Annotated in this window: 56 protein-coding genes and 1 tRNA gene; 30 read left to right on the top strand and 27 right to left on the bottom strand. The window is 62.4% G+C overall.

The features are described 5' to 3' along the window. Positions 1–50 precede the first annotated feature (50 nt). From VB618_RS18835 to VB618_RS18810, 6 genes are all read right to left on the bottom strand, one after another. Positions 51–356, bottom strand: a complete 306-nt coding sequence (locus tag VB618_RS18835) for a hypothetical protein (RefSeq protein ID WP_329798289.1) — start codon at positions 354–356, stop codon at positions 51–53. Positions 357–407: 51 nt separating this feature from the next. After that, positions 408–602, bottom strand: a complete 195-nt coding sequence (locus VB618_RS18830; protein ID WP_329798288.1) for a hypothetical protein — start codon at positions 600–602, stop codon at positions 408–410. A gap of 95 nt (positions 603–697) precedes the next feature. Beyond that, a complete protein-coding gene (locus VB618_RS18825; protein WP_329798287.1) occupies positions 698–907 on the bottom strand; it encodes a hypothetical protein in 210 nt (69 codons plus the stop codon). Positions 908–1,058: 151 nt separating this feature from the next. After that, positions 1,059–1,268 carry a cold-shock protein gene (locus VB618_RS18820; protein WP_329798286.1) on the bottom strand — a complete coding sequence of 70 codons (210 nt, stop codon included), beginning with the start codon at positions 1,266–1,268 and terminating at the stop codon, positions 1,059–1,061. A gap of 531 nt (positions 1,269–1,799) precedes the next feature. Then, positions 1,800–3,416 (bottom strand): acyl-CoA synthetase, encoded by a 1,617-nt coding sequence (locus VB618_RS18815; RefSeq protein ID WP_442931863.1) that lies wholly within the window; start codon positions 3,414–3,416, stop codon positions 1,800–1,802. A gap of 40 nt (positions 3,417–3,456) precedes the next feature. Next, positions 3,457–4,266: an IclR family transcriptional regulator gene (locus VB618_RS18810; protein ID WP_329798284.1), complete on the bottom strand. Its 810-nt coding sequence runs from the start codon at positions 4,264–4,266 to the stop codon at positions 3,457–3,459. 364 nt (positions 4,267–4,630) lie between these two features. Here VB618_RS18810 and VB618_RS18805 point away from each other — a divergent pair, with 364 nt between their 5' ends. From VB618_RS18805 to VB618_RS18790, 4 genes are all read left to right on the top strand, one after another. Further along, entirely contained in the window at positions 4,631–6,499 is a 1,869-nt protein-coding gene (locus tag VB618_RS18805) for a TRAP transporter large permease (protein ID WP_329798283.1), read from the top strand. A 52-nt stretch (positions 6,500–6,551) separates the two neighbouring features. Beyond that, complete coding sequence (locus VB618_RS18800) at positions 6,552–7,562, top strand: TRAP transporter substrate-binding protein (protein ID WP_329798281.1); 1,011 nt, start codon at positions 6,552–6,554, stop codon at positions 7,560–7,562. Between the two features lie 82 nt (positions 7,563–7,644). Further along, the gene (locus VB618_RS18795) at positions 7,645–8,448 is read left to right on the top strand and encodes an SDR family NAD(P)-dependent oxidoreductase (protein ID WP_329798280.1); all 804 of its coding nucleotides are present in this window, start codon (positions 7,645–7,647) and stop codon (positions 8,446–8,448) included. Between the two features lie 49 nt (positions 8,449–8,497). After that, positions 8,498–9,355, top strand: coding sequence for a PCC domain-containing protein (locus tag VB618_RS18790; protein ID WP_329798279.1), 858 nt, complete (start codon positions 8,498–8,500; stop codon positions 9,353–9,355). Between the two features lie 30 nt (positions 9,356–9,385). Here VB618_RS18790 and VB618_RS18785 read toward each other — a convergent pair whose 3' ends face one another. Together VB618_RS18785 and VB618_RS18780 are read right to left on the bottom strand one after the other, a co-directional pair. Beyond that, positions 9,386–9,886 (bottom strand): GAF domain-containing protein, encoded by a 501-nt coding sequence (locus VB618_RS18785; protein WP_329798278.1) that lies wholly within the window; start codon positions 9,884–9,886, stop codon positions 9,386–9,388. Positions 9,887–10,037: 151 nt separating this feature from the next. Next, on the bottom strand, positions 10,038–11,060 hold the full coding sequence (locus VB618_RS18780; RefSeq protein ID WP_329798277.1) for an endo-1,4-beta-xylanase: 1,023 nt from the start codon (positions 11,058–11,060) through the stop codon (positions 10,038–10,040). 97 nt (positions 11,061–11,157) lie between these two features. Here VB618_RS18780 and VB618_RS18775 point away from each other — a divergent pair, with 97 nt between their 5' ends. From VB618_RS18775 to VB618_RS18765, 3 genes are read left to right on the top strand one after another with little or no spacing between them, the layout of a single operon-like run. Then, positions 11,158–13,152 (top strand): PP2C family protein-serine/threonine phosphatase, encoded by a 1,995-nt coding sequence (locus VB618_RS18775; protein WP_329798276.1) that lies wholly within the window; start codon positions 11,158–11,160, stop codon positions 13,150–13,152. Then, a complete protein-coding gene (locus VB618_RS18770; protein ID WP_329798275.1) occupies positions 13,139–13,474 on the top strand; it encodes an STAS domain-containing protein in 336 nt (111 codons plus the stop codon). Before VB618_RS18775 ends, VB618_RS18770 begins: the two co-directional genes overlap by 14 nt. Positions 13,475–13,506: 32 nt before the next feature. Next, positions 13,507–13,956 (top strand): ATP-binding protein, encoded by a 450-nt coding sequence (locus tag VB618_RS18765; RefSeq protein WP_329798274.1) that lies wholly within the window; start codon positions 13,507–13,509, stop codon positions 13,954–13,956. Here VB618_RS18765 and VB618_RS18760 read toward each other — a convergent pair. Continuing rightward, complete coding sequence (locus VB618_RS18760) at positions 13,945–14,409, bottom strand: hypothetical protein (protein ID WP_329798273.1); 465 nt, start codon at positions 14,407–14,409, stop codon at positions 13,945–13,947. The two genes, VB618_RS18765 and VB618_RS18760, sit on opposite strands and share 12 nt — an antisense overlap. A gap of 297 nt (positions 14,410–14,706) precedes the next feature. Here VB618_RS18760 and VB618_RS18755 point away from each other — a divergent pair, with 297 nt between their 5' ends. Further along, the gene (locus VB618_RS18755; RefSeq protein ID WP_329798272.1) at positions 14,707–15,504 is read left to right on the top strand and encodes a PIG-L deacetylase family protein; all 798 of its coding nucleotides are present in this window, start codon (positions 14,707–14,709) and stop codon (positions 15,502–15,504) included. 8 nt (positions 15,505–15,512) lie between these two features. Then, positions 15,513–15,830, top strand: a complete 318-nt coding sequence (locus tag VB618_RS18750; protein WP_329798271.1) for an STAS domain-containing protein — start codon at positions 15,513–15,515, stop codon at positions 15,828–15,830. A 15-nt stretch (positions 15,831–15,845) separates the two neighbouring features. On the opposite strand, the gene VB618_RS18745 is transcribed toward VB618_RS18750, so the two are convergent. Continuing rightward, complete coding sequence (locus VB618_RS18745) at positions 15,846–17,696, bottom strand: glycosyltransferase family 2 protein (RefSeq protein WP_329798270.1); 1,851 nt, start codon at positions 17,694–17,696, stop codon at positions 15,846–15,848. Positions 17,697–17,983: 287 nt separating this feature from the next. On the opposite strand from VB618_RS18745, the gene VB618_RS18740 reads away from it, so the two are divergent. After that, positions 17,984–21,043, top strand: coding sequence for a tetratricopeptide repeat protein (locus tag VB618_RS18740; protein WP_329798269.1), 3,060 nt, complete (start codon positions 17,984–17,986; stop codon positions 21,041–21,043). An 88-nt stretch (positions 21,044–21,131) separates the two neighbouring features. Further along, entirely contained in the window at positions 21,132–21,914 is a 783-nt protein-coding gene (locus VB618_RS18735; protein ID WP_329798268.1) for an ATP12 family chaperone protein, read from the top strand. Positions 21,915–21,959: 45 nt separating this feature from the next. Here VB618_RS18735 and VB618_RS18730 read toward each other — a convergent pair whose 3' ends face one another. Beyond that, positions 21,960–22,337, bottom strand: coding sequence for a hypothetical protein (locus VB618_RS18730; RefSeq protein WP_329798266.1), 378 nt, complete (start codon positions 22,335–22,337; stop codon positions 21,960–21,962). A gap of 153 nt (positions 22,338–22,490) precedes the next feature. On the opposite strand from VB618_RS18730, the gene VB618_RS18725 reads away from it, so the two are divergent. The 3 genes from VB618_RS18725 to VB618_RS18715 are packed head-to-tail and all read left to right on the top strand — an operon-like array spanning position 22,491 to position 26,043. Further along, positions 22,491–24,023, top strand: coding sequence for an acyl-CoA carboxylase subunit beta (locus VB618_RS18725; RefSeq protein WP_329798265.1), 1,533 nt, complete (start codon positions 22,491–22,493; stop codon positions 24,021–24,023). 3 nt (positions 24,024–24,026) lie between these two features. Beyond that, a complete protein-coding gene (locus tag VB618_RS18720; RefSeq protein ID WP_329798264.1) occupies positions 24,027–25,103 on the top strand; it encodes a hypothetical protein in 1,077 nt (358 codons plus the stop codon). Continuing rightward, positions 25,003–26,043, top strand: a complete 1,041-nt coding sequence (locus VB618_RS18715) for a PLP-dependent cysteine synthase family protein (protein WP_329798324.1) — start codon at positions 25,003–25,005, stop codon at positions 26,041–26,043. Before VB618_RS18720 ends, VB618_RS18715 begins: the two co-directional genes overlap by 101 nt. Before the next feature lie 213 nt (positions 26,044–26,256). On the opposite strand, the gene VB618_RS18710 is transcribed toward VB618_RS18715, so the two are convergent. Both VB618_RS18710 and VB618_RS18705 read right to left on the bottom strand, forming a co-directional pair. Beyond that, positions 26,257–26,865, bottom strand: a complete 609-nt coding sequence (locus tag VB618_RS18710; protein WP_329798263.1) for an alpha/beta hydrolase — start codon at positions 26,863–26,865, stop codon at positions 26,257–26,259. Positions 26,866–27,077: 212 nt separating this feature from the next. Further along, positions 27,078–28,007, bottom strand: coding sequence for a ring-cleaving dioxygenase (locus VB618_RS18705; protein WP_329798262.1), 930 nt, complete (start codon positions 28,005–28,007; stop codon positions 27,078–27,080). A gap of 317 nt (positions 28,008–28,324) precedes the next feature. Between VB618_RS18705 and VB618_RS18700 the strand changes: the two genes are divergently transcribed. From VB618_RS18700 to VB618_RS18690, 3 genes are all read left to right on the top strand, one after another. Then, a complete protein-coding gene (locus tag VB618_RS18700) occupies positions 28,325–28,738 on the top strand; it encodes a hypothetical protein (RefSeq protein ID WP_329798261.1) in 414 nt (137 codons plus the stop codon). A 164-nt stretch (positions 28,739–28,902) separates the two neighbouring features. Next, positions 28,903–30,903 carry an acetyl/propionyl/methylcrotonyl-CoA carboxylase subunit alpha gene (locus tag VB618_RS18695; RefSeq protein WP_329798260.1) on the top strand — a complete coding sequence of 667 codons (2,001 nt, stop codon included), beginning with the start codon at positions 28,903–28,905 and terminating at the stop codon, positions 30,901–30,903. An 18-nt stretch (positions 30,904–30,921) separates the two neighbouring features. After that, positions 30,922–31,434 carry a gamma-glutamylcyclotransferase family protein gene (locus VB618_RS18690; protein WP_329798259.1) on the top strand — a complete coding sequence of 171 codons (513 nt, stop codon included), beginning with the start codon at positions 30,922–30,924 and terminating at the stop codon, positions 31,432–31,434. On the opposite strand, the gene VB618_RS18685 is transcribed toward VB618_RS18690, so the two are convergent. Next, a complete protein-coding gene (locus VB618_RS18685; protein WP_329798257.1) occupies positions 31,408–32,382 on the bottom strand; it encodes a cation diffusion facilitator family transporter in 975 nt (324 codons plus the stop codon). The genes VB618_RS18690 and VB618_RS18685 overlap by 27 nt on opposite strands. Next, positions 32,379–33,083, bottom strand: a complete 705-nt coding sequence (locus VB618_RS18680; RefSeq protein ID WP_329798255.1) for a substrate-binding periplasmic protein — start codon at positions 33,081–33,083, stop codon at positions 32,379–32,381. Before VB618_RS18680 ends, VB618_RS18685 begins: the two co-directional genes overlap by 4 nt. Before the next feature lie 130 nt (positions 33,084–33,213). Between VB618_RS18680 and VB618_RS18675 the strand changes: the two genes are divergently transcribed. After that, complete coding sequence (locus tag VB618_RS18675) at positions 33,214–33,624, top strand: DUF6766 family protein (protein WP_329798254.1); 411 nt, start codon at positions 33,214–33,216, stop codon at positions 33,622–33,624. 6 nt (positions 33,625–33,630) lie between these two features. Further along, positions 33,631–33,924 carry an acylphosphatase gene (locus VB618_RS18670; RefSeq protein WP_329798253.1) on the top strand — a complete coding sequence of 98 codons (294 nt, stop codon included), beginning with the start codon at positions 33,631–33,633 and terminating at the stop codon, positions 33,922–33,924. Here VB618_RS18670 and VB618_RS18665 read toward each other — a convergent pair. Next, entirely contained in the window at positions 33,921–34,331 is a 411-nt protein-coding gene (locus tag VB618_RS18665; protein WP_329798252.1) for a rhodanese-like domain-containing protein, read from the bottom strand. The genes VB618_RS18670 and VB618_RS18665 overlap by 4 nt on opposite strands. Before the next feature lie 74 nt (positions 34,332–34,405). Here VB618_RS18665 and VB618_RS18660 point away from each other — a divergent pair, with 74 nt between their 5' ends. Together VB618_RS18660 and VB618_RS18655 are read left to right on the top strand one after the other, a co-directional pair. Continuing rightward, positions 34,406–35,098 (top strand): DUF599 domain-containing protein, encoded by a 693-nt coding sequence (locus tag VB618_RS18660; RefSeq protein WP_329798251.1) that lies wholly within the window; start codon positions 34,406–34,408, stop codon positions 35,096–35,098. Beyond that, positions 35,091–35,366, top strand: a complete 276-nt coding sequence (locus VB618_RS18655; protein ID WP_329798250.1) for a DUF3253 domain-containing protein — start codon at positions 35,091–35,093, stop codon at positions 35,364–35,366. Before VB618_RS18660 ends, VB618_RS18655 begins: the two co-directional genes overlap by 8 nt. Here the strand turns inward: VB618_RS18655 and VB618_RS18650 are convergent. The 7 genes from VB618_RS18650 to VB618_RS18620 form a co-directional block, all read right to left on the bottom strand. Beyond that, on the bottom strand, positions 35,333–36,160 hold the full coding sequence (locus VB618_RS18650; RefSeq protein ID WP_329798249.1) for a YdcF family protein: 828 nt from the start codon (positions 36,158–36,160) through the stop codon (positions 35,333–35,335). The genes VB618_RS18655 and VB618_RS18650 overlap by 34 nt on opposite strands. 24 nt (positions 36,161–36,184) lie before the next feature. Further along, positions 36,185–36,889, bottom strand: coding sequence for a ribonuclease activity regulator RraA (locus tag VB618_RS18645; RefSeq protein ID WP_329798248.1), 705 nt, complete (start codon positions 36,887–36,889; stop codon positions 36,185–36,187). Between the two features lie 94 nt (positions 36,890–36,983). Next, on the bottom strand, positions 36,984–37,637 hold the full coding sequence (locus VB618_RS18640; protein ID WP_329798246.1) for a glutathione S-transferase family protein: 654 nt from the start codon (positions 37,635–37,637) through the stop codon (positions 36,984–36,986). A gap of 145 nt (positions 37,638–37,782) precedes the next feature. Further along, positions 37,783–38,955, bottom strand: a complete 1,173-nt coding sequence (locus tag VB618_RS18635) for an isovaleryl-CoA dehydrogenase (protein ID WP_329798245.1) — start codon at positions 38,953–38,955, stop codon at positions 37,783–37,785. Positions 38,956–39,167: 212 nt separating this feature from the next. Then, positions 39,168–40,070, bottom strand: coding sequence for a glycoside hydrolase family 25 protein (locus VB618_RS18630; RefSeq protein ID WP_442931861.1), 903 nt, complete (start codon positions 40,068–40,070; stop codon positions 39,168–39,170). Between the two features lie 90 nt (positions 40,071–40,160). Beyond that, entirely contained in the window at positions 40,161–41,585 is a 1,425-nt protein-coding gene (mgtE, locus tag VB618_RS18625) for a magnesium transporter (protein ID WP_329798243.1), read from the bottom strand. A gap of 226 nt (positions 41,586–41,811) precedes the next feature. Then, positions 41,812–41,896, bottom strand: a tRNA-Leu gene (locus VB618_RS18620). 261 nt (positions 41,897–42,157) lie between these two features. Here VB618_RS18620 and lipB point away from each other — a divergent pair. From lipB to VB618_RS18590, 6 genes are all read left to right on the top strand, one after another. Further along, positions 42,158–42,883, top strand: a complete 726-nt coding sequence (lipB, locus tag VB618_RS18615) for a lipoyl(octanoyl) transferase LipB (RefSeq protein WP_442931864.1) — start codon at positions 42,158–42,160, stop codon at positions 42,881–42,883. Between the two features lie 89 nt (positions 42,884–42,972). Then, entirely contained in the window at positions 42,973–43,350 is a 378-nt protein-coding gene (locus VB618_RS18610; RefSeq protein ID WP_329798241.1) for a hypothetical protein, read from the top strand. Between the two features lie 116 nt (positions 43,351–43,466). Then, the gene (locus VB618_RS18605; RefSeq protein ID WP_329798240.1) at positions 43,467–45,074 is read left to right on the top strand and encodes a carboxyl transferase domain-containing protein; all 1,608 of its coding nucleotides are present in this window, start codon (positions 43,467–43,469) and stop codon (positions 45,072–45,074) included. A gap of 67 nt (positions 45,075–45,141) precedes the next feature. Further along, positions 45,142–45,972: a protein-L-isoaspartate O-methyltransferase family protein gene (locus tag VB618_RS18600; RefSeq protein ID WP_329798239.1), complete on the top strand. Its 831-nt coding sequence runs from the start codon at positions 45,142–45,144 to the stop codon at positions 45,970–45,972. A 354-nt stretch (positions 45,973–46,326) separates the two neighbouring features. Beyond that, the gene (ilvD, locus tag VB618_RS18595) at positions 46,327–48,057 is read left to right on the top strand and encodes a dihydroxy-acid dehydratase (protein WP_329798238.1); all 1,731 of its coding nucleotides are present in this window, start codon (positions 46,327–46,329) and stop codon (positions 48,055–48,057) included. Continuing rightward, the gene (locus VB618_RS18590) at positions 48,044–48,886 is read left to right on the top strand and encodes a tetratricopeptide repeat protein (RefSeq protein ID WP_329798237.1); all 843 of its coding nucleotides are present in this window, start codon (positions 48,044–48,046) and stop codon (positions 48,884–48,886) included. Before ilvD ends, VB618_RS18590 begins: the two co-directional genes overlap by 14 nt. A 129-nt stretch (positions 48,887–49,015) precedes the next feature. On the opposite strand, the gene xth is transcribed toward VB618_RS18590, so the two are convergent. Then, positions 49,016–49,801 (bottom strand): exodeoxyribonuclease III, encoded by a 786-nt coding sequence (xth, locus tag VB618_RS18585; protein WP_329798236.1) that lies wholly within the window; start codon positions 49,799–49,801, stop codon positions 49,016–49,018. A 126-nt stretch (positions 49,802–49,927) separates the two neighbouring features. On the opposite strand from xth, the gene VB618_RS18580 reads away from it, so the two are divergent. Together VB618_RS18580 and VB618_RS18575 are read left to right on the top strand one after the other, a co-directional pair. Beyond that, on the top strand, positions 49,928–50,491 hold the full coding sequence (locus VB618_RS18580) for a hypothetical protein (RefSeq protein WP_329798235.1): 564 nt from the start codon (positions 49,928–49,930) through the stop codon (positions 50,489–50,491). 46 nt (positions 50,492–50,537) lie between these two features. After that, a complete protein-coding gene (locus VB618_RS18575; RefSeq protein WP_329798234.1) occupies positions 50,538–51,077 on the top strand; it encodes a hypothetical protein in 540 nt (179 codons plus the stop codon). 3 nt (positions 51,078–51,080) lie between these two features. Here the strand turns inward: VB618_RS18575 and VB618_RS18570 are convergent, their stop codons facing one another. The 3 genes from VB618_RS18570 to VB618_RS18560 form a co-directional block, all read right to left on the bottom strand. Next, positions 51,081–52,172: an alkene reductase gene (locus VB618_RS18570; protein ID WP_329798233.1), complete on the bottom strand. Its 1,092-nt coding sequence runs from the start codon at positions 52,170–52,172 to the stop codon at positions 51,081–51,083. 151 nt (positions 52,173–52,323) lie between these two features. Then, complete coding sequence (locus tag VB618_RS18565; protein WP_329798232.1) at positions 52,324–53,271, bottom strand: aldo/keto reductase; 948 nt, start codon at positions 53,269–53,271, stop codon at positions 52,324–52,326. Between the two features lie 116 nt (positions 53,272–53,387). Next, positions 53,388–54,776 carry a hypothetical protein gene (locus VB618_RS18560; protein WP_329798231.1) on the bottom strand — a complete coding sequence of 463 codons (1,389 nt, stop codon included), beginning with the start codon at positions 54,774–54,776 and terminating at the stop codon, positions 53,388–53,390. Between the two features lie 535 nt (positions 54,777–55,311). Between VB618_RS18560 and VB618_RS18555 the strand changes: the two genes are divergently transcribed. Then, on the top strand, positions 55,312–55,728 hold the full coding sequence (locus tag VB618_RS18555; RefSeq protein WP_329798230.1) for a hypothetical protein: 417 nt from the start codon (positions 55,312–55,314) through the stop codon (positions 55,726–55,728). Positions 55,729–55,869: the final 141 nt, after the last annotated feature.

The raw sequence follows: 55,869 nt of genomic DNA, 5'->3' as shown, positions 1-55,869 counted from the left end.
TCTGGCCATCGCTGGTCTCCGTTGTTCGTCAGTTCGCAGGTGAGATCATCTCAGTCGTGAGGTGGCTTGTCGAGCAGATGGTCAAAATCGGCCAATACGCGGTCAATGAGCTTGCGGCGACGTAAATCGCTTGCATCCAAGCTCTGCGTGAAGAGGCCAAGCAGATAGCGTGCTTTCTCAGCTGCCTCGTGCCAATCGTTGGCGGGTGCGGCTGCCAGCAAGTCTTCGAGTTCCGCCTGTCTGGTGCGGAGTGCTTCCTGATCGGCTTCGACCTCGGACCGGAGGCGTCGAAGATCAGTTGCCTTCTGAGCGGCCATGCCGCGATGAGCATCGAGTTTTGTCGGTTGATCAGCCATAATCTGTTCCTTCGTGCCCTTTACCTGCGCCTCTCCTAGTGAGGCGACCCGCTAAGTGCGCTCGATCAGGAGACGAGCCAGCGTCTTGGCCAAGCGCTCATTCTGTCCGACGGGCTCAGGCGTCACGTCATGCCATTCATGTGCTCGAAGCGACCACCCGATGTCCGAGAGGCTGCTGAGCGGCTCATGCGGCCAAGCAGGCTCGCCCGTCGGCGTCAGGATCATGAACTGGCGTGAGGTCTTCATACCTACCCGGGCGACGTACAGGATCTCGTCGCCCCGTCGGAGCAGTGCGAGAGGATCGTATATCTGGGATCCGTGAAAGAACGCCTCGGCGTTGGTCAAGTGTCTGACGCCCGGGCTGCGATTTCGCTTTCGCGCACGGCACGCTCGCCGAAGCCAGACGACTTGATGCGGTAGGAGACCTCACCGGTCTGATCCGCCGGCATGAGGCGGGTGACCTCGTAGATGCCGCTGGCACTTGCACGCTTATCCGAAATACGCGGATGCGTGATTCGGACCAACTGATTAATCTGATACTTATGGGACATTCATTCCTCCTGGAACTCAACAGCTATGGGGCAGGGTAGGGCGTATAACCGGTACCCGGGGTCCGTCGGCACAAACAAAAAAGCCGCCCCACATGGGAGCGGCCTCAAGGCTTAGCGGCACAGGTTTGTATCCTGCACCCATCATCAGAGATTAAGCCATCTCGATGTTGTTGACGGCAACCTTGCCGGAGCGGCTGTCTTCAGCCGTGTCGAAGGTGACCTTCTGGCCTTCGACGAGGCCGCGCATGCCGGCGCGCTCAAGAGCGGTAGCATGAACGAAAACGTCCTTGCTGCCATCGCTCGGCTGGATGAAGCCGAAGCCCTTCATGTCATTGTAGAACTTTACTGTGCCCGTAATCATTGGTGTAACCCTTCGAGATTGTTGCAGATGCGCGTGAGAGAAGGCGCGCAAAAGCGCGACCTCAACTCGGTTCGTCGATGTGATGGTAAGAAAGTCCGAACGTGCGCCTGGAAAAACCAAAAGCGAAACGACCCGATTGTCCGGCCAAAATCCGATAAGAATTATATAGATCTTTTCTTTACCAATAGCAAGTGCCGCCCGTTATTTGATTGTATCTAGACACGAATTGGCAACGCTCGGCGCAATCGAGAGATAAAACTGCGCTTGGCTGAAAACGCGCTGATTGAGTACTATCGAGCTCGTCCCGTGCGCCTTCACCTGCCGCCGTCCCTGCCTTACCCTGCATTATTGCTCCCATTCCCTTGTGCGAGAGTATAAGGGGCTCGCGCTCCTCTCCTACGGCTTCCGTCCGTTCTTTCTCTTTGGATCACTATATGCAGCGGCTTGGCTTACTGGAAAGTATCCACCCGTTTGCGTGTGACGGCCTGAAATAGGTGCATCCATGTCGGCACCAAGGAGCTCTCGCTAGGATCAAGCCTCAGCATGCAGGGCGGGCTGGAGGCATCCTTTCGCCTCCAGCTCCTCTCGGATGATCCTCTTTGCGATTTTGCCATACGCTGACTTTGGGAGGGCATCCCAGAAGAACACATGCTTGGGGAGCTTGTAACGGGCGATCCTGCCATCGAGCCAAACGAGAAGTTCGCCCTCGCTGAGCGTTTGATCCGGCCGCAGGGCGCAGACGGCCACGCCGGCTTCACCCCAGGTCCTGTCAGGCACGCCCAGCACCGCGACCTCGGCGATGGCCGGATGAGTGAGCATCTTCTCCTCTATCTCGCGCGGGTAGATGTTGGAGCCGCCCGAGATGTACATGTCCGAAGCGCGACCGGTGATGAAGAGGAAACCCTCGTCGTCCATGTGGCCGAGATCGCCGGTCCTGAACCAACCGTCCCGGAAGGCTTTCTCGTTGGCTTCCGGGTTGTTGTAGTAGCCGGCGAAGACAGCCGGCCCGCAGACGCAGATCTCGCCTGTGACGCCCGCCGGCACCTCTCGCCCCTGTTCGTCCTGGATCGAAACCTGCATGCCCGTGCGCTCGTAGCCGCAGGTTCCCACCCTCGCACCGGGGCCGTCTTCCGGATCGTGGAGCGCGGGTGGCAGCACGGTGATGTTGCCGGTGACTTCCCCGAGCCCGAAGTACTGCACCAGCACCTTTCCGAGTTTCTGCAGCGCGTGCTTCTGGTCCTCCCTGTACATGGGAGCGCCGGCATAGATCACATAGCGCAGCGACGAGTGATCGTGCGCATCGACCGAGGGGTGCTCTGTCAGGAGCTTCAGGATGGTGGGCACGGTGAACATGCTCGTGATGCGCCACCTCTCCACCAGGCTCCAGGCTTCTTCGACGTCGAAGCGTTCGCCAGACAGCAGCACCGTCTTGGCGGCCCGCGCGACCTGCACGAGCTGATGGACGCCGGCTCCATGGGAGAGTGGCGCGACCACCAGGGAGGCATCAGCGCTCGTGGTGCCCGGCATCAGGTCGCAGAGATGATTGGTGATCACGAAGGCCATCTGGCCATGGGTCAGAACAGCGGCCTTGGGCCGTCCCGTCGTTCCTGAGGTGAAGAAGAACCAGCACGGGTCGTCATGTTCCACGGCCGCTTCCGGCGCCGATTGTTCCCTGTGACGTTCGACGAGATCGTCGTAGTTTTCGCCGAAGCTCGAATGGCCTATGGAGATCAGAAAACGAACAGCCGGCGCCGCTTCACGGATTGTCTCAGCATGGTCGGGAAAGTCGCTGTGACAGATCATGGCCGAAGCGCCGCTCGCCTGTGCCAGGTAGGCAACCTCGTCCGGAGTCTGTCGAAAATTGGTCGGCACCCAGACGGCGCCGAGCCGGAAACAGGCAAACATCGATTCGAACATCTGGTTGCAGTTCTTGGACTGCACCAGCACGCGATCACCTTTTTGGATGCCTTTTGCCGCGAGCGCCGCCGCCATAGCGTCGACACGCCGGTCGAGCTCGGCCCAGCTCCATGTGCGTTCGCCCCAGACAAATCCGATTTCCGCGCCGTGCCGACGTGCGGCCTGACGCAGGATATGGGATAGATTCATGACCCGCTTCGTCGCAGGTGTGATCAGGGGAGGGCTGCTCATGGGGCTCATTCCGAAGGGACGGGGCAATGGATGGACATGGTCAGGCTCCTACCGGCAGAAACATCTTGCGGAGCTTGCTCTCGACACTCTCGACCTCGGTTCTGAGATGGCGGACAAGCTCCGGCTGCCGTTCGGCGCTCATGCGGCTGTCGATGGCTGCAAGGCTCAGTGCACCGGCGATGCGTCCGTCCGGGAACCTGATCGCCAAGCCGAGGCCCCAGGAACCGGCAACGATGCGGCCGGGGTTGAGCGCATAACCCTGCCGGCGCGCGGCAGCGATATCGTCACGGATCTGCTCCACCGGGTAATAGGCATACTGGACTTCGAGAACCTTCCTGTTCGCGGCCAAAATGGTCTCCACCTTGTCGTCATCCAGGGAAGCCAGCATGGCGAGCGAGCCGGCGCCGATACCGAGAGGATGCTGGTTCCCAACCTGCAGGGCATGAGTGCGCACGGGATAGGTGCCTTCCTCCCGGTGCAGGCACACGGCGTAATTGCCGCGCCTCACGGACAGAAAGCTCGTATCCATCGTGACGTCGGAGAGATTGCGCAGGCTCTCAAGCGAAAGCTCAAGCAAGCCGTGACGGCGCGACGCGAGAGTGCCGAGCACATAGGCTTCCTCACCCAGATAATACCGGCGTGTCCGCACCTCCTGCTCGACAAGGCCGGCCCGCATGAGGGCGAGGAGCAGCCGCCGGGCTGTCGGTTTGTTGAGGCCGCTCTCCTCTACGATGTCGCTCAGCTGCGCGCCGCGTTCCGCTTCACGTCCGACGAGCGCCAGCAGGCGCAGGGCTCTGTCCACGCTCTGGGACCCTGACAGATCTCCGGTCGACAAGGAGGCATCATCCATGGTGCATGTCCGTCGTCGGTCCACATGATGGACCGATACTGCCGATCCTCATCCTTGCGCACAGGCTAAATTGCTTCGACCCGTGTTGCAATGGTTTGTAAGACGTGTATCTTTTTGCCGTCCATTGCGAAATAAAGATCCATAGGATGGACCTGTCGCGGAGCATTTATTGCCAACGCAGCAGGGACGGGAGGGAGCGAGATGATTGTTGAGGGAACCGGCATGAAGCCCTCTCAATCCTGCTTGCGGGCCATGCCATCTCCTTCGAGCGGAGCGTAAGATGTCGCGCCGCATTCGAAACCGGCCATCCCTGAGCAGCAGAACGCGCCGCCACCGGGCGGCGTGATTGAGCATGGAGAGCAACATGGCTGCCGCCAGCGACACCGTCGCCCCGCTGACAAGCGTCGAGGAAATCGCTGCGCGTCGCGTCGGGAATTTGCTGGTCCGCCCGATCGAGGCGGTCTCGGCGCTGCTTCTCTGCGTCATCATCGTGCTGCTTCTGGTGGGCGTCGCCTCCCGCTATGTGTTCTCCTATCCGGTGGTCTGGATCGATGAAGTGGCGTCGATCTCGTTCCTGTGGCTTGCCATGCTGGGCTCGGCCATCGCCATCGACCGGAACGAGCATCTCAGGCTGACGCTCTTCACCGGGATGTTCCCCAGAAGGTTACAGGGGTTCATCCACACTCTCGGCCTCGTGCTCACCGCAGCGTTTCTGCTTGTCATGCTGCAACCGGCTGTCGAGTACGTGATGGAGGAATGGTACGTCACATCGGCGGCTCTCAACATTCCCAACAGCTTCCGCGTCTCGGCCATCGCCTTCGGCATCTTCGCAATGCTGGGCTTCATCGTGTCGCATGCGGTGAAGACCTCGACTATGCGCGATCTCGCCGTTTCGGTGGTCCTCGTGGCGGCCATTGTCGGGATGCTCTGGCTCCTTTCGCCCGCTCTACTGAGACTCGGCAACGTCAACATCCTCATCTTCCTCGTCGGGGTTGTGGCCCTGTGCCTGGTGATGGGCGTGCCGATCGCCTTCTGTTTCGGCATCGGAACCCTGGCGTTCCTGGCCTTCAGCACGCGCGTGCCGATCTTCGTCATGATCGGTCGCATGGATGAGGGCATGTCGAGCATCATCCTCCTGTCGGTGCCGATCTTCGTATTCCTCGGCTGCATCCTGGATGCGACGGGCATGGGCAAGGCTATCGTCGACTTCCTTGCCTCCCTCCTGGGTCACGTGCGAGCCGGCATGTCCTATGTGCTGCTCGGCTCGCTTTTTCTGGTCTCCGGCATTTCCGGCTCGAAAGTGTCGGACATGGCGACCGTCGCCCCCGCCCTGTTTCCGGAGATGAAGCGACGCGGGCACAAGCCGCGGGAGATGATCGCGCTGCTGGCGACGGGCGCGGCCATGGCCGATACCGTTCCGCCGAGTATCGTCCTCATCGTTCTGGGCTCGGTCGCTGGCGTTTCCATCGCGGGCCTGTTCACGAGCGGCTTCATCGTGGCCATGGTGCTGCTCGCCGTGCTCGCAGCCCTTGCGCGCATGAAGGCTTCCGGCGAGCACCTCGGCGATGTGCGGCGCGCGCCTTTCGGGACCATGTGGCGCATGATGCTCATCGCGGCACCGGCGCTGGTGCTGCCGTTCATCATCCGGAGTGCGGTCGGCGGTGGTGTAGCAACGGCAACCGAGGTTTCCACCATCGCGGTTCTCTACGCCCTCATTATCGGCATCTTTCTCTATGGCGGCATCGGACTGCGCAAATTCTACGACATGCTCGTGGAGACGGCTGCTCTGAGCGGCGCGATTCTGCTGATACTCGGCACGGCCCTTGCCATGGCCTGGGCGCTCACCCAGACCGGCTTTGCCCAGCAACTCGCAACCTACATGGCAGGCCTGCCCGGCGGCTGGATCATCTTCATGGCCGTTAGCATCGTGGTCTTTCTGATCCTCGGCTGCGTTCTCGAAGGCCTTCCCGCGATCGTCCTCATGGCGCCGCTCATGTTCCCGATCGCAAAGAACCTGGGCATCAACGACATCCACTATTCCATGGTCGTCGTCACGGCGATGAATATCGGCCTGATGGCACCTCCCATCGGCATCGGATTCTACATCGCCTGCAAGATCGGCAACGTCCCGCCCGACGAGGCTATGGGAGCCATCTGGCCCTACATCCTGGCGCTGCTGGTCGGCCTTGTGCTGATCGCCGCAATTCCAGGCATTTCCACCGCGTTCCTGTGACAGGAGAGCCCGCCACAAGTCGTCTTACACAACAAGCATGAGGGAGAGAAACATGATCATTTCACGCCGTACCCTGCTGCAGGGCACCGCCACAGCCGCAATGGTCGGTAGCTTCGGAGTTCGCGCTCAATCGGCCGAGTTCACCTACAAATACGCGAACAATCTGCCGGTCACGCACCCGATGAACCTGCGGGCGAAGGAAGCGGCCGACAGGATCAAGCAGGAGACGGGCGGACGGGTCGAGATCCAGATCTTTCCCAATAACCAGCTCGGCTCCGATACTGACATGCTGAGCCAGGTCCGGTCGGGCGGTGTCGAGTTCTTCACCCTGTCGCCCCTGATCCTGTCCACTCTCGTGCCGAATGCCTCGATCAGCGGCATCGGCTTCGCCTTCCCGAATTACGACAGCGTCTGGAAGGCCATGGACGGCGATCTTGGCGCCTATGTGCGCGGCCAGATCACCAAGGCTAACTTGGTCGTGATGGACAAGATCTGGGACAACGGCTTCCGTCAGATCACGAGCTCGAGCAAGGCGATCCAGACGCCCGACGATTTGAAGGGCTTCAAGATCCGCGTGCCGGTAAGCCCACTATGGACCTCCATGTTCACCGCCTTCGGCTCGGCCCCTGCCAGCATCAACTTCGCCGAGGTCTATACCGCGCTGCAAACCAAGGTGGTCGACGGCCAGGAGAACCCGCTGGCGATTCTCTCCACCGCGAAGCTCTTCGAGGTGCAGAAATTCGTTTCCATGACCAACCACATGTGGGACGGGTTCTGGTTCCTGGCCAATCGCCGTGCCTGGGAGCGGCTGCCGGAAGACTTGCGCCCCATCGTGGCCAAGCACCTCAACGCTGCCGCGGTCGAGGAACGCGCCGATGTGGCGAAGCTGAATGCCGGCCTCAAGGACGAACTCGTCTCCAAGGGCATGCAGTTCAACGATCCGGACCCGGCCCTCTTCCGCGAGGCGCTGCGGAAGGGCGGCTTCTATGCCGAATGGAAGAAGAAGTACGGGGACGAGGCCTGGGCCATCCTCGAGAAGGCCGTGGGCAGCAGCCTGACCTGATCCCCATCCTCGCGACCGGCGGACACACCGCCGGTCGCACGCTCTTTCCTGCTGAACGTGCTGAGACGCGCTGGAGAGCTTCATGGTCGACCGTCTGAAGGGAAAAACGGCCATTGTTTTCGGGGCTGGATCCTCAGGAGACGGCTGGGGCAACGGCAAGGCCGCAGCCGTTGCTTATGCCCGCGAGGGAGCCCGTATCGCCTGTGTCGATCTCGTCCGAGAGGCCGCAGAGGAAACGACATCGATCATCGTGAAGGAGGGCGGCGAGGCTATCGCGGTTACTGCCGACGTCACCGACATGGCTTCGGTTGCGGCAGCGGTCGCCCAGTCTGTCACCGCCTTCGGGGGCATCGATATCCTGCACAACAATGTGGGTGTGACCCATATGGGCGGGCCCGTCGAGCTGACCGAGGAGCAGTTCGAGGCCGCGCTGAAGCTCAACATCGGACCCGTCTATCGCACGGCCAAGGCGGTGATCCCGCACATGCTGCGGCAGGGAGGCGGCGCTATCGTCAACATCTCCTCTCTGGCGGCGATCCGCTGGACGGGCTATCCCTACTTCGCCTACTACGCCACCAAGGCGGCAGTGAACCAGGCGACGGTGGCACTCGCGATGCAATATGCCCGTCATGGCATACGGGCCAACTGCATCATGCCGGGTCTCATCGATACGCCACTGATCTATCGACAGATCTCCAATCAATACGCCTCCGTCGAGGATATGGTGGCCGCGCGCAATGGAGCCGTGCCGATGGGCCATATGGGAACGGCCTGGGACGTGGCCAACGCGGCGGTCTTCCTCGCCTCCGACGAAGCACAGTTCATCACGGGCGTCTGCCTCCCGGTGGATGGCGGACAGAGCTGCGCCGTGTCCGAGTTTCGCTGACGGTACAGGTTATGCGTGTTGAACGATGCTGCGGGAGTGTTGATTAACCATGAGACGCATCGATCATCCCGGTCCTGTTGGTTCGGAGCGTATCGCCGCCATTGCCGGTTCTGCCGTTCCGCTCCGTTTCGTGCTGGAGCCGGGCTTGGCAATCGATGAGGCTGTTGCCGCAGGCATGAGACGTGCCGGCTGCCTTGGTGGTTTCGTGGAATTCCGGGGCGGCCGGTGCGAACCGTTTCGGTATGTGATGCCGGCCGCATCCTCGGATCCGCGCTATGTGGCCTGGTATAGCGAGACCTACGAACCGGCCGGGCCGGTGAATGTGATGCGTGCCTGTGCCATCGTCGGCATGCGGGACGACAAGACCTTCCTTCACTGCCACGGCATCTGGGACACGTCCGAGGGACAGCGGATGGGCCACATGCTCGCTCCCTTGTCCATGGCCGCAGAGCCCATCGAGGTGACAGGCATCGGGTTCAGGGATGCCACCTTTGAGGCTGTGCCGGATCAGGAAACGAACTTCACCTTGTTCGAGCCGGTTCGACGTGCCGAAGCAGAACCTGCAATAACAGGGAATGGCGTGCTGCTTGCAAAGGTCCGACCCAATCAGGACATCGTCCTCGCCATCGAAGACATCTGCTCACGCCACGGGATCGCGAGAGCCAATGTCTATGGAGTCGGTAGCCTGAACGGGGTGCGTTTCGTCGATGGAACTCGGGTGAATTCACATGCGACCGAGGTGCTGATCCGCAATGGTGGTGTAGAGAGCGCCGACGGGCAGGTCCATGCGCGGCTTGTTGTCGATGTTGTCGATATGAAGGGCGGTATTTCCTCAGGAGAAATCGTCCGAGGCGACAACCCCGTTTGCATCACGTTCGAACTCGTTATCGAGGCAGTGAAGGAGTGAGGCCGGAGACGGTGTTCTCTCCAGGCGAAATCAGCCTCTCTTCTCGAATTCGGAGGCGGCGATCTGCCGGACGGCCCTGTCGGCATAAAGCTGAAGCTCGGCCTTGTCGCCTCGGGAGAAGGAGCGGGGTTTCGTATCGATCAGGCACAAGGCGCCTAGCCTGATGTTCTTCAAGAAGCTCAAAGGGGCTCCGGCATAGAACCGGATGAAGGGAGCGCCGGTCACGAAAGGGTTGTCCTTGAAGCGGTCGTCCAACAAGGTGTCGGTGACGACGAAAACCTCATCGCTCAGGACCGTATAATTGCAGAACGCTATGTCCCGCGGTGTCTCGCCCGGCTCTATGCCCTGCGCCGCCTTGATGAGTTGTTGGGCTTTATCCAGCAGGGTAATCGTGCAAATCGGGACCTCGAAGTGCAGTTGCGCCTCCTCGCAGATCCTATCGAGCGCCGGTTCAGTTTTGGCATCGAGCGCGCCAGTCTCGAGGAGGGTCTGCAAGCGTTCCGCCTCATGAGGGCCGATAGGGAAGGACATTGCTCTGGGTCCTAGGCGCTTCTTTCTCGAAGCATGCCTTTTGTAAGGTTATCGGTGGATGGAGAATTGGTGACTTCAGTCGCGGATAGTTCATTTCAGGCTGAACGTAACCCGCTGACCTTATCAATAGCTTATTGGAGTTAATCAGGTCCTATTGTGGAGCCTTGCCGGGTCCTGGTTCCTGTTTGTCTTTGTTCAGGAGTGCACCCCTCACGGCGTGCCAAGCTGGCTTCTTCCGAATTGCCCGATCAAGGAGAAGCGACCGCTGCCGCGCGCCGTCGGACCGGGGCCGGAAGCTGTTCAGCCAAGTCCGGTCGTCGGACAGGCCCCATGTGCTCACGGCGAGGACCTTGGCCTCCTCAAGGACGAGATCGAGATAAGCCCGATAGGTATCGGCTACGATGGTGTCGCGCATGCTCCGATTACGGGGGCATAGATGATCAGAGACGTCCATTTCGGTGATCATGACGCTCAAGCCCAAAGCCCGGACCTCCCGAAGGAAGGCGCGAAACTCCGGATGCCTCCGGGGCTGTTCCAAGGCGGTCAGGTGGGACTGGATGCCCAGACAAGCAATCGGGGTGCCCTTGGTTTTTTCCCGCTCAAGCAAGGCGAGCATTTGCCGGCGCTTTCGCTCAGCTGCCGGTGAGTCGTATTCGAGCCCCATCTCGTTGAGAACGAGAACGGCTCCGGGATCCAGGAGTGATGCCTGGCGGAAAGCAATCTCGATATAGTCAGGGCCGAAAGCCGCGAGAAAGCACGTTTCGCGTAAACCATCCGCTCGGCCATCGGCAGATTCCAGCGGTTCATTCACGACATCCCAGGAGTGCAACTGCCCGGAATACCGGGTCACCGTTTCTCTCAGGTGATTCAGTGCGGCTTCCTGGAACTGATTCTCGGGGCTGGTCGGGAGGGCTGGCGGAACGGCCTCATGCCACCAGAGTGTGTGTCCATGAATCGCGAGGTTGTTGTTCGACGCAAAGGAAGCCAGATCATCGGCAGCCGAGTAGTCGGGACAGCCTGGGTTCCGGTATACGGCATCCCATTTCAACTCGTATTCTGGCGTAACAATAGAACAATCACGCAGAATTGCCCGGGTGCGAGGTTGCGACAGAAGGTCAGAGATGCAAAGAGCGGTGCCGAAAAGCAGACCGCTTTCAGCAGCGGCGCTCGACAAGCTGCTCTTCCTTGGCTCATGGTGCATTCTTCATTCCTCACCTGAATGATATCACAGGCAACTCCCAGCCCAACGCGATACCGCTACAGACCCATCGATGAAAATCCGCCACATCCTGTTGATCCTGACGGCATTCCTCGGTGCTGCCTTGCTGGTCGCCGTCGCTCTCCAGATTCGTGACGAGCTGCTCGAATATCAGACGGCGGAAAGGATGGTGGCGTCGAATACGGTACGGGAGCGGCTTCTGCTTGGGACCGAGGCTCTCGCGAGCGAGCGCAGCCAAACATACGTTCTGCTGATCGGGCAAAGGAACGAATCCAACGGCATCATGGAACTGCGGGACGTGCGACGGCAGGTGGATGACCAGTTGAACGCAGCAGAGCGCGCGATCACAGTCACTCAGGCATCCTTGAGAAACACCAGCAGCAGCCTGACAACTCTGTCACGCATCCGCCAGGAAATAGGGACCCTGCGGCAGCAGGCAGACGGATCTCTCGGGCTCAACGGTGGCGTAGGAGGTCAGGAATTCGCCCCGCGGTGGTTCCAGGAGGCCACTCGCCTCGTGGAAGAACTGCAATCGTCCCGGATGACCATTCTGCAGCGGGAGAGACCGCTCGATCCGGTTCTCAGAACCGAATCCAACCTGAGAGCCTATGGAGCGATCCTCAGCGAAAGCATCGCCCGGAACCAAGCCCTGATGAGCCGCGCTCTCGGGCGCCCATCCGTTGTGGGGGGCCTTGAGATTGATGCAGTCAGTCGGAACGCTGGTCGCGCGGGGCTCGCCTGGGAGCTTATTGACGGTCAAATGGCCGTGCCATTGAGCGAGAGTGTCAAAGAGGCCATCTCAACAACTCACGAGTATTACAGCTCGACCTTCGCACCGCTTCAAAGATCCCTGCTGGCGGCGCTCCTTGGAAAGGTGCCACCCGCGCTGGGACCTGAGGAATGGTATGATTTGACGGGGAGGGCGCTGAGCAACATCGCGCTGATGCAACGGGAACTCCTTCGCAGCTCGCGGGAGCGGATCGAGGCGGAGCTCACCCGTGCGCGAAGGTCCCTGGTTCTATGGTCGGTCCTGCTCCTGCTGGGGGCGGCTGCCGTGCTCGCCAGCATCCTGGTCGTGCGCCGCCGGGTCGTCCGGCCCCTGGAGAGCCTGAGTCAGGCGATGCTCAGGCTGGCGGACAACGATTTGGACATTGACCTGCCTCGCCGCCCGCGGGCTGACGAGATCGGAGAGATGAACGATGCATTGCGAGTCTTTAAGGCGAATGCCATTCAGCGGCAGAGAACCCAAAACGAGAAGCAAGTTCTCCATGCCCGCCTCCGGGAGGCCTATGGCCAGCTTCAGAAGGATCTTGAGGCCGCCGCCGTCATCCAAAGGACAATGCTGCCGCCGTCCTCGAGAGTTGACGGTGTGGCGTTTCACGGTCTGTTCCGACCCTCGAGCTTGATCGCCGGCGACACCTACAACGTGGTGCGTCGCAACGACGGCGCGGTTGGTTTCTTCCAGGTCGATGTCGCAGGTCACGGGGCGGCGGCAGCATTGGTGTCGGTCGCCTGCCACCACGCTCTTTCGCAGGCGATCCTGACACGGACTCAAGGCACGCCGCTCGAAGAGATCGCCGTGCAGATCAACGAGGAATGGCCGGAGGATCTGCCGTACTTCACGATGATCCTGGGCGAGATCGACTCCCGCTCCCAGCGCGCCAGCATCATCCAGGCAGGGCATCCGTCGCCGCTGGTGATCCGCGCCGATGGCGCCGTCGAGATGATCGGCGAGGGAGGATTTCCCGTCGGTATGCTGCCTGCTGCCTCTTACGAAAGGCTGGAGTTCGACTTAGGTCCAGGCGACCGGCTCTTCATCTACTCCGACGGGCTGGTCGAAGCTGAGGACCAGGCCGGCGAGCAGTTCTCCGAAGACCGGTTGCGCGCACTCGTGCGCGAGGCTGCCGCAGAACCGAGTTCCGTTCTGCTTGACAGGCTCGATGACGTCTTGCGGAACTGGCGGGGCTCTGAAACCCTGGATGATGACTTGAGCGTTCTCATGTTGGAGCGCTTAGCCGAAAGGATTCCTGCGAATGCTGTCCACTGATCTACGCGCTAATGTTCTCGTCGTCCGGGTTGAAGAGAAGCGGATTGATGCCAGCAAGGCTCCGTCATTCAAGGATGAAATGGCACGGTGCATCGACGCCGGACAGAATCAGATCGTTCTGGACCTGAGTCAGGTCGACTTCATCGACAGCTCCGGACTGGGCGCCCTCGTCTCCTGCCTCAAGCGCCTCGGGCCAAGGGGGAGCCTGGCGGTTGCGGGGGCCACAGGAGCCGTCAGTCGTCTTTTCACCCTTACCCGAATGGACCGCGTGTTCGCCCTTCACCCGAATGTGGATTCCGCGGTCGAACAGCTTTCTGCTTGATCCCTCACTGCCAGAGCGCAGAAAGAGCCACGATGGTATCCTCCATCAGCCTCTCCATCGACAGCGACCTCGACAAGGTGTCGCTCCTCGCCCGCGCCGTTCGGGCCCTATGCGAGGATCTGCTGAGTCCCGAGGACCAGGACGCGGTGGAACTCAGCCTCGTCGAGGCCATCAACAACGTCATCAAGCACGGCTATCACGGGGAGCGAGGCAAGGACGTCCAAGTGGCGGTCGGGCTTCAGGCCGATCTGGTTGTGATCGAGGTCATCGATCATGCTCCCCCCATGCCCGCTCAGGTGCTGGACAAGGCCCCGGAGGACACATTCGCCTTCGATGAAACCGATCTTGCCGATATCCCGGAAGGGGGCATGGGCCTCGCGCTCATCCGCATGAACATGGACGAGGTCGAGTATCATTCGAACGAGGCTGAGAACCGCCTGCGCATGGTCAAACGGATCGGATCCTCCGCCTCAGGGGGCTGAAGCCAGACCTGCTATCCGGTCTTGAAGCGAGGGGAAAGCGACCGCCGCGGCTCCCAGGGCGGAGACAAGCACGGGCGTGACCTCGCCTGTCTGGCGCTCCATGTCGGCAATGACCCTCTGGGCCCGCGCAAGTCCATCCTCGGGCCTTAGGATGCTGAGCTGAACGGCGGAAGCGAGGGAGACCAGCAACGCCGCTCGCGAAGTCGCAGCATGCGGTTCCGCGGAATAAACCTCTTCCGACCGCTGAAGGTTGGCTTTCACCCTTGCATCGACAGCAGGCGAAATGGTCGGAGGAGCATTCCTCTGACGAGCAAGCTCGGTCGCAACGCGGCCCTGGATCCGTTCTTCGGTATCAAGTGTTTCGAGATAGATGATGATTCCCGTCGAGATCGCCAGCGCTGCAATAAAGGTGATCTGCCCTCGGGCCTTGAGGAGGCCTTCTCTGAAAGTCAACGCTGAGCCTCCGGTGAGCTTGGAACGCGGTACGGCACGGATCTGCCGTATGGAAGAGGTCCGAAACCTAATCGCCCGGTGCCCGACAAGGCAAGAGAGATGCTTGCTGCCGAGAAGGGCTGGAGAGCATCGCTTGCTTTTTTGAAGCATAGTATCATTTACCGTTCGGTCACAATGCCACCATAGGCAGCTGCAACTTGGTGCGGTCTTTCTCAAATCGGGCTATGCGTCCGGGACGATTCGTTCTTAGGTCAGGAGTAAACCGAGGCGGATCTGCGAAACGATTGAAGTAGGCCTATGAGTTTTCTCACATTCGGACCATCGCTTTTCATCCAGCCGCACTACGACGACGTTCCGCTCTCCTGCGGCGGCACCTTGGCGCTCTTGGCCGAGGGCGGGTATGAGCCGCGCATGATCACGGTGTTTGCCAGCGAACTGGTCGATGAAATGGTCGGTGAGTTCGCTGCCTGGAAGCACGAGCGGTGGAAGGTCACGGATGCGGAGCAGGTCCTGGCGGTTCGCCGCAAGGAAGATGCGGAAGCTGCCCAGGCGCTCGGCTCCTCCGTTCGCTGGCTCGGGCTGCCGGATGCCATCTATCGTGGAGAGCGCTACAGGTCCGACCCCGAACTCTTCGGTGCTTTGAAAGGCGAGGAGCTGGAACTCGCCGCTCATCTTGCTGAGGAACTGCGCCAACTGCCGGAATGGCGCGACGACATGCAAGCCTTCGTTCCTTTGGGCATCGGCTCCCACGTGGATCACCAGCTGGTGTTCGAGACCGGCCGCCACCTCGCATCCGCGGGTGTCAGGGTCTATGCCTATGAAGATTGCCCTTATGCAATCCACACGCCTGCCGGTGTCCAAGCACGCTTGGCGATCCTGGGAGATGCGACCGGGGACCCTGTCATCGTCCCCATTGCAAAGACCCTGCAGAAACGCCTCGATTCGATTGCCTGCTATCGATCCCAGGTTCCCGTGATTTTTCGTTTCACGCCTGATTTCAGGACTGCCGTCACGAATTTTGCGCTAGAGACGGGCGGCGATGTCGGACCCGCTGAGCGGTTCTGGCCGGTTCATCCGCACGGTGGTTCAAGATGATTGTTGAAATGAAGCAGACGGAACAGGGGGTTGCCCTCGTGCGCCTGTCAGGGCGGTTGGACGCTGCTGCAGCGCCTCAGATCCTGGCCCGCCTGAAGGACATTGTGGCTGAGGGACAAAGCCGTCTTGCCGTTGACTTGTCAGAGGTTTCGTTCGTCGACAGCACCGGGCTCGGCACCCTGGTGTCCGGTCTCAAGGCTGCTCGCAAAGCCGAGGGCGATTTGCGCCTTGTCGCACCCAATTCCCAAGTGCAGCGTCTGCTGCGCCTTACCACGCTCGATCGGGTGTTCGTCATCTCCGACACGCTCGAAACCGCATGGGTTTAAGACGCAGGCGTTCGCCTAAACCTGCGACGGCACTGCGCCTTCAACGATTGCGGATTCGAATTCAGGATCGGGCTGCCAGTAAGCCGCCCGGATCACCGGCAGCATCGACAGGGCATTGCTGAAACCCCAGAGAGTGTTGGCGATCATTGCTCCAAGCGTATACCCCTCACGCCCCGTTCCATAGGCCGCCCAGCCCCAGGCAAGACCCGTCATGGTAACGACCACAAGCGCGATCTGCCATCTCACGAGCCGGCCATAGGTTCCGACCTGCCGATCCTTGGGCGTGACTGGGAACGAGATCTTTTTGCCTCGCATGACGGCCCAGAGCGCCTGAAGATTCAGCGGGAACATGGCGAGATACCAAGCACGGCCCTTGGCGTTCGAGTTGCCCCACATGGCGACGAGCTGCGACAGCTCGTTGAGCAGCAGGAACGGCGCGATATGCACGAAGAAATCGAGCGAATAGCCCGAGACGGGGGCGATGCCCGAGAACAGGAAGACGATGGGCGATATGAGGAAGACGATGTTCCAAATGGGAGAGAGATACGAGTAGAAGGTCGATCCGTACATAAGCTTTTGCGGCAGCGTCAGCCCGCGCCGGAACAGCGGATTGTCGTGGGCAAGAATGTCCAGGGTGCCGCCCGCATATTTAAAGCGCTGGATCGTCCAGCTGAGAAGGTCGTTGGGCGACAGCATCCTTGACTGGACGACAGGGTGCAGAACTGATTTCCACCCGCGCTCCCGGTCGCTGTGCAGGACGATGGACGTATAGATGTCCTCGGAGACGTGGAACTTGTAGGGCTGGAACTCCTCTTCCAGGGCGCTCTGCCAACGCATGACATCGCTGATTGAATCGGTGATGGCCTGCTCGCCGGTCAGATGGCGGGCGGCCTTTTCGTTGCGTCCGGCTGAGGCTGCGACCTGATCGGACCATTGACGAAGAGCCGCCTCCATGACGGCCTCGCGACGGTGGATCGAACCCGCGCCGCAGCAGAAGCTCGCGTTCGCCCAGTTGCGCCGACGCAGAATGACGTCGAAGAAAAGCTGGGGATCGTTGGCGAATGGATCTTCCCCGATCTGAACCGGCCCGAAGACGCGCTCGAACGCTCGGCCAATGCCTCGTCCCAAAGCTCCGAGCCGGCGCCCGAGAGCGGCCGGGAGCGGTATTCCTGGAGGAACGTCGTAGAACCAGTGCGGGGTTTGGACCCAGGCAACTTTCGGATCCCTGAAATAGCCGAGCGTCTCCTCCAGGAATGTGGGGAAAGGGTGCATATCGGCATCGCAGATCAGGATGAAATCCCCGGACGTGGAGGCCATGGCATTTCTGAGATTGCCGGCCTTGAAGCCCACATTGTCCGAGCGGGTGAGATAATTCACCCCTTCTTCCCGAGCGACCGCTTCCATGGTCGGACGCTTGCCGTCGTCCAGAACGTGAATCTGCAGATTGATCGGGTATGGATAAGTGAGCCTCTTGGAAGCCTGCAGACCGACCCGAACGAGTTCAGGATCCTCGCTGTAGGTGGCGACGAAAACGTCCACGGAAACCGGCCTGTCGGGCACGTCCGCATCGTCGGTGCAGTCGCGGATGGTAACCGGAAGAGGAGCGCGCACCGGGGATCGTGCGCTCCAGAGATTCGCCGTGAAGAGGACGAGGCCGATAAAGGAGCCCGTCTCGGCGACAAGGAGCGGGATCGAGAACCAGAGAGCGTCGTAGTTGATTGAGTAGAGCCACCGCCAGCCGATGTACCATACTCCGAAGACAAAGCTCGCCGTGCAGAGAAACTGCCACAGAGCCTCGTGCGCAGGGGAATACGGAAGAGGAGACCAGGGCGTCTGAGTTTGGAAGCGGGAAGAGGGACGGGACAAGAAACGCGTCTCCGGAAAGAGGCTGGAGGCGGAAGGCCTCTGGTCTGGGGATAAGGATAGGCTATTTTCTAGGAAAGAAAGTTAGGACAGGCGAGGCTCTCGCCAGATCCGATCTTTACCTGCCATAAGGGCAAAATCCAGATACTGCCCCTCCTGAATTTGTGATTCGAGACTCTGAGACGATGCATCAGCGTAGGCTTGCCCTTCGTATACGGTTCGCAAGCCTCGTTTTCCTTTGTGGGTTCGGGCTGGCCGCGTCACCTGCTCTAGCCCAATCTGCTCAGGAAGTGCTGGAGCAGGCTAGGCAGGCTGCTTCCACCAATGACAATCGCGAGGCCGCTCGTCTCTTCGAGCAGGCCATTGCCCTTGCTCCCGAGCGCCGAAGCGAACTCCTGCTGGAATATGCGGATCAGACAGCCTATTCCGGCCGTCCTTCGGATGCCGTGCCTCTCTATCGCGAACGTCTGGCCGATCCCGCGCTGGACGCCGCCAATCGGGAGCGCGCGGAGCGCGGACTGGCCTTCGCTCTCATGTGGAGCAGCCAGTTTCAAGAGGCAATTCCCGCCTGGGAAGCCCGCCTGAGCGCAGACCCGAGCAGTGACGAAGCCAGGAAGGCATTGTCCGATTCTTTGGTCGGGGCAGCCCGACAGGCTGGCGAACGCTCCGACAATACAAACGCCAGAACGCTCTTCGGCCGTGCCATCGAGACCGCACCTCAACGCCGCCAGGAGTTGCTGCCGGAACTGGCCGATCAGACGGCTTATACCGGTCAGCCCGACGAAGCCGTGCCGCTATATCAGGAAGCCCTGCGGGATGGCAGCCGACCTGGCGATCAGCAGCGCCGTCTGAGGCGGGGGCTGGCCTTCGCGCTGCTGTGGAGCGGCCAGTTTCCGGCCGCAGTCGCAGCTCTTGAGGATGTGCTCCGGGCATCTCCGGATGACGCTCAGGTCCGGCAGGGGCTTGCGGAGGCTCGCGCTGGCCTCGAGAAAGGCCGTGCGCAGGCGGCGCAGCCTTCTCAGGCCGCTCCATCCCAACAAGCGCCCACAGCCGCTCCAGTCTCGCCTGCCGACGCGGCCACCACCGCAGCCCGAGAGGCGGCAGGACGCGGCGCCAACAGGGAGGCAGCTTCGCTTTTCGAAAGGGCGATTTCACTCGATTCCTCCAAGCGAAGTCAGATCGGCCGTGAATATGCCGACCAGCTCGCTTTCTCGGGCCAGCCGGGCAAGGCGGTTCCTGTCTACCGCGAGGTTATCGCCAGACGGGATCTCTCCCATGGCGAGCGTCAACTGGCCGCCCGCTCGCTTGCCTTCGCGCTCCTGTGGAGCAGCCAGTTCCAGCAGGCCATCGAGGCCTGGGGCGATATCCTGCAGGCGGACCGGAGCGATGCGGAGGCGCGCAAGGTGCTCTCCGATGCTTTCGTTGGTGCAGCCCGGCAGGCGGCCGAGCGCACACGAAACGCCGATGCCGCTTCCTTCTTCCGCAGAGCCATCGAGACCGCTCCGCAAAGACGGCAGGAACTCCTGCCCGAATACGCCGACCAGACGGCCTATTCCGGCAATCCTGCCGGCGCGGTGCCCCTGTATCGGGAGGCTCTGCGCGACGGTCAGCGCCCCGAGGCGGAGCGCCGGCGCGTGCGGCGCGGCCTTGCCTTCGCGCTCCTCTGGAGCAACCAGTTCCGCGAGGCGATTGCCGCCTGGCAGCCCCTGTTCCGCGAGAACCCGCTCGACGAGGAGGCCCGCAAGGCGTTCTCGGACGCTCTTGTGGGTGCGGCGCGCCAGGTTGCGGGACAGGCCCGCAACGCGGAAGCCGTAAACTTCTACGAGCGGGCCTTGGCCGTCATGCCGGGTCGGCGCCGGGAGCTGCTGCGGGAATATGCCGAGCAGGTGCTCTATGCGGGTCAGCCGCTGAGAGCCATCCCGCTCTTCCAGGAGGTGCTTCAGCGTGCAGACCTGACGGCGCAGGAGAAGCGGGACGCCCGGCTCGGGCTCGCCCGTTCTCTCGCCTGGAGCAATCAGCAGAAGCTCGCGATCCCGGTCTTCAGCGAGATCTTGGTGTCGAACGCAAACGACGTCGATGCGCTCATCGGGCGCGGCAACGCCCTCAACGACATCACGGACCACAAGGCCGCCCTGGCCGATTTCGAGTTGGTCCTCGCCCTTCAGCCCAACAATGTGGAGGCGATCCGCGGCGCTGCGACGGCCGAGCGATCCATGGGATCGCCACGCGCAGCCCTGGCCCGGCTCGAGCCTCTTCTTGCCGGTGGGGACCTGAACCCCGCCACGCTCTTCATCGCCGCCCAGGCGCGGCGGGAGATGGGGCGCCCGGATTTGTCGGAGAGCTACGCGAAGGCGGTTCTGGCGCAGAAGCGCGGTGATGCCGGCGCCCTGGCGCTGCTCGATCAGCTCTATCTCGAACGCCGGCCCTTGACCCGCATCGAGAGCTGGTACGCCCGCCGCTCGGACGATCTCGCGATCTGGTCGCTGCAGGCCTCGCACGAGCTGACCTTCAACGATGGCTTGACGAAGATCGGGCCTCAGGCTCGCTTCATGCGCTACAGAGGCGGCGACTTCCCGAGCGTCGACATGTCGAGCATCGGCATCGCAGGGCAGCACAGGTTCGGCGACCATGTCGAGTTCAAGTCGTCGCTCTTCCTGAATTTCGAAGACGAGGCACGACGCAACCGGCCCGACGGGGACGACGGTCAGGACGTCACCCTGACCCACGATACGACCTTAAGCCTGATTCCATCCGATCTGCTCCGGTTCGACCTGAACCTGGCGCGGCGCTATGCGGACGAGAACACGCGTTCCATCGTGAACGATGTCCTGGCCAACGATTTCAGCCTCAAGGCGATCGTGACGCCGGACAATGCGACCCGCTTCTCTGCCCAGGCGATCTACAGCCACTACTCGGACGGCAACGGGCGCATCTGGGGGCAGGTCGAGTTCGCCAAGCGCTTCACGGCGAACCCGTATTTCTGGCTGGGCGCGCGCTACACGGCCTTCGAGTTCGCGGAGGTCGTCGACAATGGATACTGGAATCCCGAGCGGTACCAGTCCCTGGAGGCGAGCGTCCATTTCTACGGCCCGCTGGCTGAAGGATGGTGGTTCGATCTTCAAGGGGCTGCCGGCTACGGCTGGAGCGAGCCCGGCGAAGGGGGCTTCGTCTCCTATGCGGCCGCACGCCTGAACTACGACTTCACCTCGCAGGCGACCTTCGCCCTCTATGCAAGCCACCTCGTGTCCTATGCGCGCTCGTCGGAAGACGACGGCAATTTCGATTCCGGAGAGGACGACGAGCCGTTCAGCCGCTGGTCCGTGGGTGGGGAGCTGAGGATCCGGTGGTAGACCGCTCTCTGCGGAGGTTTATGCCTTAACCTCAGGAATTTTCCTGGCATCCCTCGCAGATGGCGACAGGAGCGACTATTTTCGCCCCATGACAGACTCACGCGACTGGTTCCCCTCGGGCGAGGAACCCAACCCCATGCGGGCTGCCCAGGCCGGCATGAAACCCACCCTGCCGAAGCGCTTCTACAAGGAAGCCAGCGTCGAGGAGCGGGATGGCTTGTTCCATCTCACGCTTGACGGCCGTACGGCGAAGACGCCAAGCAAGCAGGCCCTGGCCGTGCCCACCCGGGCGCTGGCCGAGGCCCTGGCGGAGGAATGGCAGGGGCAGGGGGCTGAGATCGATCCTTCCACCATGCCGCTCACCCGCATCGTCAACTCCGCCATCGACGGGGTGGCGCCTCGAAAGGCCGAGGTGGTGGATGATCTCGTCCGCTATGCCGGGTCGGATCTCGTCTATTACCGGGCCGGCGAGCCCGAGCGTCTGGCCAAGTCCCAGGATGTTGCGTGGAGCCCGATGCTGGACTGGGCGAAGGAGACCCACGGCGCCCGCTTTACCTTAGGCGAGGGCGTAATGCATGTGACGCAGCCGGAGGAATCGGTCGCGGCCATCCGCCGGGCCATCGAGCAGGTCGAATCGGCGTTTGCGATCGCCGCGCTGCATGTCATGACGACCTTGTCCGGCTCTGTGCTGATCGCGCTCGCCCATACGGCACGGCAGCTCGATGTGGACCAGGCCTGGGCAGCCGCCCATGTGGACGAGCTTTATCAGGAAAGCGTCTGGGGTGAGGATTACGAGGCCATGGAGCGTCGCCGGCGGCGCGAGGCCGATTTCAGGGCCGCGTCCCTGGTCTATCGCCTGACGCAGGCATGAAAAAGCCGCCGGCGCGACAGGCACCGGCGGCTGATGCGGTTAAAATTAGCCGCGCTGGAAGCTGATTCCGCACTTCTTCTGGATCGATGCACCCTCGATGGCCTGCATCTGCCCCTTCAGGTTGGCGAGTTCCGCCGTCTTGGCATTGTCGCCGCCCACCAAGAAGGCGGCCGGCCAGAAGATGATAACGGCCGCCGTGGTGGCAACCGCGTCCTGCGTGCGTCGGGAATCCTGGGCGCCCGAGGCGGCTGCCGCCGCAGCGCTGACCCGCTGAGCCTCAAGGCTCAGTTCCTTGCAGTTGTAGCTCTGGTAGGTGACCGGCGACACATAGGCCGCTCCAACATCCTCCGAGCGGCTGGCGCAGCCGGCCGCCAGAAGCGATAGGGATACGGTCAAAGCCGCATACTGGGTGGTCTTGTTCATGTTCAGCCCCGTTGTAACGTAACAATACAAGGTCCCTAACCCGCTCCGGCCGGTCTGTGAAGTGTTGTGGAGCACACACCCATAGTGGGATTTTGACACAGGCACGGCTGTGCTAAGCGGGGGAGCATTTTTCCCGGGAGTCAGGGTCCAGCCATGAAAGACATGCTCGAACGGCTTGAGGAGCGGCGCGCGCAGGCCCGCCTCGGCGGCGGCGAGAAGCGCATCGAGGCGCAGCACGCCCGCGGCAAGCTGACTGCCCGTGAGCGCATCGAGCTCCTCCTCGACAACGGCTCCTTCGAGGAGTTCGACATGTTCGTCGAGCACCGCTCCACCGATTTCGGCATGGACAAGGCCAAGATCCCTGGCGACGGCGTGGTCACCGGCTGGGGCACCGTGAACGGCCGCACGATCTTCGTTTTCGCCAAGGATTTCACCGTCTTCGGCGGCTCGCTCTCCGAGGCCCACGCCCAGAAAATCACCAAGATCCAGGACATGGCGCTGAAAATGCGCGCGCCCATCGTCGGCCTGTTCGACGCCGGCGGCGCTCGTATCCAGGAGGGCGTGGCGGCGCTCGGCGGCTATGGCGAGGTGTTCAAGAGGAACGTGATCGCCTCGGGCGTCATCCCTCAGATTTCCGTCATTATGGGCCCCTGCGCCGGCGGCGACGTCTATTCGCCCGCCATGACCGATTTCATCTTCATGGTGCGCGACCGCTCCTACATGTTCGTCACCGGCCCCGACGTGGTGAAGACCGTCACCAACGAGACCGTGACCTCGGAAGAACTCGGCGGCGCCAAGGTCCACACCACCAAGTCGTCCGTGGCGGACGGCGCCTACGACAACGATGTCGAGGCGCTGCTGCAGGTGCGCCGCCTCATCGACTTCCTGCCCGCCAACAACATGGACGGCGTGCCGGAGCTCCCGAGCTTCGACGATCCGGCCCGCGTGGACGACAGCCTCGACACCCTGATCCCGGACAATCCGAACAAGCCCTACGACATGAAGGAGCTGATCCTGAAGGTTGTCGACGAGGCGGACTTCTTCGAGATTCAGGAAGCTTACGCGAAAAACATCATCACGGGCTTCGGCCGCATCGAGGGCCGCACGGTGGGTTTCGTGGCTAACCAGCCCATGGTGCTCGCGGGCGTGCTCGACGCGGACGCCTCCCGCAAGGCGGCCCGTTTCGTGCGCTTCTGCGATGCCTTCAACATCCCGATCGTCACCTTCGAGGACGTGCCGGGCTTCCTGCCGGGCACCGCGCAGGAATATGGCGGCCTGATCAAGCACGGAGCGAAGCTGCTCTTCGCCTATTCCGAAGCCACCGTGCCGCTGGTGACGGTGATCACGCGCAAGGCCTTCGGCGGTGCCTATGACGTGATGGCCTCAAAGCATATCGGCGGCGATGTGAACTACGCCTGGCCCACCGCCCAGATCGCCGTGATGGGTGCCAAGGGCGCGGTGGAAATCATCTTCCGTCAGGACATCGGCGATGCGGAAAAGATCGCGGCCCGCACCAAGGAATATGAGGACCGCTTCATGTCGCCCTTCGTGGCGGCGGAGCGTGGCTACATCGACGAGGTGATCATGCCGCATTCGACGCGGCGGCGGATTGCGCGGGCCTTGGCGATGCTGCGGCACAAGGAGACCGAGCGGCCCTGGAAGAAGCACGACAACATTCCGTTGTGATATATGTCTTCTAAATTCGAAGAAGCCTTTTACCGCAACAAAAGAGCTGCGTTACTATCGTCTCTTGCGACGATAGCCGTGTCCGCTTTAGCTATTCGCATCCCTTCTTCAACCCAGATTCTGGGTGTTCAGATAGGATCTGAGATATCTAATTTCTGGGCAGCGATAGGCGTCTTAATTGTTTGTGCCTATCTGAATGGCTCTTACTATCTTTATTATTTTTCAGAAATTCCATCATGGGCTCGTGATCCAGAGCAGGGCATTAAGCAAGCTGAAGCTGTGCGAGAGGCCTTACGCGAAATGAAAGAGAAAGCAGAGACCGAGGTAGCGAAAATATCTGAGGCGCAAACTCTGTACCGCAAATACTGGGATGAGCTTTCTAAATACTCTCAATCGCCTATTCCTGACGGGATTGTCGACAGCGTTCAAAGCAAGATCGCCAATTCGATCAGTGGAAGGCGTGGAGTAATACAAGTTGCGGCATTCAATCAGCTCAGTAGCGCAATTCACGAAATCAACGGCCTCCAACATGTTTCGAAACTTAACTGGGAGAAAATGTCAGAGCAGATTGTTGATACGGCTGCAACGGTTGTAGTGAGGGGAGTGGGTCAGCAGGTTGATGCCTTTCTAGCGCAGTTGCACAAGAGGAATGAAGAGATAGTATCAGACATTGATAAGACCTTGTCAGATTTGAGAGAGTTAGAAGAACTTCGAAGGGCGTCGGTAGAGCGCGAAATCGTTTCTCTCGAAGATGTCCCAAAAGATATTTTACTGGCGGGGAGTTATGTATTTTCGCGTAAATGTTCAGTATCAATATCTACCAGCATTCTGCTTCTTATTTGCTATGATTTATTCCGTAGGAACATTGATATTCGGAATGCCGCTGCATCTCTTTATGATCCGTTAGGGTTGTACTCTAAACTCCCACAGGGAAGATTATATGAGCGACCAATCCACCCGCTCCTGGGTCTCCACCGCCATCCAGATCATCGAGGCGGATTTCAACCGCTCGTCGGACACGCATCTGCTGCGCGTGCCGCTGCCGGCTGTCCCGGGTGTCGAGCTCTACCTCAAGGATGAATCGACCCATCCCTCGGGCAGCCTGAAGCACCGGCTGGCGCGGTCTCTGTTCCTCTATGGGTTGTGCAACGGTTGGATCGGGCCGGAGACGACCATCATCGAGGCCTCGAGCGGGTCGACGGCCGTATCGGAAGCCTATTTCGCCCGGATGCTGGGCCTGCGTTTCATCGCCGTGATGCCGCGCTCGACATCCGCCGAGAAGATCGCGCAGATCGCCTTCTATGGCGGCGAGAGCCATTTCGTGGATAGCCCCGCCGAGATGTATGCGGAAAGCGCGCGTTTGGCCGAGGAACTCGGCGGCCATTACATGGACCAGTTCACCTATGCGGAGCGGGCGACGGACTGGCGCGGCAACAACAACATCGCCGAATCGATCTTCAGCCAGATGGGCCATGAGGAGCATCCGATCCCGAGCTGGATCGTGGTGGGGGCGGGAACCGGCGGCACCTCGGCGACGCTGGGGCGCTATATTCGCTACCGCTGCCTGCCAACGCGGCTGTGCCTCTCCGATCCCGAGGCCTCCGTGTTCCACCGGCACCTCGCGGATCGTGAAGTCTGCACCGTCTCCGGTCCACCGTCGGTGATCGAGGGCATCGGCCGCCCGCGCTGTGAGCCGTCCTTCGTGCCGGAGCTCATCGATCGCGCTATTGCGGTTCCGGATGCGGCGAGCATCGCGGCCGCACGCGTTCTGTCGCGCCGCATCGGCCGCTCCTGCGGCGGCTCCACCGGCACCAATCTCTGGGCCGTAGCGCAGATCGTGGGAGAGATGGTGAAGAATGGTGAAAAGGGATCGGTCGTGACGCTCCTGTGCGATTCCGGCGAGCGCTACCGCAGCACGCATTTCGACGATGCCTGGCTCGAATGCCGCGGCATCTGCATCAAGGCCGCCGAGGAGGCGATGGAGCGGTTCTTTGAGACGGGGGTTCTTGCCGCTTCCTGAGACGTGGATGGCCGGGACGAGCCCGGCCATGACGATGCAGGTGTCATCCCCGGCGCACGAAGTGCGGGAAGGGGATCCACGATCAAGCGCGGAGCCATGGATTCCCTTCCCCTCCGCTTTCGCTCCGGCCGGGAATGACACCCTCTTGTCCTGCCACCCTCCTCGTCATCCCCGGACTTGTTCCGGGGATCCACGTCTTGAAACGGCTGCTACCTAGCGTCCAAACCACCGCACCAGCAGCTGCAGGTCCGTCTGCGACAGGTTGTGTCCTGTCGGCAGCGTCTCGTGTTGAACCTCAGCGCCGGAGGCCGATAGGGAGGCAGCCAAACGCTTGCCATTCTCCGCCGGAATGATCGGGTCCATGGCGCCTGAGATCATCAGCACCCGCTTGCCCGCAAGGTCCACGGCGGGAGCCTGGGACAGCGGCACCATGGCCCGCAGCAGCGCCGTGCCCGCAAGAGCCTCCGGCCGCAGCATCAGCATGGCGGCGGCGATGTTGGCGCCGTTGGAGAAGCCGACCGCGATGGGAGCCTCCAACCCGTAGGCCTCCCGTGCCTCAGTGACGAAATCCGCAAGCTCATTGGCGCGGAACCTCACATCCTCCTCGTCGAACACGCCTTCAGCGAGACGCCGGAAGAAGCGGGGCATGCCGTTCTCCAGAATCTTGCCGCGCGGGGAGAGCAGGGCGGAGCCGGGGGAGATCGTGCGGCCGAGACCCAGCAGATCGTTCTCGTCGCCGCCCGTGCCGTGGAGCAGCAGGAGAGGCGGGCGGGATGGATCCGTGGCGGGCTCGTAGCGGTGGATGAAGGACAGTTCGGTCATGGGATTCTCTCTTTCTCCCTCTCCCCATCCAGATCGGGTGTTCCCGATCTGGACATCCTTGTTGCCTAAGTCGGGAACACCCGACTTAGGTGCGGGAGAGGGTGCCCTGCGCAGCAGGGTGGGAGAGGGGGTGAGTTCGTCTGTTCTGCCCCTCTCCCGGCTCACATTCGTTCGCCACCCTCTCCCGCATAGGGGAGAGGGTTTCTGGCGGCTCAAGCCAATTCAGGCAACCTTGCCTCGATGTCGCCCCGGCGCGCTTCCAGGAACGCCGGAAGCTTCAACTCAGCGCCTAGCCGCTCCTGCGCCTCGTCGGCGGCGAAGCCCGGCTCGTCGGTGGCGATCTCGAACAGGATACCGCCCGGCTCGCGGAAATAGACGGACCGGAAGTAGTTGCGGTCCTTCTGCTCCGTGGGCTGGAGGCCGTGGTTCTCGGCAAGCTTTCTCACCATCTCGGCCTGGTCGGCATCGTCCTTTGCGCGGAAGGCCACGTGATGGACGGAGCCGCCACCCATCCGGCCCGGCAGGAAGCCGCCGGCGCTGCGGATGTCGACCGTGCTGCCCATGAGGGCCTCCGTCCTGTAGCGGACGAGAGAGCCCTCGCGCGCCGTCTCGGCAAAGCCGAACACGTCGGTGAGGATCGCACCCGTCCGCTCGCCGTTCTCGACGAGCAGCGTGACGCCTTCCAAGCCGCGGATCGCATGCTCCGCCGGGATGCCGTCTGCCGTCCAGGCCTCCTCGGCCTCCGCATTCGGAATGCCCATGAGAGCAAGGCTCGTGCCGTGCGGATCCTTGAAGGTCAGGACGCTCTGCCCGAGGCGTTTCTCCACGGTGCCGTGCTCGACGCCCTGCTCGATGAACCGGTGCGCCCAGAAGCCCAGGGATACCTCGGGGACGCGGAACGCCGTTTCCTGCGTGGTGCCGACGCCATTGCGTCCGGGCGCCACGTGCTCCCAGGGGAAGAAGGTCAGGATCGAGCCGGGCTGGCCGAGGCCGTCGCCGAAATAGAGATGATATGTGCCGGGATCGTCGAAGTTGACGGTCTTCTTGACGAGGCGTAGGCCGAGCACGCGGGTGTAGAAATCGAGATTGCGACGGGCCGGGCCAGCAATGGCGGTGACGTGATGAATGCCGTGGTGCCGCATGGATGCGTTCCTTAACGGGCAAGCGCGGGTTGCGCTGCGTTGACAGGGAAATAAGTACCACCAGGCCGCGAGGAAGTGCGGAAAGGGCGACCTTGCGGGATTGCAAAGCTGCAGCAGCCTCTTCGGCAAATCCGCGCAAACGTTGAGGAATCGGCTCCGTCAAGATTCCGGCAACCAAAGAGTCTCAACAAGGCTTAACCTCAACGGCGATTCAGCATGTCGTGTTAACGGTTTAGCCCTGCCGTCCGTGTGAATGTCATCCTGCACAAGCGATCAACCGGTGTTGAAATTAAGAAAAGCCGGCGGGAGTCAAACGGATGTTGAAGGATCAACTTCGCGATTTCATCGACAGCGTCTCCGAGAGGGGCCATGTCTGCAATGATGACGTGGCGATGCTTCAGAGTGAGATCCTCCCCGGTGGGATCGCGAGCCGTCTCGAGGTCGAGTCCCTACTGGCTTTGGACCGCATCGTCACCGCCGTCGAAGGCTGGGGCGCGGCGCTGACCAGGCTCGTGGCCGATTTCGTCATCTGGAAGCGTGCTCCCCATGGTGTGGTCAGCAATGACGATGCCTTCTGGCTCTCGACCCTCCTGGAAGTCAGCGGGCCGTCCCCGAACGCCATGGCCATCGCCTATGCCATCCTGGACGAGGCGGGCCACGTGGACGTGGCGCTCCTCGATTTCATCATGCGCGGGCGCCAGCAGGCGAGGCTGTCCCAGATCGCCGCCTGAATAATCTTCTAAAGCTAAATGCTGAACCAAGCCCCGCTTCCCCACGGCACGGATGTGCAGTAACGGAGGTGGGGCTGACTTTTTTGGTTGGCGCATCGTTCTCGGCGAAAAACCGAGGCCACTTTTTCGCACGATGCGCCATAGGGTGGAGCGTTCGAGGGTTCATGTTCTCTAAGATCCTGATTGCCAACCGGGGCGAAATCGCGTGCCGGGTCATCAAGACCGCCCGGCGCATGGGCATCAAGACGGTGGCGGTCTATTCCGACGCCGACCGGGATGCGCTCCATGTGGAGATGGCCGACGAGGCCGTCCATATCGGCCCGGCCGCCGCTGCCCAATCCTATCTGGTCATCGAGAAGATCATTGAGGCCTGTAAGGCCACCGGCGCCCAGGCCGTCCATCCTGGTTACGGCTTCCTGTCCGAGCGCGAAGCCTTCCCGAAGGCCCTGGCCGAAGCCGGCATCGTGTTCATCGGCCCGAATCCCGGCGCCATCGCGGCCATGGGCGACAAGATCGAGTCGAAGAAGGCGGCCGCCGCCGCCAAGGTCTCGACCGTACCGGGCTATCTCGGGGTGATCGAGGGGCCCGAGCAGGCGGTGACCATCGCCAACGAGATCGGCTACCCGGTCATGATCAAGGCCTCGGCCGGCGGCGGAGGGAAGGGCATGCGCATCGCCCATTCCTCGGATGAAGTGGCCGAGGGATTCGCCCGCGCAACGTCCGAGGCGGCAAGTTCGTTCGGCGACAGCCGCGTTTTTGTTGAGAAGTTCATCACCGATCCGCGCCACATCGAGATCCAGGTGCTGGGCGACAAGCATGGCAACGTGATCTATCTGGGCGAGCGCGAATGCTCGATCCAGCGCCGCAACCAGAAGGTCATCGAGGAGGCGCCGTCGCCGCTCCTTGACGAAGAGACCCGCCGCCTCATGGGCGAGCAGGCGGTCGCTCTCGCCAAGGCCGTGGGTTACGATTCCGCCGGCACGGTGGAATTCGTGGCAGGCCAGGACAAGTCCTTCTACTTCCTTGAGATGAACACCCGCCTCCAAGTGGAGCACCCGGTCACCGAGATGATCACCGGCATCGATCTCGTGGAGGAGATGATCCGCGTGGCGGCCGGCGAGAAGCTGCGCCTATCGCAAGGAGACGTGAGGCTCAACGGCTGGTCGGTGGAGAGCCGCATCTATGCCGAAGATCCGGTGCGCAACTTCCTGCCTTCCACGGGCCGGCTCGTCACCTACCGCCCTCCGAACGAGGGCGAGCAGGACGGCGTCACGGTGCGCAACGACACTGGCGTGTATGAGGGCGGCGAGATCTCGATCTACTACGATCCGATGATCGCGAAGCTCGTGACCCATGCACCGACCCGCCTCCAGGCCATCGAGGCTCAGGCGCGGGCGCTGGACGCCTTCGCCATCGAGGGCATCCGCCACAACATCCCGTTCCTAACGGCCCTGATGCAGCATCCGCGCTGGCAGTCGGGCCAACTCTCCACCGGCTTCATCGCCGAGGAGTTCCCGCAAGGGTTCAAGGCACCTGCGCCGGAGGGCGAGGTGGCCCTGCGCATGGCTGCGGTGGGTGCCGCCATCGACCACGTGCTGAACGAGCGCAAGCGCCACATATCCGGCCAGATGCGTCCCGCCGCCAGCCTGCGCTTCGAGCGCGACCGGGTGGTGATGCTGGGCAAGGAGCGCCATGAGGTGACGGTCGAAGATATCGACGGCGGCTTCGCGGTGGTGATCGACGGTCAGGCCTGGCTGATTGTCTCTGATTGGGCTCCGGGCCAGCCGGTCTGGACCGGCACTGTGGGCGGTGAAGCCGTTGCCGTGCAGGTGCGGACGATCCTCAATGGCGTCGCGCTCTCCCATGCGGGAGCCTCCGCCGAGGTCAAGGTTTACACCAAGCGCGAGGCGGAACTCGCGGCCCTCATGCCGGAGCGACTGGAGGCCGATACCGGCAAGCAGCTGCTCTGCCCGATGCCTGGTCTCGTGAAGGCCATCATCGTCGCCCAGGGCCAAGAGGTGAAGGCAGGCGAGCCGCTCTGCATCGTGGAGGCGATGAAGATGGAGAACATGTTGCGCGCCGAGCGCGACGGCACCATCTCCAAGATCCACGCCAAGGAAGGCGACAGCCTCGCGGTGGATGCCGTGATCCTGGAATTTGCATAAGGATTCGGGCCAAAACCGATGCCCCTTTATTTCGCCTACGGGTCCAACATGGACCAGGCTGCCATGCTCGGACGCTGCCCGGCCTCGAAGCCGGTTGGCATCGGGCGGCTCATGCGCCACCGCTTCATGGTTTTCGACGAGGGCTACGCCACCGTGGTACGGGATCAGCAACGGGCGGTCTGGGGCATGGTGTGGGATCTGGCGCTCGCCGATGTGCCGGCTCTCGACCGGTACGAGAGCCTCTCGACGGGCCTCTACATCAAGGTCGTCCAGCCGATCGTAACGGCACAGGGGCCGCGCCGGGCGATTGTCTATGTGAGGCGCAGCGCCAAGCCCGGCACACCGCTCCCCGGCTACATGGAAGGTGTCGTCGAGGCCGCCCGGTGTGCTGGCTTGCCGGAGGATTACATCCGGAGCCTGAGCGTGTGGCTGCCGAAGACCCGAGCCTCGGCACCGGCTCCTCAAGAGCCCAAGGTCCGCCCACTCTGGGGAGCCCCGGGAGGATCAGCCCTGCCCATCCGTCGCCGGTGACGCATCCCTGAGGCGGGGCACAACCGAGATGGTCACGTCGTGCAGGCGCCAGTTCATCTCCTTGGCGTCCTCAATGGCGTGGGCGACCCGCTCCGGCAGATTGTCCGTTTTGCTAGGCACGACATAGACCTCGCCCAGAACGATGTGCCCGCTTTCGCGAAGGCGAACCTCGACCTCCTTCACCCAATCCAAAGCCTCGATCCTGCGTCGAAGATCCTCCGGCAGCGTCTCGTAGCCTGAGCGGTCGGTCTTTTGCGGGCGACGCTCCATGAGGTCTGCGATCACAACCCCAAGGTTGGAAACACCGTCCTTGAGGATATCGAGAGCGATGATGCCCGCTGCCAGCGGATCGATCCACCAATAGCCGAAGCCCGCCCCGAGCACGCCGATGGCCGTGGCGCTTTCAGCCATCCAATCGGCCTTCATCATCTTGGCATCCGCATAGAGAATCTTGTCGTGGAGCTTGGGGGCCAGCTTCAGCTTCATGTGCCCCAGGATGACGCTAGGAATGCCCGTATAGGCAATGGCCGCCAGCATGGGCCAGCCGGCCCAGATCGTCTCCCCGAAGATATGCATGCCGCCGATGGTAGTGCGCTCGCCTGAGAGGAATTTGGAAGCGGATTCGATGAGCAGGAACAGACCCATCCCGACGAGGGCAACCGATGAGATGAGATAGCCGATGGATACCGCCCCGTGATAGCCGTAGGGGAACTTACGGTTCGGAGGCCACAGGGCGATACGGCTGCAGATGAGGAAGACGATGGCCGGAATGACGCTGATCACATCCTCGAAGAAGCTCGCCCGCATGGCCTGCGAAGAGCCCATCGTGATGTAAAGCGCTGTTGCGGCCGACGCGATGTAGAGGACGGTGATCACCTCGAGACGCTGGGCGCGCTTGAACAGGGCTTGTTTGTCCTCGGGAAATTCGAAGTTCTCGATCGGCCTCATCGCAAAGCCTCCATGGCTTTGTCCTTGAGGGCGTCTTTGTCCTGAGCTTGCAGGAACCGATCAAGGGAGAGGAGGAGGGCGCTTTCGCCCGGAATGACGGCCATGACCATATTCTCCGTCGAAAGCTCATCCTCCGTCGGCTTGAGGCCGCGCCGTTGAAGCTCGAAATCGTACCCGGCCATGATCGGCACCGGGGTTTCGCCTCCTTCAAGAGGCACGGGTTCGGCTTCCAGCTCCCGGACCTGCGCCACAAGGTCGAGGCGCTCCGGATTGACGGCGATGCGCTGCCCGGTCCAATCGGCCAGGGGCGTCTGCCCCGGTGCGACGCCGAGGTTGGTTTTGACCTCCAGATAAGGCTGGGACAGGGCGAGCTTGCCGGAATGGGGTGTCTTGTCGGTCAATCCCATAATCAGGACGTCCAACTCCCGCTTATAAAGCGCCTCCACCAGAGCGTCCGTAGGGCCTGTGATAAAGCGGGCTTTCGTTCCCAGGCTTTCGGCCCATTGGGTGACGAGGGCGGGTTCCACACCTTCGATCCGTCCTTCTGCAACGACGGTCCACGGTGGGTTGTGGGCCACCCCCACCTTCATCTCCCGGCCTGCCTGAAGTTGCTTCAGGGTCTCGGCATTGTCCTTGGGAAAATCGCTGCAGCCGCCTGCGGCGAGAATTCCGACCAGGACCGCCGCCATCTTCATACGCATGATGCACCTGAGCCAATCACTGTTCAGCTTGAATTCCGGAGCTGCGGATTCGTTCCGGCCTCGCTTCAGAACCTTTGCCGTACCGGCGCGTTGAGTCGGTGTAACGGGCAGTTTGCGTAAGAGGTCGGTCATGAACACCAAGTCCCGCTCTCCGTTCAAGGCCTATGGCTATGCCTGGGTGACGTTGGGCTTCTTCCTGATTTCCTTCATCGGTCATTGGCTCTTCGGCTGGTTTGCCTATGTCAGCGAGCAGCAGGCACACGCCCAGCCAATCCAGATCTCCGACTACTTGGTCGAGATGTCCCGGGATACGTTCGAGAACTGGCAGTCCGAGTTTCTGCAGCTTCTCTGGCAGGTGGGCGGCCTTGCCATCCTTCTCTATGTCGGGTCGCCCCAGTCCAAGGAGGGGGACGACCGCATGGAGGCGAAGATCGACGAAATCCTGCGCAAGGTGGACCCTCAGAATTCGGAGCGTATTATCGAAACGCTCGATGAGGACTATGCTGGGCGCCACACCGACGCCCGCCATGCCCACCGCTGAGGCACGATGAGTGAAAGCCGAGCCCTGCATGTTCTGATCCATGGTCGCGTCCAGGGCGTGAGCTTTCGCGCCTGGATGCAGCACCAGGCGGAGTTGCGCGGTCTCAAAGGATGGGTCCGGAACCGGCAGGACGGCTCGGTCGAAGCCATGTTCTCAGGCCCGGCCGATCTCGTCCAGGTGATGCTCAAGGCCTGCCATCAGGGGCCTGCCAGCGCTTTGGTCGAGAACGTGGAGACCCTCGACGGGAGCGAAAGGGATCTCGATCTGCCGGCCCGGTTCGAGATCCGGCGAACGGCTTAAGCCTTCTTCGGCTCTACGTTTTCGACAGCGCCGCCGGCGTTCTTCCAGGCGGTGAAGCCGCCTTCCATGTGGGCGACCGGCTGCAGGCCCATGTCCTGTGCCGTTGCTGCGGACAAGGCAGAGCGCCACCCGGCGGCGCAGAAGAACAGATAAGTCTTGTCCTGGGCGAAAACCGGCTTGTGATAGGGGCTCTCCGGATCGATCCAGAATTCCAGCATGCCACGCGGGCAATGCACCGCGCCGGGAATGCGCCCCTCGCGCTCCAGTTCGCGCGGATCGCGCAGGTCCACGAATACTACGTCGTCACGGCCGTGCAGGGACACGGCCTCAGCGACAGGCACAGTCCTGACTTTCGCATTGGCCTCTTCGAGCAATGTCTTGTAGCCGCGCGTGATGGTTTGAGGCATGACAGGTTGTTCTTCCGCTTTGAGCCCTTCAACAAACTGGGCATGATGGCGGCGGAGTCAACGGGGGATCACGGGTGCTGGGTTTCACCAATCTCGACTACGCGGCGCTGGCTTTCTTCCTGATTGCCTGGGTCGGCTACCACGCCGCTCTCGAGCTCACGCCCGCCGGGCAGAAGAGCCTCAACAAGGTCATGAACCAGTACCGCTACCAATGGATGGAGCAGATGGTGGTGCGCGAGAACCGCATCGTCGACACCACAATCCTCGCTTCGCTCATGAACGGCACGGCGTTCTTCGCCTCGACGTCGCTCATTGCCATCGGCGGCGTGCTGGCGCTCCTGCGGTCAACAGATTCGGTTCTACCGCTCTTCGCCGACCTGCCCTTCGGCGAACCGCCGACGCGGATCGCCTGGGACGTGAAGGTCGGCGGCCTTGCCGTGATCTTCGTCTATGCCTTCTTCAAGTTCGCCTGGTCGTACCGGCTCTTCAACTACATGGCGATCATCGTCGGGGCCGTTCCCGTGCTGACAAATGGGAACCGTGAAGAGGCGCTCGCCGTCGCGCGCCAGGCGGGTGCCATGAACGCGGTTGCCGGCAAGCACTTCAACCGCGGGCAGCGGGCTTTCTTTTTCTCGCTCGCCTATCTCGGATGGTTCGTGAGCGGCTACCTGTTCATGGCCGCGACCGCCGGTGTGCTGATCGTCATGTGGCGGCGCCAGTTCCTGTCGGATGCTCTCGACTCAGCCATGAGGCAGTCCAATGTCTAAAACCACAATGCCTGAAGAGCTGGAGGCCACCATGCTCGCCCTCCTGGAGGAGCGAGGACCTGGCAAGACCATCGGACCCGCCGATGTGGCGCAAGTGCTTGGCGGCAACCAGCCGGACGGATGGGGGCCGCTCATGCAGCCTGTTCGCAAAATGGCTGTGCGCCTCATGAAGGAGGGGCGCATCGTCATCCTGCGCAAAGGACGACTGGTCGATCCCGACGATTTCCGCGGCACCTACCGGCTGGCGCTGCCGCCAGCGGAATCCTGAGGTCCGGGGAACAGCCGCGCCGTGCGCCCGGACGCGTAATAGGCGATCAGACCCGCCCATTCCTTAGTGCCGATGTCGAGACGCCTCAGGCCCTCCGAGATGAACGCGAAGGGAAGGTGGGCTCTCGCTCCTCCGGCCGTGCGGAAATCCACCGGGTAGGGCGTGACGGGAAACGCAACCTTCTCGAACACGCCGACGGCTCGCGGCATGTGCCAGGCCGATGTCACCAGAAGCCAGCGCTCGCCCTCGCGGGGTTGTGCGAGTTCCTTCGAATAGACGGCATTTTCGGCTGTCGTTCGCGAGCGGTCTTCGACCAGAATGCGGGCTGGATCGATGCCGATGCTCCTGAAGTAGTCCGCGACGATCGGGGCCTCGGCGGCGCCGTCTCCGAAGACCGTGCCGCCGCCGCCCGCGATCAGGATGCGGGCGGCGGGATAGCGATGGGCAAGCCGGATGGTGTCGAGGACGCGCTCGGCCGCTTCATTGGCCACGATGCTGCCCCGCGACTTTGAGTCGGATGCCTCGACCGAGCCGCCAAGCAGGATGATGCCGTCCACCGGCCTGCCGTCATCCTGGAAAACGGGGAAGCGTTCCTCCAGAGGCAGCAGGACGTAGCTGGCGATGGGTAGGAGGCCCAGGGCGATGGTCGCCAGCGTGAAGACCAGACTGAACCCGATGCCGAGGCGGCGCAGGCGTTTGAACAGACTAAGAGCCAACCCCAAGAGGATCAGGCTGAGCAGCAGATTGGATGGCGTGGTGAAGAACCACGCGATTTTCGAGACGTAATAGAACACCCGCCATCCTTACTCAGGAAAGTCTTACGACTTGTTCAACTCGGCCTCGTAGCGGGCCTTGGTCTCGGCATTGGGCGGATACAGGCCGGGCAAGGGAATGCCTCGCTCCACCTCGCGCATGACCCACATCTCGTAGTGTTCCTGCGCCACCGCAGCCTTGGCGACCTCATCGACCATGGCAGCCGGAATGACCACGACGCCATCCCGGTCGGCGACGATCACGTCGTCCGGGAAGACGGCGACGCCACCGCAGCCGATGGGCTCCTGCCAGCCGACGAAGGTCAGGCTCGCCACGGAAGGAGGAGCGGCCACGCCCGCGCACCAGACCGGCAGGTTCGTGCCCTCGACGCCGACTGCATCGCGCACCGCGCCGTCCGTCACGAGCGCGGCGACGCCGCGCTTCTTCATGCGTGCGGTGAGGATATCGCCGAAGACACCTGCATCAATGACGCCCATGGAATCGATCACCGCGATGCAATCCTCCGGCATGTCCTCAATGGCCGCCCGGGTGGAGATCGGGGAGGCCCAGGATTCCGGCGTCGCCAGATCCTCGCGGGCGGGCACGAAGCGCAAGGTGAAGGCACGGCCTACCATCTTCTCCGATGCGTTGAAGGCCGGCATCGGGCCCTTCATCCAGCACCGGCGGATGCCCTTCTTGAGCAGCACGGTGGTCAGCGTCGCGGTGGAGGCGGCCCGCAGGGCGTCGGCGATGGCTTTGTCGAGGGTCATGGATTCTTCCCTGATGTGGATCAGGCTTTCATAGCGGTCGCGAGCCTGGAGCGCCACCGCAACGAGAGCCTCCCGGCCGCATTCCTGCCGTGCGTCAATCGCGGTCCGGCGCGCCGAGCGGGAAGTATGGACGGTAGGGTCGGGCCTCGTCGACTGCCCGTGCGAAGGAGGGCCGGGCCAGGAGCATCCGGCGGTAGTCCCGGGTGCGCGAAAACTTCTCGCTGATCGGGTGCGCCCAGTCTGCATAGAAAAGGGATGGTGCGGCAGCACAGTCGGCGAGGCTGAAGGTGGCGCCGACGGCCCATTCACGGTTTGCCAATGTCCTGTCGAGCCAGTCATAGGCTTTGTCGAGCATGGCTCGCGCCTCGCGGACACCGTAAGGATCGCGATCCTCCTCCGGGCGAATACGGTCGGCGACGATCTTCTGCATCGGCGTCATGACATAGTTGTCGAAGAAGCGATCCATCAGCCGGACCTCGAGAGCGGCCCCTGAATTCTCGGGGATCAGTCGTGCCGGTCCCGGATGATGGAGATCCAGATGCTCAATGATGATGCTGGCTTCCATGATGGTGCGCCCCTCGTCGACCAGCACGGGAAACTTCTTGATGGGCCAGAGCGCCTCTAACGCGACACCATTCTTCGCATCGTCGAGAGTCAGGTAGTCGAACCGCGTGCTGTTCTCATAAAGCGCGATCAGCACTTTCTGGCAGTACGAGGAGAAGGGGTGCGCGTAGAGCTTCAAGGTCATTGCCGTCTCGCGGGTATGAATCCGTTCCTGACTGTAACCGGTCTTTCAGAGACGGAAAGGTCCGTTGCGTCCTTGGCAGCCTCTCAACACAGAAACGGCCGGGATTGCGCCCGGCCGTTCTGGTGAAGGATTGATGCAACCTCGATCAGGCGGTCTTCGCGAACAGTTCGCGGCCAATCAGCATGCGGCGGATTTCGCTGGTGCCAGCGCCGATCTCGTAGAGCTTGGCATCGCGCAGCAGGCGGCCTGTCGGATAATCGTTGATGTACCCGTTGCCGCCCAAAAGCTGGATGGCGTCGAGGGCCATCTTGGTGGCGTTCTCGGCAGCATACAGGATGGCTCCGGCGGCATCCTCGCGTGTGGTCTCGCCCCGGTCGCACGCTTTGGCGACAGCATAGACGTAAGCCTTGGCCGCATTCATGGTCACGTACATGTCGGCGACCTTGCCCTGCACGAGCTGGAATTCGCCAATGGCCTGGCCGAACTGCTTGCGCTCGTGGATGTAGGGCAGCACCACGTCCATGCAGGCCTGCATGATGCCTGTGGAGCCGGCGGCCAGCACGGCGCGCTCGTAGTCGAGGCCGGACATGAGCACGTTCACGCCCCGGCCGACATGGCCGAGCACGTTCTCCTCCGGCACCTCGCAATCCTCGAACAACAGCTCGCAGGTGTCGGAGCCGCGCATGCCGAGCTTGTCGAGCTTCTGGTGGGTGGAGAAGCCCTTGAAACCCTTCTCGATCAGGAAGGCCGTCATGCCGCGTGGGCCAGCCTCCGGGTCGGTTTTGGCATAGACCACCAGCGTATCGGCGGTGGGACCGTTGGTGATCCACATCTTGTTGCCGTTGAGCACATAGCGGTCGCCGCGCTTCTCGGCGCGGGTGCGCATGGACACTACGTCGGAGCCCGAGCCCGGCTCGGACATGGCCAATGCGCCCAGGTGCTCGCCGGAGATGAGCTTCGGCAGGTAGCGGCGCTTCTGGTCTTCGTTGCCGTTGCGGCGGATCTGATTCACGCAGAGGTTCGAATGGGCGCCGTAGGAGAGGCCCACCGACGCGGAGGCGCGGGAGATCTCCTCCATGGCGATCACGTGCTCGAGATAGCCGAGGCCTGCCCCGCCGTAATCCTCTTCCACCGTGATCCCGTGGACGCCGAGCTCACCCAGCTGGGGCCAGAGGTCCCGGGGGAAAAGATTGGTGCGGTCGATCTCCTCGGCACGCGGCGCGATCTTCTCCTGGGCGAAGTTGGCGACGGTTTCACGGATGGCGTCGGCGGTCTCGCCGAGATCGAAATTGAAGCCCTTGGCGGCGTTCGGCAGCATTGATTCCTCCCCGTTCCATTCGTAACCCGGAAGGGTACCTGATGGATCGTTTTTGTCGTGGGCCATTTTGGTCAGCAATGCTGCCCTTATCAAGGCCGAGGGATCAAGAAAAGTGAGGCGGCGTCATTGCCTGACCCGAATTGATCTCACCAGACAAAGAAAAGGCTCCCGCACGGACCGTGGGGAGCCTGAACTTCGATGCGGCTGAAGGCCTACTCGTCGATGCTCGCCGTCTGCACCGCGTCCATGTCGCGGCAGATGCCTGCGGGTTTGAGGCGGCTGTGGTCGCGCGGATCGCAGGCGCTGGCAACGAACATGCGCCACTGGTTGTCCGTGCCATAGAAGGCGTTGCGGTCCACGTCGCCCTTCACGCCGGGCACGCGGCCCGTGGTGGTGAACTGCCAGAAGGTCCAGCGGCGGCTATTGTAGCGCACGTGGGGTTCGGCCGCCGTGCTGCGGATCCAGTAGGGATGGTCGTTGAACTCGCCCTCCAGGATCTCCTTATGGAAGGTGATGTCGGTGTAGATGATCGGCCGCTTGCCGGTATGGGCCTCCATCTCGCGCAGCATGAGATCGATCATGGCGAGCGCCTGCTCGCGTGGGACCTTCTTCGGGCAGTTCACCGACTGGCCGTTCCACTCCACGTCGAGCACCGGGGGGAGGGCGTCCGGATCCGCCGGCACGTTCCGCTTGAACCAGGCAGCCTGCTCGTGGGCTGGGCGGCACCAATAGACGAAGTGATAGGCGCCGCGCGGAACGCCCGCCCGCCTGGCGGCCTGCCAGTTCTCGTGAAACTTGCTGTCGATGTGGTCGCCGCCCTCGGTCGCCTTGATGAAGGCGAACTTGGTGCCGGCCTGGCGCAGGGACGCCCAGTCCACCTCGCCCTGCCATTTCGAGATGTCGACGCCGTGGATCGGCAGCCGGTGAGCGGTGGCCACACCCTCATGCGGACGGGCATCGCTCTTGGCCGGGTAGCGGCTGGACGAGGAGGGGGCGATGGCGCAGGAGGCAAGGCCAAGGGCCATAGCGGCAAGCGCGCTGAACCGGGCGATCTGAGCGAACGTCGTCAGGCCAGAGTTCTTGGAACGGCTGGGGGAGCGGCGGCGAGTCTTCATCGGTTCAACTGTATTGGACGTGAGGCGAGATCGCACCAGGGATGACGCAAGAGCGTTAACAGGCCCTTACGTGGCAGGCGCGAAACAAGCTTACAGGTTAAACCAAGCGGTTGCGATGCCTAAAAAGGCGAAGAATCCCACGATGTCCGTGATGCTGGTCACGAAGGGACCGGACGACACGGCAGGGTCCACGCCCATCCGGTTGAGGGTAAGGGGCACGAAGATGCCGCCGAGCGCCGCAAAGAACAGCACCGTGATGAGGGCAAGGCCGATCACAAGCCCGAGCTCCGGCGACTCGAACCAGAGCCCCGCCAGGACTCCCATGATGATGGCGAAGGCCATGCCGTTGAGCAGGCCGACCGCCCCCTCGCGGCGGATGATGCGCCAGGCGTTGGAGCGCCCGAGCTCACGGGTGGCAAGGGCGCGGACGGCCACCGTCATGGTCTGAGTGCCCGCATTGCCTCCCATGGAGGCCACGATAGGCATGAGGATGGCGAGCGCGACCATTTTCTCCAGCGAGTCCTCAAAGAGGCGGATGATGCTGGAGGCTATCAGCGCCGTGCACATGTTGGCGAAAAGCCATGGGAAGCGGCTCCGCTGGATGTAGAGGATCGTGTCGGAGAGCTCTTCGTCCGATTTCACGCCGCCGAGCTGCTTGATGTCGGCATCGGCCTCCTCCTCCAGCACGTCCACGATGTCGTCGACCAGGATGGTGCCCACGAGCCGGCCTCCCTCGTCCACCACGGCGGCCGAGACGAGGTTGTAGCGCTCGAACAGGCGCGCAACCTCCTCCTGGTTCTGAGTGGCCTCAATCCGGTCCGGCTCGTCGTTCATGATCTCCTGGATCGTGACCGGGCGCTTGGAGCGCAGGAGCTTGTCCAGGGGCACCGCTCCGAGCAGGTGGGCCGCGGGATCGATGACGAAGATCTCGTAGAAGGTCTCCGGCAGGTCGTCGGTCTCGCGCATGAAGTCGATCGTCTGCCCCACCGTCCAGAAGGGCGGTACGGCGATGAACTCGGTCTGCATGCGCCGGCCGGCGCTGTCTTCCGGATAGTCGAGGGAGCGTTGGAGCGCCACGCGCTCGATGGCGGGCAGCTGGTCGAGAACCTCCGCCTGTTCGTCTTCCGGCAGGCTTTCGAGAATTGTGATGGCGTCGTCGGAATCGAGGTCTCGCATGCCCTCGGCGACGGTCGAGGTTTCCAGCTCCTCGAGGATCTCCTCGCGGACGGCCTCGTCCACCTCAGTAAGCGCAGCAAAATCGAACGAGGAGCCGAGAAGCTCGATCAGGCGATAGCGGTGCTCGGGGACGAGGGCCTCGAGGAGGTCGCCCATCTCGGATTCATGGAAGTCCTCGACGAGTGTCTGCAGGCGCTCGGAATCCGAGGCTTCGATGGCGTCTGCCGCCAACGCCAGGAATTCCGGATTGAGCTCCCCTTCCTCGTCCCGGAACGCCGGGATGACTGGGTCGGACCCATCGGGGTTCGGAAGCAGCGTCTTGTCTTCGACTTCCTGCATGAGCCGTCCTCCGGAGGTGGGTTGCCGGTCTTTTAGGAGCCTGCGCCAGCCTGCGCAATGCGCCCAAAGGCTTTGTCGGAAAAACGTTTGTCGGTCGTTTCTGCCACGAGGGTCGAGCGCTTGAGACCAGGTTCCAAGCCGCCGTCCATGTTGGGCAGAAGCGGTCAACAAAAAAAGGCCCCGGTGAGGGGCCTTTTTCGTCTTCAGCACATGACATGCTGAAAGTTGGTGCGGTCAAGAGGACTCGAACCTCCACGGGTCTCCCCGCTACCACCTCAAGGTAGTGCGTCTACCAATTCCGCCATGACCGCGAACTCGGTTTCAGGAAAGGTTTTCCTGAAGAGGTGGCCGCTCTAGCAGATCGATTGGGTCGCTGCAACCCCTTCCGTGGAGCTTGAGACGATTGAACGACGCAAAGGCTAAGGCTGACGCCGAGGGGATAGGCGATAAGGCTCTAGAGCGACTATATAAGCGCAAATTCCATGGGAGCGGGATAGGGCCTGCGCCCTTTCGGGGTTCGGAGCGTCTGCCGTTCTGCATCCCGCAAAGTTCAAGGTGAATCGGTGTCGAACCTGCGAGACAGCTTGGCCGTTCGGTTTCATGCGGAGCCTAATTTCGAGCCTGTAGAATGGGCCATTACGGACGACCTTGTCGGCTACGAGGAGGCCGTGGCTTTCATGGAGGCCAGAGCTGAGGCGATTGCGGCTGGCCAAGCCCGCGAGATGGTCTGGCTGCTGGAGCATCCGCCGCTCTACACGGCCGGCACCTCGTCCAATGCCGCGGATCTCGTCGATCCCGACCGCTTTCCGGTTCATCAGACGGGCCGGGGAGGGCAGTACACCTATCACGGCCCCGGCCAGCGGGTGGCCTATGTGATGCTCGACCTCAAGCGCCGGACGCCGGACCTGCGCCGCTACGTGGCCGCCCTCGAGGCTTGGATCATTGGAACGCTGGATGCCTTCAACGTCCGCGGCGAGCGGCGGGAGGACCGGGTCGGAGTCTGGGTGCGCCGGCCCGACAAGGGCGAGACAGCCGAGGACAAGATCGCCGCCATCGGGATCCGGGTGCGCCGCTGGGCTACCTTTCACGGCATCAGCCTGAACGTGGAGCCGGATCTCTCCCATTTTTCCGGAATCGTCCCCTGCGGCGTGACCGAGCACGGGGTTACGAGCCTGGTCGACCTCGGCATTCCTGTCACCCTGCCGGAGGTCGACGCGGTGATGCGCAAGGCCTTCGAGGATATCTTCGGGCCGACCATCCGGGTGGAGACACCGTTGCTCCCGAGCCACGCCGCCTAGGATTTTGAGCTTCCATACGGCAAGGCTTCTCCCCAACGCGGCTTCATGCTCTAAGCTGGGGCAAACGGCTGATCATTGGCGGAACCTTCATGCAACGTGCCCTCCTTGCCTCCCTCATCGCCCTGGCCGCTTCGGCCTGCGCCTATCGGCCTGAGCCGACGGAACTCGTGAAGATCGTCGATTCGCCGTCGGACGTGCGTGCCTGCACGCGGCTTGGCGAGGTGAGCCCGGTCACCCCGACGACGCCCGGAACCCACACGCAGGTCAATGTCGGCTTCGGCGTGACGCTCGGCAAATCCACCTTCGGCCGTGCCACCGACGACATGCTGGAGGCAGCGGTCGCCCTCGGCGGCACCCATCTCTACCTGCAGCAGGTCTCCCAGGATTGGTCGCTCGTGCGCGGCATCGCCTATCGCTGCGGGCCGGGCGTTGTCCGTCAGGAGACGGCCATTCGGGCCAAGGGCTGACGAGCCGCCTCGAAAAGCCAGTTGCGCGGGATCCCCGGTTCTAGCTACTGAGCATCAGGCTCTCCGGCTTCAGGCCGAGAAGGAGCCAAGGCTCAAGAACCAGGGAGACTGACGCCGTGCCCGTCATCGCCACCTCTGCCGACCTGACCTCGGACGCCGCGCGCGCGAACCGCGCCGCCTGGGCCGAGCTTGCCCTGGATCTCCAGGCCAGGCGACAGGCTGTGTCGGAAGGCGGACCCGCCAAGGCGCGCGAGCGGCACCTCGCCCGCGGCAAGCTGCTGCCGCGCGAGCGGGTGATGCGCCTGCTGGATCCCGGCGCGCCCTTCCTGGAGCTTGGGAGCCTTGCCGCCCACGGCATGTACGACGACGCGATCCACGGGGCGGGCATCATCACCGGCATCGGCCGGGTCGAAGGCCGCGAGGTCATGATCGTCTGCAACGATTCGACCATCAAGGGCGGCACCTACTATCCGATGACGGTGAAGAAACATCTGCGCGCCCAGGAAGTGGCGCGCGAGAACCGTCTGCCCTGCATCTATCTGGTCGATTCCGGTGGCGCGAACCTGCCGCACCAGACGGAGGTGTTCCCGGACCGCGAGCATTTCGGCCGCATCTTCTACAATCAGGCGACCCTGTCGTCGCTTGGCATTCCGCAGATCGCCTGCGTCATGGGCTCCTGCACGGCGGGCGGCGCCTATGTGCCGGCCATGTCGGACGAGACGGTCATCGTGCGCCGCCAGGGCACCATCTTCCTCGGCGGCCCGCCCTTGGTGAAGGCGGCTACCGGCGAGGTGGTCTCGGCGGAGGATCTGGGCGGGGCCGACGTTCATGCCCGTCAGTCAGGCGTGGCCGACCACTACGCCACCGATGACGTCCATGCGCTCGCCATCGTGCGCCGCATCGTCGGTACCCTGAACACCCGCAAGAGCATCGACATCGATATCGCCGATCCGGTGGAGCCGAGATACCCTATCGATGATCTCGACGCGATCGTGCCGACCGACCTCAAGAAGCAATACGACATACGAGAGGTCATCGCCCGCCTCGTGGACGGCTCGGAGTTCGACGAGTTCAAGCGCCTCTATGGCACCACCCTGGTGACGGGCTTTGCCCGGCTCTGGGGCATGCCGGTAGGCATCATCGCCAACAACGGCATCCTGTTCTCGGAAAGCGCCCAGAAGGGTGCCCATTTCATCGAGCTGTGCTGCCAGCGGCGCATTCCGCTGCTCTTCCTGCAGAACATCTCCGGCTTCATGGTCGGCCGGCAATACGAGGCCGGCGGCATCGCCAAGGACGGCGCGAAGCTCGTCACGGCTGTGGCCTGCGCCCAGGTGCCGAAGATCACCCTGCTGGTCGGCGGTTCATTCGGGGCCGGCAATTACGGCATGTGCGGCCGCGCCTATTCACCGCGCTTCCTCTTCACTTGGCCGAACTCGCGCATCTCCGTGATGGGCGGCGAGCAGGCGGCGAGCGTTCTCGCCACCGTGCGGCGCGACAACATCGAGGCCGAGGGCAAGAACTGGAGCGCGGACGAGGAGGAGGCCTTCAAGGCCCCGATCCGCAACAGGTACGAGGAGGAGGGCTCGCCCTATCATGCCACCGCCCGCCTGTGGGACGACGGCATCATCCTGCCGTCGGAAACCCGCCGCGTGCTGGCGCTGGCCTTCTCGGCTGCCCTGAACGCTCCTGTTCCGGAAACCAAGTTCGGCGTGTTCCGGATGTAGCAGTATCTGTTCTCGGCGCCTCTGACGGCCTCGTGGAACAAGAGCGGCCCAAGGACGATTCTCGGGCATGGCCACTGAAGGGTTCGAGCGTTATCGCAGCGCGTATGCCGAGCAGGTTGCCCGGTTGGCGGATATTCGTGACAAGCGCATCGAGCAGGCCTTTGCGGCTGTTCCACGGGAGGCCTTCCTGCCTCTCCCGCCTTGGTCCGTCATCAGCATGGGCATTGCGATGCGGACTTCTGATGTTGCCGAGATCTACAACAACGTCCTCGTTGCCATTGATCGAGAGCGCGGCATCAACAACGGAGAACCAGCCCTTCATGCCGCCTGGATCGACGCGGTCCACCCTAAACCCAGCGAGAGCGTGATCCATGTGGGGGCAGGGCTGGGATACTACACCGCCATCCTGGCTCTGCTCGTTCAGCCGAGCGGGCATGTGGAAGCGTTCGAGTACGAGGCGGATCTGGCGGCCCAAGCGGCACGGAACCTGGCCTCCTATCCGGATGTTGCGGTTCATGCCGCATCGGCCTTCGGCCGCACTCTGCCGCCTGCCGACATCATTTATGTGAACGCAGGTGTCGTTGCTCCGGATGTGGAGTGGCTGCGGGCGCTCAACCCGGGAGGGCGTCTGATCTTTCCCTGGCAGCCGCATAAGGGATGGGGGCCGGCCCTGCTCGTGACCCGGCGTGCCGGCGGGTTCAGTGCGCAATCGCTCATGACGGTCGGGTTCATCTCCTGCAGCGGTACGACCGAAAAACCTTCGGTCGCGCATCTGCCGACGGAAGCCGATCTGGCGGCAATTCGCTCCGTCTGGATCAAGGGCGACCGCTCCCCCGATTCGAGTGCCTTCGCGGTCTATGACGATGTCTGGTTTTCCTCGAAGGAGGTTGGAGATTGAAGAGGAGCCGGAGGCGATTTGCTAAACTGGTAAAGCCAGAGGTCTCATGCGAAGAGCGGAATCGTGTCCCAGAATTGTTGCGGCCAAGCAACACCCTCAAACCTTCAATATCTTGCCTCTGTTAGCCCGAGCTCCGCCGCGATCCCGCCATAAACGGCGAGCTATTCCTTATGCTGGCTAAAGTGCTTCAAAACCAAAGCCTTACAGAACGAAGCCTAGGGCAGAATTCGGGTTAAGGCTGTTCAGTCGATCCTTCCTAAGGGTCATTGCACGGGTGGCGCTGCACATGGCAGATCACGGGAATTCCAACGCTTGGATCTCCTCGTGGGAACCAGGTGAAAACGAGTGCGGATTATGGATGCGCGCCTGATCGACAAGTCGAAGCTGCCGAGCCGTCATGTGACGGTGGGGCCCGCTCGCGCGCCGCATCGGTCCTACCTTTACGCCATGGGCCTGACCCAGGAGCAGATCGCCCAGCCGCTCGTCGGCGTCGCCACCTGCTGGAACGAAGCTGCGCCTTGCAACATCTCCCTCATGCGCCAGGCCCAGGCGGTGAAGAAGGGCGTGGCGGCGGCCAGCGGCACCCCGCGCGAGTTCTGCACCATCACGGTCACCGACGGCATCGCCATGGGCCACCAGGGCATGAAGGCGTCGCTCCCGTCCCGCGAGGTCATCGCGGATTCGGTCGAGCTGACCATCCGCGGCCATTCCTACGATGCGCTCGTCGGTATGGCCGGCTGCGACAAGTCTTTGCCCGGCATGATGATGGCGATGGTGCGCCTCAATGTACCGTCGATCTTCATCTATGGCGGCTCGATCCTGCCCGGCTCCTTCCGCGGCCGTCAGGTAACCGTGCAGGATCTCTTCGAGGCGGTCGGCAAGCATTCCGTCGGCGAGATGTCCGACGAGGATCTCACTGAGCTCGAGCAGGTGGCCTGTCCGTCTGCGGGGGCCTGCGGAGCGCAGTTTACCGCCAACACCATGGCGACGGTCTCCGAGGCCATCGGCCTTGCCCTGCCGTATTCGGCCGGCGCTCCGGCGCCTTACGAGATTCGCGACCGGTTCTGTTCTGCTGCCGGCGAGCAGATCATGGACCTGATCGCGAAAAACATCCGCCCGCGCGATATCGTGACCCTCAAGTCCCTGGAGAACGCTGCAACCGTCGTGGCGGCCTCCGGCGGCTCGACCAATGCGGCCCTGCACCTGCCGGCCATCGCCCACGAGGCGGGCATCAAGTTCGACCTGTTCGACGTGGCCGAGATCTTCAAGCGCACACCCTATATCGCGGACCTGAAGCCCGGCGGGCGCTATGTGGCCAAGGACCTGTTCGAGGTCGGCGGCATCCCGCTGCTCATGAAGACGCTCCTCGACCACGGCTTCATGCATGGCGACTGCATGACGGTGACCGGCCGCACCATGGCCGAGAACCTCGCTCCCGTGAAATGGAACGAGGATCAGGACGTGGTCTATCCGGCCGACAAGCCGATCACCGTGACCGGCGGCGTCGTGGGGTTGAAGGGCAACCTCGCGCCTGAAGGCGCCATCGTGAAGGTGGCCGGCATGGCCACCGACAACCAGGTGTTCCGCGGCCCGGCTCGCTGTTTCGACGGCGAGGAGGCCTGCTTCGAGGCCGTATCCAAGCGCGATTACAAGGAAGGTGAGGTTCTCGTGATCCGCTACGAGGGGCCGCGCGGCGGTCCCGGCATGCGCGAGATGCTCTCCACAACGGCGGCGCTCTACGGGCAGGGTATGGGCGACAAGGTGGCGCTCATCACCGACGGGCGCTTCTCGGGGGCGACCCGCGGCTTCTGCATCGGCCATGTGGGGCCTGAGGCAGCTGTCGGCGGGCCGATCGGGCTGCTCAAGGACGGCGACATCATCGCGATCGATGCCATCAACGGCACCATCGACGTGGAACTCTCAGGCGAGGAACTCGCCCGGCGCCGGACCGAGTGGACGCCGCGCGAGACGAGCGCCACCTCGGGCTATCTCTGGAAATACGCACAAACCGTTGGTCCCGCACGTGATGGGGCTATCACCCATCCGGGCGGAGCCGCAGAAAAAGAAACCTATGCGGACGTCTAATCTCATCCTGGCCACATTGGGGGTGGCTTTCCTCGGTGCCGGGGCCTCGTACGCGCTCGATGCCGCGCCGCGTCCGCAGCCGCTGACGCCTGCTCTGTCACCCGCCTTGGCGCCTGCCACCAAATACGGCTCGGCGCGCGATGCCCTGCGCAGTGGCATGCGTACCTACAATGCCGGCGACAAGATCGGGGCCGTCCACGCGCTCGAATACGCGGCCGGCCAAGGACACTCGCTGGCCCTGTGGAAGCTCGGACGCATGTATGCCGATGGCGACGGCGTCGAGCACGACGACCTGAAGGCCTTCGAGTATTTCTCCAAGCTCGCCGACCAGCATGCGGACGAGAGCCCGGATTCGCCGAATGCTGGCGCTGTCTCCAGCGCCTTCGTGGCGCTCGGCGGCTACTTCCTGGACGGCATCCAAGGCACCTATGTGGCGTCCAATCCGGCGCGCGCCGTCGAGATGTTCAGCTATGCGGCGTCCTATTTCAGCGACTCCAACGCGCAGTACAACCTGGCACGCCTCTACCTTGAGGGCACCGGCGTCCGGAAGGATGCCCGCCATGCGGCCCGCTGGTTCAACCTGGCGGCCGAGAAGGGCCACACCGCCTCCCAGGCGCTCCTGGGTCATCTCCTGCTGACCGGGCAGGGCGTTCCGCGCCAGCGCGCTAAGGGGCTGATGTGGCTGACACTGGCCCGCGAGGCATCGACTGACGCCGCCAAGGATCAGTGGATCGTGGACCTCTACCAGGATGCTTTCACGTCGGCGGACGACAGCGACCGCAAGCTCGCGCTCGCTCTGCTCGAGCAATATATCCAGGCGCGCCGCTAAGCCCGGCAGTCAACAACTCCACCGTCATGGCCGGGCTTGTCCCGGCCATCTCGATTCTGTGAGGCTCAGTGCCTCAACCAATCGAGATCACCGGCACAAGGCCGGTGATGACGAAGAGATTTTCGACGATCAATCGATATCGAGATCGACGATCACCGGGACGTGATCGGAGGGCTTGTCCCATCCGCGCACTTCCTTGCGGATCGAGGTTGTCTTCAGCCGGTCCTGCGCCTGGCCTGAGAGCAGCAGGTGGTCGATGCGGATGCCGTTGTTCCGCTGGAACGCACCGGCCTGATAATCCCAGAACGAATAGAGCCCCGGCTGGTCGCTGCAGGCGCGCACCGCGTCGATGAACCCGAGATTGATGAGTTCCCGGAACTTCGCCCGGCTCTCTGGCTGAAATAGAGCATCCTTGGTCCAAGCCGCTGGATCGTAAGCATCCTCCGGCTCCGGGATCACATTGTAATCGCCGCAGAGAACCAAGGGCTCCTCCAGCGCCAGCAGGCTGCGGGCATGGGTGCGCAGACGGTCCATCCAGGCGAGCTTGTAGTCGAATTTGGGCGTCCCGATAGGATTGCCGTTCGGCAGGTAGATGGAGGCGACTCGCAGAGCCCCCGTGGAGGTGGAGATCACGCCTTCCAGGTAACGGGCCTGCTCGTCACTCTCGTCGCCCGGCAGGCCGCGGCGCACGTCCTCAAGGGGGCGCTTGGACAGGATCGCAACGCCGTTATAGGCCTTCTGGCCATGGGTAACGACGTTGTAGCCCAGAGCCTCAACCTCGGAGCGGGGAAAGGCCTCGTCCACGCATTTCAGCTCCTGCAAGCAGACGACATCCGGGTCGGCGCTCTTCACGAAGGTGGCGAGGTGATCCAGCCGCTGCTTGATGGAGTTCACATTCCACGTCGCAATCCGCATCCCGCCTCTCCCATTTTCCTGTCGCATGTGCTTCATCGGATTTTCGTCCTGAACTGGCAAGCTGGAACTTCGCCATCATCCCCACGAGGGCTGCTATCGTTCACTTGGTCTACAAAAGGCCCATCCATGACCCAGGTTGAGATCCACGGCTATGCCATCGTGTCCGACAACGACTGCATCGCCGATGCATCGGGCCGCACGCCCGAGATGCTGCGCAACGAGGCGGACTGGGTTTACTTCCAGGCAGAGCTCAACAAGTCCGCCGTGACCGTGCTCGGGCGTCTCGGGCATGAGGCTAATCCGAACCCCAAAAACCGCCTGCGGATCATTCTGTCCTCGTCATCTTCTGGCCTCGAGCAGCGTGCCGACGGATGGTGGTGGAATCCCGAAGAATTGCCATGGGACGAGGCCATCCGCACTGTCCTGCCGGAGGGCGGCCCTGTTGCTGTGCCCGGTGGGCGCCGGGTCTTCGATCTCTTTCTCGCGATTGGGTACGACGCATTCCACCTGACGCGCGCGGAAGGCACTCATGTGCCGGACGGTGTTCCGGTCTTTTCAGGGTGCCAGGCCGGTAGAAGCGCCGAGGCCATCCTGTCGGAGCGGGGATTGAAACCGGGGGAGCACCAGGTCCTGGATCCGGCGGGCAGGGTCAGTCTGGCGATTTGGCGGAGGTCGGCCGGAAACTACTGACTCTGCCTGGAGTTGACGCTCCATAGCACCTCGAAAGGAGGCGCCTATGCGTCATCTCGCTATTTCGACCGCCCTGATCGTAGGCTGCCTGATCACAGGAGCCGCATGGGCGCAAGGATCCTCCGGTGGCTCCAGCAGCGGCGGAAGTGCCGGCGGTTCCTCCTCCACAGCGTCACCCTCAAATGGCTCATCCTCAGGGACAGCCGCACAGCCAAGCAGCCCGACTCTTCGGCCTCCGGGGCAGGTTGCTCCCGGAAACACGGGCCAAGCTGGCAATACGGGTGTCAGGGGAACGCCTGACGCCCTGACGGGAGCCACAACGAACCAAGGCAGCAACGCAACAGGCAGTGCGACTACGGGCAACTCCGGATCTCCTCCCGGCAGCGAAGCGAGCACGGGTGGGGCAGCCACCAGCGCCAACCGCTCCTCGACTGACCCGGACACCACCGGAGGCGTTGGAGGCGTCAACCGGCTTCAGCCAGGAGAGCGCTCGGCGGTCGGGCCCTCTCCCCGGGAAGAGGAACTGTTCCGCCAAGGGGAGCAACTGGAGCAGAAAGCCCGGGAAGGCGTCTGCTCCACCTGCTGATTGTCACGCCGCCTCGTTCAGAGCGGGATAGTCCGTGTAGCCCTCCGTGTCGCCGCCATAGAAGGTGGCGCGGTCCGGCTGGTTGAGCGGGGCGTTGAGGCGGAAGCGCTCGACGAGATCCGGGTTGGCGATGAAGAGGCGCCCGAAGGCCACGAGGTCGGCCCGTCCGCTCGTGATCGCTTCGGCCGCCATCTCACGGTCATAGCCGTTGTTGGCGATGTAGGCGCCGCGGAACGAGCGGCGCAGGCTCGTGTAGTCGACATCGACTGCGTTCCGGTCACCCTGCGTGGCGCCCTCGATCATATGGATATAGGCGAGTCCGAGCTTGTCGAGCCCTTCGACGACATGGCTGAACAGAGCCTGCGGGTTGGAATCCGCCGCGTCGTTGACCTTGGCCGGTGAGAGGCGGATGCCGACGTGTCCCTTGTCCCAGACCTTCAGCACGGCTTCGGCCGCCTCAATCGTGAGGCGGGCACGATTCTCGATGGATCCGCCATAGGCATCCGTGCGGTGGTTGGAGCCGTCCTTCATAAACTGGTCGAGCAGGTAGCCGTTCGCTGCGTGAATCTCGACACCGTCGAAGCCAGCCTCCTTGGCGTTGCGGGCGGCATTTTCATAGTCGCGCAGGATGCCGGGGATCTCTGAGAGGTCGAGGGCACGGGGCTCGGAGACATCCACGAAGCCATTCTCAACGAAGGTCTTGGTTTGAGCCCGCAGCGCCGAGGGCGCCACCGGCGCAGCGCCACCTGGGAGGAGCGAAGAGTGAGACACACGGCCCACGTGCCAGAGCTGGATGAAGATGCGCCCGCCAGCTTTATGGACTGCATCCGTCACCTTGCGCCAATGTGCGACCTGCTCGGGGGTGTGGATGCCGGGCGTGCGCAGATAACCCTGGCCCTGATGCGAAATCTGCGAACCCTCCGAGATCAGGAGGCCCGCGCTTGCACGCTGGGTGTAGTAGGTGGCGGTAATGTCACGCGCAACATCACCCTCCGCAGCCCGGTTGCGGGTGAGGGGAGCCATGACCAAGCGGTTCGGCAGGGTCAAGCTGCCCAAAGTGAAGGGCTGGAACAATGCATGGGCGTCGGCGCTCATTGAAAACCTCGATCTATCCTGTGGAATCTCATGAAGCACAGGTCGTCACGAGATAAGCGATCATCCATCCGTTGCAACGGAAGGCTGCCATGCAAAAAGCGAAGGTGTCGGGGAAGAGCATCGGGCCAACAGATGCGCTTCCCCTCATGGGTCAGGCACTAGCGGCGTCGAGCTGCGCAACGTCGTCCGAATGGAGGCTTAGCCTCGTGGCTTTCACGATATCGTGCAGTTGCTCCACGCTTGTGGCGCTGGCGATGGGAGCGGTGAGCCCAGGGCGGGCCATCAGCCAGGCAAGAGCGATCTGCGCCGGCGTGGCATCCTTGCGCGCGGCGACATCGTCCAGGGCCGACAGAATGCGCTTGCCCCTGTCATTGAGATAGGCCGCCATGCGTCCGCCGCGCACGCTCTTTCCGAAATCCGCCTCCGAGCGGTACTTGCCAGTCAGGAACCCGCTGGCGAGGCCATAATAGGGGATAACACCGATCTCTTCCTTCCGGCAGAGCGGCTCCAGTTCCGCCTCGTATTCCGAGCGGTCATAGAGATTGTACTTCGGCTGCAGGCTCTCGTAGCGCGGAAGGCCATGCTCGGCGCTGAGCGCCAGAGCTTCCTTCATTCGTGCTGCGGTGAAGTTGGACGATCCGATGGCCCGCACCTTCCCCTCGCGGATCAACTCCGCATAAGCCTCGAGCGTCTCCTGCTGCGGCGTATCGGGATCGTCGCGATGGGACTGATAGAGATCGATGACGTCGGTCTGAAGCCGCCGAAGGGAATCCTCGACGGCAGAGCGGATATAGCTCTTCGACAACCCCTTCCGGTCGGGCGCCATTTCGGAGCCAACCTTGGTGGCGATGATGACTTGGTCCCGGTTGCCGCGCGCCTTCATCCACTTGCCGATGATGGCTTCCGATTCGCCGCCTTTGTTGCCCGGCGCCCAGGTAGAATAGACATCCGCCGTGTCGATGAAGTTGAGGCCTGCATCCACATAGGCATCGAGAAGCCTGAAGGACGTTGCCTCGTCGGCCGTCCATCCGAAGACATTGCCGCCGAGGCAAAGCGGTGAAACCATCAAGTCCGAGCGGCCGAGTCTGCGCTTGTCCATCATCATCTCCTTAATCCGCAGCCGATGTGGAGCAGATAAGGGCACCGACAAGGCGACAAATCAAGAAGCTGCGCCTGACATGAACCTGATCTGTCGGACGCCACCAGGACTTTGGATCAGGCTGCTGCGCTCAGCGTAATGCCGCGGGCATCGGCGAAAGCCATAAGGTCGGATTCACTGGCGATGCGGTGGCGCTGGTCGATGGTCCAGCCCGCCTCGTCACGCACGACGATGTAGCCACGCGCCTGAAGACGGGACACGACCAACTGAACGCCGCTCGATTCGGTGCGTGTCACACCGCGTTCCGCGATAAAGCGCTCTATTGCGGTCTGCGCGGCCTGTGCGAGATCGACAGCGTCTGCACGGTTGGCCGGCTTTGCCTTGGCTTTCCCCTGCGCCATAACGCGCGCGGGATCGCGACGAACGGATTTCCAGCCGCCGCGGCCGGAGATCGGAGCTGCAGTCTGATCGACCTCAACTGGACGCACGGGGGCAGGGGCTTCCATGACGACAATCTTCGAAACCGGAGACGCGACTGGCTGTGGGGCAGGGCGGGATGTAGCGTTTCGTGACACGCCCTGCACGGCAGATAGGACTGCCTTCTTTTCTACAGGCTTTGACTTTTCGACCGCCACGGAGGCAGCGACCTGAGCCTTCTCACGTGAGCGCTCCTCGCGGGCCTTCTGCTCACGGACTGGGCGTGCCACCTCATCGGCTAGCCGTTTGGCTTTAGCCTCGGCCTTCCTGGTTTCAACTTCCTGACGCTTTGCATCCGCAGCAGCTTTCTTCGCTTCGATCTCGGCTTGGCCAGCCGCCGCCAGACGGCGAGTTTCCGTCTCCGTCGCGCGTTTAGCTCGGATGACGAGCCTCTGGTCGATGCGCCCCTTCTCGGCGATGGCAGCGCGAGCTGCCTTGATCATGCCAGCTTCGGATTGGGCAATCGAGCTCTTCAGGCGATCGGCCATGATGGCCGCAAGAGCCTTGATGGCGTGCTCCAGAGCTGCCTGAGGGTCGAATGCCTTATGTGTGAGGGGAGCAGTCACGATGGATGGAGTCGGATCGACAGATTGCGCAAGATTGGACTGTCGCACCAGTTCGGGTCGGGCTGAAGTCTTCCGCGATGCTGGTCCTGCCGATGAAGCCCTGGAAGCTTTCGGGCGAGCCGACTCGGCAGCGGTGATTTTCGCCAGCTTGGAGAGATCCCGCACACCGATGAGGCCGAGATCCTGCATCTTCCAGCGGATCTGGGTTACGCTTCTTCCGAGTTCAGCGGCGATCCTCTTGTCGGTCATCGGGAGATCGGCGCAGACGAGTTCGCGCAGGCGTGCGGCGCTGCCTTCGTCCCAGGACTGATGCGGCTGGACAAGCGTGCCGATCAACCGGGCTCTCGCATAGGTCGCCGGCACAGGCCGTCCCAGTTTGGCAGCGGTGACGGGAACCGGCACTTTGGCTTCGCGATCACGGCGCAGAATGTCGATTTCTTCTTCAGTCCAGACCCTGTTCATAGCAGGGCTTCTCCTTTTCTCAGCAAGCGGGGATCCGGCGAGCCTGCATCGCGGTCTAGGGGCGAATGCGGGAGGAAAGGAAGATCGCCGGATCTGGCCGGCGACGTGTCACGTCAGACCGGTATCAATGTGGGAAAGTGCGCCCGACCGGGCGTCGGTTCTGACGGGCTGACCGCCTGAGCGTCCCATGTGGGGCTTGGTTCAGGTCGCAGCTCACGGTCATGCATGAAGCAGGACCTTCCTGCGAAACACTGGCTTCGCAGGATACGTCTTTGCGGTCGCTTAAGGTCGTTTTGCTTCGACATGATGGACGTTCAAATCACAGATGATGTGTTCATGTAGTCGGCTTCGGGATAAACCTCAATGCATGAAAAGTGCCGCACGGGAAAGGCTTCACATCCGCCGGTGCGAGGTTCGCAGAATGCCTCAAAAGCTTGGATTTCAACGACGTCGTAAGGATTGCTTAACCATAAAAGCGCATTGTGAATTTCGTGGATTCCAGCGGGTTTCGCGGAAGGCCTATAGGGGAAGGCTCATGACCGATAGCGCTCTGGCACAAACAATCAAAGAAAGAATCGAAGCGGTCAAAAAGGTCGTCAATCTTCTTGCGCAGGCGGGCAGGGGAGATGATCTGCACGATCTGCGCGTGCTTCTCATCAACACGATGGGTCTGCTCAAGCGCAATCCAGGTATGGAAGCTGCCGTCGATGATCTCTATGCGGCTGCTGCGGTGCTTGTAGCGGATGCTTCGTCCGGTATCCCACCGGCGGCGAGATCGCTTCGCATTCTCCTGTCTGCGTCCGATCGTTTCTGCACGCGTCTTGCGGCGGCGGTGGAACGGATCGAACCGGAACCGGAGCCCCGTTTCAAGGGACTGGAGGCGGCCTACGCAGTTCAGTTGGAGCGGTTCTCGCTGAATGCCGACCTTGACCCTGTCGGGCAGGTTGCCTGAGTCTGCATAACCGCGCTCAGGAACTGGAGCGAGGCGAAGCCTTTCGTGCACTGTTCTTTTGTCCAAGCAAAAGCCCCCGCCGTTTATCACGTGCGGGGGCTTTTGAGTGTTTGGTTGCGGGGACAGGATTTGAACCTGTGA

Source organism: Microvirga sp. CF3062 (assembly GCF_036314045.1).
Lineage (GTDB): Bacteria > Pseudomonadota > Alphaproteobacteria > Rhizobiales > Beijerinckiaceae > Microvirga.
This window is presented reverse-complemented; position numbering and strand designations above follow the sequence as displayed.

Excerpts from the sequence above, each read along its gene's own strand:
- VB618_RS18835 (WP_329798289.1), bottom strand. The coding sequence starts at position 356 with ATGGCTGATCAACCGACAAAACTCGATGCTCATCGCGGCATGGCCGCT.
- VB618_RS18830 (WP_329798288.1), bottom strand. The coding sequence starts at position 602 with ATGAAGACCTCACGCCAGTTCATGATCCTGACGCCGACGGGCGAGCCT.
- VB618_RS18825 (WP_329798287.1), bottom strand. The coding sequence starts at position 907 with ATGTCCCATAAGTATCAGATTAATCAGTTGGTCCGAATCACGCATCCG.
- VB618_RS18820 (WP_329798286.1), bottom strand. The coding sequence starts at position 1,268 with ATGATTACGGGCACAGTAAAGTTCTACAATGACATGAAGGGCTTCGGC.
- VB618_RS18815 (WP_442931863.1), bottom strand. The coding sequence starts at position 3,416 with ATGAGCAGCCCTCCCCTGATCACACCTGCGACGAAGCGGGTCATGAAT.
- VB618_RS18810 (WP_329798284.1), bottom strand. The coding sequence starts at position 4,266 with ATGGATGATGCCTCCTTGTCGACCGGAGATCTGTCAGGGTCCCAGAGC.
- VB618_RS18805 (WP_329798283.1), top strand. The coding sequence starts at position 4,631 with ATGGCTGCCGCCAGCGACACCGTCGCCCCGCTGACAAGCGTCGAGGAA.
- VB618_RS18800 (WP_329798281.1), top strand. The coding sequence starts at position 6,552 with ATGATCATTTCACGCCGTACCCTGCTGCAGGGCACCGCCACAGCCGCA.
- VB618_RS18795 (WP_329798280.1), top strand. The coding sequence starts at position 7,645 with ATGGTCGACCGTCTGAAGGGAAAAACGGCCATTGTTTTCGGGGCTGGA.
- VB618_RS18790 (WP_329798279.1), top strand. The coding sequence starts at position 8,498 with ATGAGACGCATCGATCATCCCGGTCCTGTTGGTTCGGAGCGTATCGCC.
- VB618_RS18785 (WP_329798278.1), bottom strand. The coding sequence starts at position 9,886 with ATGTCCTTCCCTATCGGCCCTCATGAGGCGGAACGCTTGCAGACCCTC.
- VB618_RS18775 (WP_329798276.1), top strand. The coding sequence starts at position 11,158 with ATGAAAATCCGCCACATCCTGTTGATCCTGACGGCATTCCTCGGTGCT.
- VB618_RS18770 (WP_329798275.1), top strand. The coding sequence starts at position 13,139 with ATGCTGTCCACTGATCTACGCGCTAATGTTCTCGTCGTCCGGGTTGAA.
- VB618_RS18765 (WP_329798274.1), top strand. The coding sequence starts at position 13,507 with ATGGTATCCTCCATCAGCCTCTCCATCGACAGCGACCTCGACAAGGTG.
- VB618_RS18755 (WP_329798272.1), top strand. The coding sequence starts at position 14,707 with ATGAGTTTTCTCACATTCGGACCATCGCTTTTCATCCAGCCGCACTAC.
- VB618_RS18750 (WP_329798271.1), top strand. The coding sequence starts at position 15,513 with ATGAAGCAGACGGAACAGGGGGTTGCCCTCGTGCGCCTGTCAGGGCGG.
- VB618_RS18735 (WP_329798268.1), top strand. The coding sequence starts at position 21,132 with ATGACAGACTCACGCGACTGGTTCCCCTCGGGCGAGGAACCCAACCCC.
- VB618_RS18730 (WP_329798266.1), bottom strand. The coding sequence starts at position 22,337 with ATGAACAAGACCACCCAGTATGCGGCTTTGACCGTATCCCTATCGCTT.
- VB618_RS18725 (WP_329798265.1), top strand. The coding sequence starts at position 22,491 with ATGAAAGACATGCTCGAACGGCTTGAGGAGCGGCGCGCGCAGGCCCGC.
- VB618_RS18720 (WP_329798264.1), top strand. The coding sequence starts at position 24,027 with ATGTCTTCTAAATTCGAAGAAGCCTTTTACCGCAACAAAAGAGCTGCG.
- VB618_RS18710 (WP_329798263.1), bottom strand. The coding sequence starts at position 26,865 with ATGACCGAACTGTCCTTCATCCACCGCTACGAGCCCGCCACGGATCCA.
- VB618_RS18705 (WP_329798262.1), bottom strand. The coding sequence starts at position 28,007 with ATGCGGCACCACGGCATTCATCACGTCACCGCCATTGCTGGCCCGGCC.
- VB618_RS18700 (WP_329798261.1), top strand. The coding sequence starts at position 28,325 with ATGTTGAAGGATCAACTTCGCGATTTCATCGACAGCGTCTCCGAGAGG.
- VB618_RS18695 (WP_329798260.1), top strand. The coding sequence starts at position 28,903 with ATGTTCTCTAAGATCCTGATTGCCAACCGGGGCGAAATCGCGTGCCGG.
- VB618_RS18690 (WP_329798259.1), top strand. The coding sequence starts at position 30,922 with ATGCCCCTTTATTTCGCCTACGGGTCCAACATGGACCAGGCTGCCATG.
- VB618_RS18685 (WP_329798257.1), bottom strand. The coding sequence starts at position 32,382 with ATGAGGCCGATCGAGAACTTCGAATTTCCCGAGGACAAACAAGCCCTG.
- VB618_RS18680 (WP_329798255.1), bottom strand. The coding sequence starts at position 33,083 with ATGCGTATGAAGATGGCGGCGGTCCTGGTCGGAATTCTCGCCGCAGGC.
- VB618_RS18675 (WP_329798254.1), top strand. The coding sequence starts at position 33,214 with ATGAACACCAAGTCCCGCTCTCCGTTCAAGGCCTATGGCTATGCCTGG.
- VB618_RS18670 (WP_329798253.1), top strand. The coding sequence starts at position 33,631 with ATGAGTGAAAGCCGAGCCCTGCATGTTCTGATCCATGGTCGCGTCCAG.
- VB618_RS18665 (WP_329798252.1), bottom strand. The coding sequence starts at position 34,331 with ATGCCTCAAACCATCACGCGCGGCTACAAGACATTGCTCGAAGAGGCC.
- VB618_RS18655 (WP_329798250.1), top strand. The coding sequence starts at position 35,091 with ATGTCTAAAACCACAATGCCTGAAGAGCTGGAGGCCACCATGCTCGCC.
- VB618_RS18645 (WP_329798248.1), bottom strand. The coding sequence starts at position 36,889 with ATGACCCTCGACAAAGCCATCGCCGACGCCCTGCGGGCCGCCTCCACC.
- VB618_RS18640 (WP_329798246.1), bottom strand. The coding sequence starts at position 37,637 with ATGACCTTGAAGCTCTACGCGCACCCCTTCTCCTCGTACTGCCAGAAA.
- VB618_RS18635 (WP_329798245.1), bottom strand. The coding sequence starts at position 38,955 with ATGCTGCCGAACGCCGCCAAGGGCTTCAATTTCGATCTCGGCGAGACC.
- VB618_RS18630 (WP_442931861.1), bottom strand. The coding sequence starts at position 40,070 with ATGAAGACTCGCCGCCGCTCCCCCAGCCGTTCCAAGAACTCTGGCCTG.
- mgtE (WP_329798243.1), bottom strand. The coding sequence starts at position 41,585 with ATGCAGGAAGTCGAAGACAAGACGCTGCTTCCGAACCCCGATGGGTCC.
- VB618_RS18610 (WP_329798241.1), top strand. The coding sequence starts at position 42,973 with ATGCAACGTGCCCTCCTTGCCTCCCTCATCGCCCTGGCCGCTTCGGCC.
- VB618_RS18600 (WP_329798239.1), top strand. The coding sequence starts at position 45,142 with ATGGCCACTGAAGGGTTCGAGCGTTATCGCAGCGCGTATGCCGAGCAG.
- ilvD (WP_329798238.1), top strand. The coding sequence starts at position 46,327 with ATGGATGCGCGCCTGATCGACAAGTCGAAGCTGCCGAGCCGTCATGTG.
- VB618_RS18590 (WP_329798237.1), top strand. The coding sequence starts at position 48,044 with ATGCGGACGTCTAATCTCATCCTGGCCACATTGGGGGTGGCTTTCCTC.
- xth (WP_329798236.1), bottom strand. The coding sequence starts at position 49,801 with ATGCGGATTGCGACGTGGAATGTGAACTCCATCAAGCAGCGGCTGGAT.
- VB618_RS18580 (WP_329798235.1), top strand. The coding sequence starts at position 49,928 with ATGACCCAGGTTGAGATCCACGGCTATGCCATCGTGTCCGACAACGAC.
- VB618_RS18575 (WP_329798234.1), top strand. The coding sequence starts at position 50,538 with ATGCGTCATCTCGCTATTTCGACCGCCCTGATCGTAGGCTGCCTGATC.
- VB618_RS18570 (WP_329798233.1), bottom strand. The coding sequence starts at position 52,172 with ATGAGCGCCGACGCCCATGCATTGTTCCAGCCCTTCACTTTGGGCAGC.
- VB618_RS18565 (WP_329798232.1), bottom strand. The coding sequence starts at position 53,271 with ATGGACAAGCGCAGACTCGGCCGCTCGGACTTGATGGTTTCACCGCTT.
- VB618_RS18560 (WP_329798231.1), bottom strand. The coding sequence starts at position 54,776 with ATGAACAGGGTCTGGACTGAAGAAGAAATCGACATTCTGCGCCGTGAT.
- VB618_RS18555 (WP_329798230.1), top strand. The coding sequence starts at position 55,312 with ATGACCGATAGCGCTCTGGCACAAACAATCAAAGAAAGAATCGAAGCG.